The following is a 57,671-nucleotide window of genomic DNA, read 5'->3' on the forward strand; positions in this document are numbered from 1 at the left end:
GCGGACGAATCACGCCCATCTCTCCCGCCATCAGCCGGAGTTCATGCCCACCCAAGCCGAACCAAGCGAGCACGTTCGGAAAGCGGATGGCTTCTAAGCCCGCGGCGCTGGGGTCGGCGGGAAGATCCAGCGGGATCTCCCGCACCACCGGCGCGCTTAACGCGGCGGGTTGCATGTCTTCGGGTCCTTTGGTCAGGGGGAGAGTGCACCAGGTTGTGGTGCCGTATTCGCTGACACCCCACTCTTCGGCCAGGCTGTCCAAAAGGAGCAGCCCACGGCCGCTCTCGTCGTAGGGATCAGCGCAGCGGGCAACAGGGCGCAGGGGCGAGCCGTCGTACACCTCGATCATCAGGTGGCCGTCCTGAAGACACATGCGAACGCCGATGTCGAGGCCGAAGGCGTGGCGCAGGGCGTTCGTAGACAACTCGGTGAGCAGTAGCTCTGCGGTTTCTACCAGGTGGGGGCAGCCCCAGTAGGTGAGGCTGGCGCGGACTATCCTGCGCAGCCTTTGCGGCCAGGCCGCCTCTGCGCTGGAGAGGCCTTCGCCGTCTGGGGCGGGCTGACGCTCGATCGACATCGCAAGGCCTTGGTAGACGCCTCGGTGGCGTCTTGGCTCATCCGCAGCGCCGGGGACGCGTCGCAAGGCGCGTTCCGGGTCGGTAAGGGGGGTCGTCATGGTCGGCTCCATGTCGAAAAGGCCATCTGTAAAGTCGCCGTCGTGTCAGTGCGAGCGCGTGAGGCACGGTTGTGGGGAAGCACCGTGTTCTTGCTCTTCGTCGGCCTGCGGGTTGGTGGTTGGCGCTGACATGGCGGTCGGTGTCCGTGCCCTGGGCCGTAAGCACGCTGGTGACGAGAGTGCGAGTGGGGTTCACGGACTCGCGGATGCTGGGCAGCTCGGCGGTGTTACGCGGGGCGCCGATCGCATTCGGTTCGCGGCGGTCGTGTTCATGAGGTCTTTCCCTCCGGCGTGGGGTGGCCCCACCCTGACGGGGGCGGCAGGGCGGGGCTTCCTGCCAGCCGCCGTGCCGAACCCGGCTCGGCGACTGATAGCCAGTCAACGAGCAGCGAGCGGCGGGCAACAGGAAGAGCTGCGGGTTCGTGCTCGCCCGCAAACCGGAAGACTTTGCGTTCCCATGACCTACCGCCTGGGCAGCGGTGTGACGGTGGTACTACGTTCGAAGCATGGGAGTGAACCTCATCCTTCAGCGCCGGATGAAACAACTCGGGCTCACTCAGGAAGAGTTGGCCGCTCAGCTCAACACAGCGCTACAGGAGATCACCGGCCGCCCCGGCGAAGTCTCCTCTCGGACGGTGCGCAACCTGCTCAACGGGTCGAGCCGACGCCCAATCGGACGCACTTGCGCAGCACTTGAGCGTGTGTTCGGCTGCCCCGTGGCGGACTTAGGGTTCAGCGCACCCAGCTCGATGCAATTCCCCCCGGAGGACCCCGTGCGGCGTCGCGACTTCATCGTTTCCACCACCGGAACGGCAGCCGCCGCCGTTCCGATCGTCAAGCAGCTCCGGGCCGTGGGCATGACGGATGTCGCCCGCGCCTCAGCCGCCATGAACGAACTTGTGGAAGCCGACGACCGCCAGGGTGGACACACCTCGTTGGCGACCGCAGCCCTCAACGCGCGCGCCCAAGTACTGCAACTCCAGCAGCAGAATGCCACCGAGCGAGTTCGCCGCGCCCTGTACGCGCTCGCTGCCGAGTTCACCACCATCGCGGCTTGGTCGTGCATTGACCTTCGTGACCTGGACACGGCTCAACAGCACCTGCACGAGGCGACGACGTTCGCAGGTCTCTCCCAGGACCCGCCCACGGGTATGCATGTGTGGATCAACATGGCCATGCTCGCCTACCAGCGGAAGAACTGGCACGAGCAGCTTGCGGCAGCACAGGCGGCCACCGCGACTCCGGCTGCCCGTAGAGATCCGTTCTTCGGCTCCATGGGCCGCGTCCGCCTGGCTCTGGCCCACTCATCGCTGGGAGATCTACGGGCAGCCCAGAGGGCTCTGGGTGCTGCGCAGGACACCCGCGGGAGGGCAGCCGAAATCGAGCGCCCCCGGTGGACCGCGTTCTACGGGCCGGCCGAGCTCAACCATCTCGCAGCGATCATCCTGAACCACAATGGGGAATCCGCCGAAGCCGAGGCGATGGCGCACCGCGCCCTGGCGAAGATCCCGCCGGAGTTCCAGCGCAACCGGGCGTTGGCCACATGCCAGCTCGCTCTGGCACAGCTCCGCCAAGGAGAGCCGGAGCAAGCCACAGCGACCGCAGCCACCGTTTTCACGATCATGGATGGCACTCCACTGCCTGGACGCATGCGCACCCTGATCGGAGACTTCCACCGAGACCTGTTCCGGCTGGCGCCGTCTGCGACGTACGCCCGCGACTGGGCAGACCGCATGCGAGATGAATGGAGTCGAGCGTGACCAGGTTGATCGACCTGCGGCATTACGGACAGGGAAGCCTCCCGGAGGGCTTCAAGCAGATGCTGATCGATGTGCACGCCGACGCCTACGCCGATGCGATGGACAACGAGTTCAATCAGCGATTCCCGTGGTTCGTCGATCACTGGTCGGCCATGGACGGCTTCACCTGCGTCGTCGCCTTCGACGGGGACGAGCCGACCGGCTTCGCGTACGGCGCCCCGCTGCAAAAGGGTCGTGAGTGGTGGCGCTCCACCGAGTTCGAGCCGAACAACGGGTACACAGCGACCTACGCCGTTTCCGAGGTGATGGTGCGCCCGCAGTGGCGGAAGCAGGGCATCTCAGATCGGCTGCACGATGCCCTGCTAAAGGAGCGCAGCGAGGATCTCTCCGTGCTCCTCGTCGACGTGACACACCCGAAGGTGGAGGCTCTGTACGAGACGTGGGGTTACGCAAAGGTGGGCGAGCAGCAGCCGTTCGCCGACTCCCCCGTCTACGCGGTCATGGTGAAGAGGCTGCGCCCTTAAACGGGCTGGGGCTGGTAAGCCCGCATGTTGAGGTGTCGCCTATTCTCTGACGGTTTCCAGCTTGACCACCCTGAGTAGTCGGTGGTGCCTACTGATCACTCTGCGCCGTGGTGACCGGGCTCGTAGGGCGGGATCGTCCAGCGCAGCGTTGTCTGGCCCGTGGGGTCAGGCTGAAGAGTCACGGGATAGACCTGTCCGAAGCGGTGTTCGCCGCGATGTCGCATCGAGTGGTCGCCGCTGTCCCAGTTGATCCCTAGGACGGGGCAGTCAGCGACCTCGATGGCGCCGATCTGAAGCGGGTGGGTCCAACTCGCGCGGTTGAAGCAGTGGAAGTGGGTGTGCTCATCGACTGCGACCATGACGCCCCGGCCCTGTTCGTCGCCTTTCCAGTCGTTGAGGGCGTCGCCGAGCTTCTTGGCGTCATCTATCGGGAGGTCGAGCCACCCTCGCACTTGACCGCTGTGTCGCAAGATCAGGTCTCCGCCGAACTGACGATGGGCGGCCTCCGCGTAGCCTCCCCAGTAGGCGACGTCGGCAAGGCCGTCGGTTGACGGATGGCCGTCTCCGGTCCAGGAGTCCAGGGCAAGCGCGTCACCGAGCACCATGCCGCAACGGTCGACCGGTAGGTCGCCGAGGATGATCGGCTCGCCCCCGGCGGTGCCGGCCCATGGCAGTCCGAGATCGATCTCAAGGACTGCGATGGCTGGTCCTCCGTCGAAGGGCGACGCCGCCGTGTCGGCCCGCACCATCAACGGCCTGTCATCGGCGGCGCGAACCGAGACCATCTCACACATCCCGTCGTGGACGTGTCCGCCGCCGACCGATGCCGCGGCCCTTGCGCGCTCGGATAGCGGTCGGCCCAGCTGCGGCCAGTAGTCGATCCACGACGCCATCCCCAACACGAGGACTCCCGACGGCGCCGTCACGACTCCCAGGTCAATGTCAGTCTCAGCCATCCGGTGATTGAACCCTCCTTCTGCTCTCAGGATCATCCTCCTGAGCTGGACACACCTCCAGGCATCCGCGCGCGAACCCGCCCGCGACGGCGATCTCCGCGTCGAGGAAGTCGCTGGCAGGGCAACCCCCCCCGGACATATGGCGGCCCAGAATCTGGACCGCACGGCTGCTCTCCCCGTCGGTCAGGCGAATGAGATCCACCTTGCTGCCCTTTGCCATTCCGCTCGCAACGTTCACATCGGCTGCCGTCATGATGCACGCACATGAGCACTTGGCCCATCGGGGGCATTGCGTTAGGAGTTCTTGGAGTCATTTACCGTGGTGTGCTGGCGGTGGTGATGGTGGAGTGCTTGCCAGCGCCGCTCGAAGTCGGTGCTTTGGTCGGTGAGGTAGTCGGCGTTGAGGGGTTTGTTGTATTGCGCGGTGATTCCTTGGGCTGCGCATTCTTGGGTGATGGTGTCGAGTGAAGGGTTGTTGCTGTGTTTTCGTTGTTCGGCCCAGATGGTGTAGATGCGAAAGGGCAGGAGGTAGCGGCGCAGGGTGGCTGGGCTGAGGGGTTTGTCACCGCGGCCGCGTAGTCCTTTGCTGGCCAGATGGGTGGAGAGTTCTTCGGCCTCCTGCGTTGAGGTCTGCGAGCGGCCTTTGTTTTGTGTCTGGTATTCCATCCATGCCAGGTAGTAGCGGTCGACGGTGGTCAGGCTGGGGGGCCCGTTCGGTGAGACCTTGTTGATGGCGGCGTTCACGCGCTTGGTGTGCTGTTTGTCGGCGGCCTGTGTGCCGACGCCGGTGGGCGCTGCCTCGCGCTGCCCTTCCGGCAGGGGTTTTGGTGCAGCAGGTTCACCGCGTGTGGCGCCGGCCTCGTGCGAGGCCGGCTCGCGGCTGCCGTGTTCGTGCTCCTGGTATCCGGCAGCGCATGTTGTCAGGTCGTTGCCGGTGATGGGGCGGTCGCCGTCTGCGGGGGTGGAGTGTTGCTCGCGGACGTAGTCGGCCAGGGCGGTTGGTTCCGGATAGGCGCCCTGCTGCTGGTCGGTAGGCCGGGCGCTGCGGCAGGAGTCGTCCCCTTGCCCGGCCGGCACGGATTCTTCGGTGGCGGTGGCGGTGGCGGTGGCGGTGGCGGTGGCGGTGGCGGTGGGGGCGGGCGCTTGTGGGTTGAGCGCGTGACGCGCCTGGAAGACCTGGGGTAGTGGCTGCGCCTGGTCCTCGCGGGTCGGGGCGCCGGTTGGTGTGGAGACGTCGTAGGTGTCGCGGAGCCTGGGGGCCCGCTGGTGCGGGGTCGGCTCAGCCTGGAAGTGGCTGAAGAGAGCCTGGTGCGGCTCAGTGAAGTGCTCAGTGGCTTGCGTGGTCGGCTCGTTGGGATTCTCCGTCCGTTCGGTCCTTGGCGTGACGGGAGCACGGAGCGCTTGTGTCGTGGCGGATTCCAGTTCGGCTGCTGGCTGCTCGTGCTTCTCCGCGGCGTCGGGTGCGGAGCCTTGCGGCTGTGTGGGGGCCAGGGCGCGGTCGACGTTGAACGGGGTCGGCGGTTGTGTGATACCGGCCGCGGCGAGGCCCGCCGGGGCTGTTTCCGCCAGGGGGACGCCGTACTTGGCCAGGCGCAGGGGCATCAGGGACTCCACGGGGGCTTTGCGGCGCCAGGCCCGGCCGTAGCGGGAGCGCAGGCGCGCCTGGTAGACGAGACGTTCCTGCTCGAGCTTGATGACTTGGTCGTAGGAGCGGAGCTCCCAGAGCTTCATGCGGCGCCACAGCAGGAACGTCGGGACCGGGCTGAGCAGCCAGCGGGTCAGCCGGACGCCTTCCATGTGCTTGTCGGCCGTGATGTCCGCGATCCGGCCGATGGCGTGCCGGGCCGCCTCCACCGAGACCACGAACAGGATCGGGATGACCCCGTGCATGCCGACGCCGAGGGGGTCCGGCCAGGCCGCCGCGCCGTTGAAGGCGATCGTCGCCGCCGTCAGCAGCCAGGCCGTCTGGCGCAGGAGTGGGAACGGGATGCGGATCCACGTCAGGAGCAGGTCCAGTGCCAGCAGGACGCAGATGCCCGCGTCGATGCCGATGGGGAAGACGTAACTGAAGTTGCCGAACCCCTTCTGCAGGGCCAGTTCGCGGACGGCGGCGTACGACCCCGCGAAGCCGATGCCGGCGATGATCACGGCGCCGAACACGACCACGCCGATGAGAACGCGATGCGCTCGAGTCAGCTGGGGCATCTCACTTCTCCCCACAGCCACGTCCCATTGCCCCTGTGTCCCCCGCGACTGATCTGCTTTCCAAGACCGCGAGCGTGACTGGCGTCAGCGCTGGTGATCGTTGCGGAGTTGCTCGGGTGGTGCTCATGATCATGCCGGATTGCTGCTGTTGAGGAGCTGGTGGATGAGGGCCTCGGTCTCGGCCTCCAGGGAGCAGTCGAGCGCCTGGTTGACTTGTTGGACGCGTGTGATGGCCGTGTGTAGCCCTTGTCGGTTCCCGGCCGTGTGTTCGAGCCGGATCCAGTCGCGATAGAGCAGTTCCGCAGCATGGTCGACGTCGAGGCCGGTTGCGATGGCTTGGCGGGCTGCGGTGAGGTCGTGGTGAGGACCTGCCGTCGTGCGGTAGGTGGCCACGGTGTGGGCGATGTCGATGATGCGCGTGATCATTTCCTGCTGGTATGGCAAGGCCCAGGGCAGGGGTTTGCCGCCGAACGGCCGGCCCCGCACCAATGTGAGTGCCTTCTCCAGATCGGTCAGGCCGTCCGGCCCCAGTGGCAGGGCATGCTCGGCGAGTTGGAGGAAGCGGGTCCAGTCGCAGCGCACGCCGGGGGAGAGACGGTAAGGACTCTCGCTGGTCTTGCGGCGCGGCACGTAGGGGTCGCCGTCCGGGTCGTTGCCCAAAGAGCGACGCAGCCCCTGCATCCGGGCGTTGAGGGTGCTGATCGACCAAGGGTTGACCGGGTCCATGTCTGAACACAAGGCGTCGGCGCTCCGCCCGGCCCGGAAGAACAACAAGGCGGCGAGTTGCGCCATCCTCGGGCCGTGGCCGGTGTTGTCCACGCCGGTCACCTCGACCGGGCCCAGGACCCGGATCTCCGGCGCGAGCAGGTCCTGCGCCTCGGACTCCTCCTTGCGTTCCTCGGCGGCGTCCTCATGGTCGTCTGCCTCCGCGGCCTCTTCTCTCGTGGTGTCCGCGGTCGCCACGGGCTCGGGGTCCGGGCGCGCAGCTTTGGTGTCTGGGCCTGGCCGGGCGTCAGCCTGAGCCGGCGGCGTGGTGGGCAGGAGATGAAGTGCAGCGGGATCGGAGCTGGCGGCGAGCAGAGCAGGGAACACGTCGCCGCCCACGTCCCCTGATGCTGCCAGCGAAGGGCTCGGGGTAGCGGGCGTGGGTGCGATGGGTTCCTCCGATACGGGAGGATCCGGCTGCTGCACCGTGCCGGGCTCGTCTGGGACGTCTTGCCAGGGGCCTTCGGCCGGGTGGGCCGGCTGCCCGGACACCTTGAGCGCGGTGGTGATCTGCTCGTAGGCGGCGTGCGAAAGGCGCTGCACCGTGATGTCGGCGCCACCGTAGCCGAGGGTTTGCGGCTCGCTGAGCGAGGCGTTGAGGATTTCCGCCTCAGGGAAGTGTGCGGCTGCTGAACTGGCCGGGGCGACCAGGGTGACGGGCACCGTGTGGGACTTGTCGATGACATCGGCGAACTGCCAGGCGGTGTCCGCGTCCAGAGACGACGCGCACAGCAGCAGATATGGCTGATGCTGGGTCTCGGGCATCTGGTGCGCTTCCAGCAGCCGCTCGGACAGATCGCGCAGTGCGTGGGCGGCCTGCCGCATGTGGGCGATCCGCGCGGTGGGCAGCAGCTGCGGCAGGTCCTCACCGAATCCGATCGTCACAACCTCGACATCACTCGCCCACGGGCTCATCCCGAGCTCCAGGGCGAGAGAGGTGCACACCTCGGTGATGTGGACGAAGTTGCCGTCCAGCAGCAGCGCAGGCAACTGCGCGAGGTTGAGCAGCACAAGCTCACCCGCCTCGCTGCTGCCGACCGTGACCAGCCCCGGATACGGGGCCGGCACCTCACGGGCGGCCTCCTCGTCCAGGAGGACCGCATCAGAGGGCACGACCCACCAACCGGCCTGTCCGGAGACGAAGGGCGCCTGCGCCTCCTGGGAGACATCCTCGGGCAGCACCTCCACCGTGCGGGCGCCGATCCGTGCGGCCCGCAACGCCGGTACGAGCGCAGGGTCCTCCGCCTGGGCCGCCCGGCGGGCCAGGGTCCGCAGCGCCACGTCCAGACGCGTGGCGCCGCCCGGCTCCGCGGCGGCCGCCAACTGGGCCTCTGCGGTGGATGTCTCCGACGCGATAGCGATCTTCTCGCCGGGCTTGCGGCGGCGGCGCTGCAGCGTCCTGCGCAGGGCGAGCGCTCCCGTGATGGCGGCGGCCAAGAGCGCGCCGGCGCCGAGCACGGTGCGCAGGGTCAGATGGCCGCTGGCCGGGGCGGTCACCGGGGCCTCGGACGCCGCGGCGGCGGGTGTCGAGGTAGCGGAGCCGGACGGCTCAGCCGAAGGCGAGGCGGCAGAGGGCGAGACACCGGTGCTCGGCCCGGGCGTCACGGAGCCCGACGCGGACGGAGAGGCCTGATCCTGCTTACCGTCCTCGGCGGGGCGGCTCGCCGGAGTACTGGGGGACGACGCTTCTGGTGCGGGCGCAGCAGTGTGACTGGGCGCGGGCGCCTGTTCATCCCCTGCGCTCCCGCCCGGCGTCCGCTCACCATCAGGCCTCTGCGGGACCGGAGGAGTGGTCTCTCGGCTCTCCGACTCACCACCGCGGTCCCTGTCCTGGGGCGGCTGGTCGGCCTGGGCGCCGGGCACAGTGACCTGCTGCCCCGCGTAAATGACGTCGGGGTCGGTGATTTTGGGCAGTTCATGCGGCTGGGGTTTGCCCCAGCTGGCCTCGAACAGCTGCGGCCAGGCCGCGCTGTCGCCGAGCTCTTCCTCCGCGATCTTCGAGAGGTAGTCGCCCGGGTGGACGGTGACGACGTGCCCGTCGTTCTCGTGCTCGGCCGCGGCTTGGTCACCCAGCTGCGTACGAGCGCCGTCCGCTGCCGCGGCCGCGTAGGTGTCGGGCATCCGCAGCTGCCAGCCGGGCTGCAGGAAGCTGTTCGCATGGAAGACCGTGCCGTCGGCCATGGTCCGGCCCGCGTTCAGGTCGGCGATTTCCCGCCACCGTTCGCCGTCTCCCAACTCCCGTTCGGCGATGCTCCACAGGCTCTCGGCGGGCCGCGTCTCGCGCACCGTGTACGACGTGGGGGATGTCGAGGTGCTCGCTGCGGACGCGGGCTGATCGGCTTCGGTGGCTTGCGGGGCCTGCGTCGCCTGGCCGGGGATGAGGGCTCCGGTCGTGGCCGGGGCGGCCTGCGCGTCGGAGGCCAGAGCCGAACTGGTGGGCAGGAGGACCAAGATGCTGCCGACGAGGAGCGCGGCAGCCCGCTGTGAGGAGCCCAGACCGCGCGGGGCGCGCCAGGTGCGGCCATGCAGCTGTGCGATCAGCTCGCGGACGGCGCAGAACGCGAACTGGGCCCACCCGATCCAGCCCACCGCGACGAGCAGCAGCAGGAATACGCCGCCGGTGTCCTGCCGGTCCAGCAGGTGCATGAGGTCGTCGTGGGTGGCAGCCCAGATGACGGGGGTGGCAATGGCCAGCAACAGTGGCAGCCCGGCGACCGCGGCGGCCAGGATGATCGAGCTCAGCACGGCCTTGAGGACCCGGGCCAGGGTGCGGCCGGCCGTCGCGGCGGGGGAGGGGGTGGTGCGCATCAGTTTCCTTCAGGAGCGGTGACGCCATGCAGGAGGGTGGCCTTGCCATGGCCGGTCACCGACAGAGAGCCGATCCCAACGACCGACAGGAACTTCGTGTCGTACGAGCCGGTGACGTTGACGGTGAGGGTCTTGCCGTCGCCGGACACGCTGACCGTGCCGGTGGCGCCGGCGGTGCGCAGGTAGGCCTGGGCGGCGGCAGCCGCGTCCTGCGGACCCACGACGATCGCGTTGCCGCTGATGGCCTCGGCGGGATCGATGGCCTGCCCGCCCGCCCGGGCCGCTTCGCCGGCGACGTAATCGGCGCGCTCCGTGGCACGCATTTTGCTCCCGCCGTCGACGGCGACGCCTATGATCCCGATCAGCGCGATGACGCAGACGGCGACGAACACGGTGATTCCTCCGGCGTCGTCCAGTCGCGTTGGCCGTAGGCCTGCATGACGGAGGATCATCCCTCACCCCGCTGCCGGTACTGGTCCACTACCGAGGTGGCGGTCGACGTGAGCGTCTTCGCTCCGGGAACCCCGGGCAGCAGCAGATCGGAGAGACTGACCGTGCAGGTCACCGTCGCGGTGACTGTCCCGACCTGCCCGACCGGCACGTTCAGACCGCCCGTGTTGATGTGGACGCTGGTGGACGCGCACGTGATGCCCTGGTCGGTCAGGGACTCGGCGGCCGCGGACCGTGCGGCACTCTGGGCGGCCGCAACGGTGCGGTGAATGGAGGCCTCCCGTGCCGCGTCCTCAGCTGCCGCGTCGATCTTTGCTCCGGAGATGACGATGCGTCCGCCAGCGATGGCCATGCAGAGGAACATGAGCAGCGCTGGAAGGACGATGGCAGCCTCGATCGCGGCGCTGCCCTGATCACCGCGGACTCTGCATGCCCATCTGTCCGTGTATCGCACTTGGTTCACTCTCCCGGGACCGTCCAGCGTTCCACCGGGCCGGACGCCGACTGGCTGACCTGTAAGCCCGGCAGGCCCGGGATCATCGACAGGGCCGTGCCGGACACCTCAACCCGCACCCGCTGGCCGTCGCTGCTGGCGGCAACCGTGTAGCCGCGCAGGCTGTCACCAGCGGTCCGGCCCAGCACGTTCCGGGCCTGGGCCGCACCGTCGGCCGGGTTCGCCTCGTAGGCGCGGGCTGCGGTGAGGCCTTCGCGGGCGGCGGTCAGGGCGATCTGCCGCGCGTAGTACCACATGGAGGCCTGGATGACAGTGATCGTGGCGAGCAGCACGAACGGAAAGATGATCGCCATCTGGACGCTGGTGTCCCCGCGGTCGTCGTGCCATCTTCGGCCTTGCCACCAGTCCTTCAGCCGAGGATCCGACATCGGCGACATCACAGGCCGTTGAGTTGGCCGTTGTATTTGGCGATCACGACGGCGATGGTCCCGGCGATCAGGACGGCGCCGGTGACGGCGGCCACCCAGATGATGACGGTGGTGGTGCTGATGTCGCCGCGGTCCGGACGGCGAGCGGCCTCTTTTAAGCCCTCCTGCACGCGGCTGCTCAGGCGCAGGACCGCGCCGTTGGCGCGTGCCCAGCCACGTACGCCCCCGCGTCGGCGGCCCGGCGCGCGGGAGGCGGTGTCGGAGCCGGTGTGCGGGTGCGTGGTCGCGCGGAGTACAGCACGGCGGGTGCGGGCTGCGGTGTGCTTCATGTTCCGTACCTCACAGGAGTGTTGAACGAGTTGTGGGCTTCAGACGGTCAACATGCGGACCACTGCGGGGAAAGCCATCAGCAGCATCACCAAGACGGCCAGGAGGGCCCCGGGTGCGGTCATCTTCTCGCTGGCCGCGTTCGCCTCGGCGGCCTGATCGGCCAGCAGTTCGGCGTTGAGCGCCGCGGTGCGGGCCCGCAGCGCCTTGTAGACGGCTGCGCCGTCGGTAGCGCTGCCGCGCATGATGTCGGCAACGTCGTCCAGGACGGGCAAGTCGTATTCATGGGCGAGTTGCATCAGCGCCTCATAGGGCGGGATCTTCTCCAGCCGGGCCCGTCGCAGTGCGCCCTGCAGATACAGGAAGGGCCAGCCCTCGCCGACCTCGGCGGCCTTCTCCAGGGCCTCGGCTGGGCCGGCGTCGGCGGCCCGCTTGAGCGCGACCAGGTCGAGGTAGGCGGACAGGGCATGCGCGAATTCCTCCCGTGCCCGCTTGGCCTGGTCCCGCACCGCGAGGTCAGGGGTGATGAACAGCAGGGCGGCGATGAGGAGTCCGGCGCCGACGGGCACGTAGAACGGCAGGGAGACGCCGGCGATGATCCACGGGATGGTCGCGATCACAGGGCAGAGCAGGCCGAGACCAGCGAGCGCGGTCTTCTTCAGCATGAACTGGCCCGGGCCCTGCCCGAGCAGGGCCAGGTTCGTGGTTGGGATCCGGATGCCGGGCAGGCGCTCGAGGCGGGCCAGTAGCCACCGGCCCCACCTCTCCTCGCGGTCCAGCTCCGGCTCGGGCATGGTCAGGGCGGCCAGGGCCGTGCGGGCGAGGGCCGGTCCCAAGGCGGGCTGGGGGCGCAGGAGTTCCCGAACCAGCAACGCGCAACCGGCACCGACCGTGCCACCGGTCAAGACGACGGGAAGCAGGTTCATGAGCGGACTCCTTGCGGCTCAGGGCCGGCGACCCGCACGTCCGGCTCCGGCACGGGTGAGGGCAGCCGGACCGTGCTGGAGGGGTCGGTGATCAGGAAGCGGGGGATGCGGCGGAAGGAACCCAGTTGCCGCATCAGGGCCAGGACCCCGATGAACCCGGCGGTCAGGAACGCCAGCACCAGCTGGCCGAGCAGCGTGGAGTAGGGCTTGGTGTAGGAGGGCACGAAGAACCCGGCCACCACGATGCCCACGGTGATGATGGTCATCCACCGCACGGTGGTGCGCGGCTTCGCCCGGTCCGCCTCGATGGCGCGCTTTTTGGCAACCTCTTCGCGGACGGTGCCCGCCACATCCTCCAGCGCCTGGGCCAGGCCCGGGCCGCGGTCGTTGACGGACAGGATGAGCGCGGCGACCACCTTGTCCGAGGTGACGTCGTCGAGTTCCTCGGCGAACGCGCGGAGCGCTGCATCCGGCCGCCACCCCAGCCTGAGCCGGTCGGACAGGTTGACGATCTGCCCGGCGAGCTCCTCAGGTGTCCCCTGACGGCTGGTGATCATTGCCTGTTCCAGGCCCATGCCCAGGCGGAGCAAGCCCGCCAGCCGCTGGGTCCACTCACTCAAGCCCTCCAGCTGGCCGATGCGCTCCTTGGCCATCTGTCCGGGGGTGATCAGCCACGGCACACCGATGACGGCCGCGCCGAGCAGTGCGCTGCCCACGAAGTTTCCCGAGGCCAGCCACACGGCCACGAAGACCGCGGCCGCCAAGACCGCGAGGGTCCGGCGCCGCAGCCGCACGTCCTCGCTCTGCTCCTTGCCGGCGCGCAGGACCTTCCAGCGCTGCCGCAGCGGAGCCCGGCGCGGCGCCGTGGTACCGGCGACACCGGCCGCGACCCCGATCAGCCCGCCGATGACGGCCATCCCGGACAGCAGTCCCCACAGCAGCGTCATCGGCTCACCGCCACCTTCAGAGGCAGCGGCGCCTGCCACGCCCCGTAGGGCTGCTGCAGCAGGGAGGAGTCGAAGCCGACGCGGCGCAGGTCGTCGGTGCAGCCAGGGTCCATCCTCGGCACCGCCCGCAGATCCCCGAACTCGGCTCCGGGGGAGAAGACCGTGTTTGTGGCAGGACGGCCGTTCTCGCCGATCCCGGTGAGCTCCAGGACGTGGGAGACGTAACGGTGGCGGCGGCCGCCGATCCGCGTCTCGTCCGTCATGTCGACGTACACGATGAAGTCCAGGCCGTTGGCGGTCTGCCGGTAGGCGAGCTGCTCGGACAGGTTCTCCTGGGCGAGCGCGTACAACTCGGCGATCCGGTCGAAGATGATGTCCGGGCGGCGGGCGTGGATCGTGCACAGATTGCCGCCCGACCCGTTCGTCAACGCCTGCATCATCGCGACGACTTCGGGCCCGCGGACCTCGCCGACTACGATCCGCTCCAGCGACATCCGCAGCGCCGGATGCATCAGGTCCAGCAGCGTGACCTCACCCGCCCCGCGTCCGGTGGCGTCCTTCTCGCCGTTGGACTCGCGGCCGACCAGGGAAACGACCTGCCGGTGGTATCCGTTGGCATGGGCGAAGAGCTCATCTTCGGTCTGGATGGTGGCGAACCGGCACTCGGGGTCGAACTCCTTGAGCATCGCCCGCATCAGGGTTGTTTTCCCGGCCTTCTGCTTCCCGGCGATCATGATGTTCTTCTCTGCGCGCACGCACGCGCCGAGGAAGTCGCGCAGGATCGGGTCGATCGTGCCCAGCCGTACGAGGTCGTCGAGATCGGCGTGGGAGACCCGGTGCCGGCGGATGACCGCATAGGTCATCGGGCCCAGCCCGGTGATGGCCTGGAGACGGGAGCCGTCCTGCAAAGACAGGGCGAGGGTGGGGTTCGCGGTGGAGATGGTGCGCTCACTGTGCCCGGATCCGCGGGCCAGCTCCCGCAGCAGCTCCAGCAGTTCTTCTTCGGAGTCCGCGATCGGCCCGACCCGGCGGCGTTCGCCGTCGCCGTAGTCGAGCCACACCTCGTGCGGGCCCTGGATGATGATGTCCTCGACCCGCTCATCGTCCAGGTACGGCTGCAGCCGGCCGGCCCGGAAAAGCAGGTCGTACACAGCGCGCCGCAGCGCCTCGTCCTCCTGCGGCGTCATGGCCTGGGCGTCCGACCACAGCGCGACAGCCTCGGAGATCCAGTTCAGGCAGCGCTGCTCTTCACTGGCCATGTCAATGTCGGGCTTGGTCTTCAGCAGTTCCTCGCGCTGCTTGGCGACCTGGGACGCGATGTCCCGGGCAACCTTGTAGTCGACGGTGACCTGAGGAACTGCGGTGCCAAGCGCGTGTGTACTCGCTGCAGCACCGGCGGATGAAGCCGATGTATTCCTCTGGGGCACCCGCGCCAGGGGCGCTGGTGTCACGGTCGGGTCGGGATGCAGGGGCCTACCGTGCATGAGTCACCTCCCCGCCTGCGGCACGCAGACCGCCAGGATCGAGGCGGGCCCGGCGCAAAGCGGCTCGCTGAATCAGCAGCGTGGTGGCCGTGCGGGCGGCCTTCATAAGCGGCGACTTGGTGAAGTGGCGCGGCTGCTCGGCACCGTCGGACAGTACGCGGGCGTCCTTCGGCACGTACGGCAGCGTCGCCACCACCGGCACCTGCAGAACACGCTGCACCTCGCCCGCAGGGTACGGCCCCTCGTCAACCAGCAGGACACTGACGTCGCCAATGCGCTCTTCGAGTGTGCGCACGCGACCCTCGGCAGCCTGCAGACAGCGCAGCGTGTTGCGGACCACGACGAACACCGCGTCAGCCTGCTCCGCCAGAATGCCGGACGGTCCGTACGCCCCTCTCCGGCCGAGATCGATCAGGACATCATGGTCGGCCTGGGCGTCGATGCCGCGGAACATCTGCGCCAGGATCTTCCACACCGATCCCAGACTCGCGGCCTGCGCGGGGTCGGTGATGCCGGGCAGCAGCAGCCGGTCGCGCGGGGACTCCATCTCGCCGTCCTGACTGCTCAGGTCGATCAGCTGGCGCCAGAAGGCGTCGCTGAACTCATTCTTGCGGGCGGCCACCGAGAGGTTGCGCAGCCCGTACCGATCGCCGAGCGAGCCCTGCAGCAGCCCGTGCAGCACGGCCCCGCCGTCCGGGTCGCACTCGGCGAGAATCATCCGTCGGCCCGGGTCCAGGGGCCATGACAGCAGCAGGGCGAGAGCGCTCGTGGTCACGCCGGGCGCACCGCTGCACCCGGCAAGCGCGATCACAGCCATCAGTCGCCATCCGGAGCAGCGAGGACCAGGCGCAGCGTGCCAGCCGACACCCACGCGGCGGCGGTCGGGCCTTCCTCCGCGGTGGTGGCGACGTCGACGACCACGACCCCGGTACCGGGAGCGGCGCTGGAGGCCTTCACAACCCGCCCGTCGATGGTCTCCGGCGGAGTGCTCGAGGATTTGTCGGTGTCCGCCTGGCCCTGGGCCGGGACGTGGACCAGTTGCACCTGCTGGCCCGGCACCAGCGCCGTTGCCGGTACCTGCTCGGGCTTGAGCCCGATCGGCACCAGCTGCTCACCCGCCTTCACCAGCGAGTCCTTCGTCACCTGAGAAGGGGCGAGCAGGGAGCCAGGCTTGAGTTCGACCGCGGCCCGCTTGCCCACGACCGAGTCCAGGTCATTGCCGTGCACCGCCTTGACGGACGGGTCCAGGGCAATGGAGGCCTTGCCCAGGTCGTCTTCGGTCACGACCTGGCCGACCTGGACGTCGCGGACGACGGTCACCACCTCGGTGCGGTTGCCGACCTGCAGCAGCAGGACGGCAACTCCGGCCCCTCCGGCGGCGATCAGCGCCAGCGACAGGGCGATGACACCCGGTCGCCGCCGGCGGGCCGACACCCGCGGGGGAGCAATGGGCCCGGCCCGATGCCCCTGCTGGGGGACGCCGTTCGAGCTGGGTGTACTTGTACGTTCCTGGGTCTTACTCAACGTTCTTTCCTTCCGGCGGCGTTACCTGACGACCTGCAGCTCGCCGATCGCCACCTGCACGAGGGTTTGCCGGATCTCGATGAGCTGGCCACCCTGTCCGCCGCCCTGCCAATCGATCGTCCACGTCGAGGTCGCGGCAACCGGGAACTTGCCGTTCTTGGCGCCGGCTGAGGTCTTCGAATACACGTGACCGCACGTCGGCGACTGCGCCATACCCTCGGAGGCCTGGTAGGGCGTGCCGGGTCCGTTGCACGTCACGCTGGCGCCGTCCCCCATCTCCCACACGATCTTCGACACCTTCGCGGTCGCGGTCACGGTGATCCCGCCCGCCGACGCCGAAGCGGTGTTGGGCCCGTAGGTCGTGGCGCTCTGGTTGACCCACATCCACATCGGAACACCGACCGTGTACCTCCCGGCCGCACGCGGGCTGGCGATGTCCGGTCCACGCAGCAGCATCTTGTCGACGGCCTGCTGAGCGAGGACTGCGGGGTCAACCGCGGCCTGATCCGGCGGTTCTGCCAGCCAGACCGGAGTGATGACGATGTCAGGGTTGTCCGGGTTGCCACCGACGTGGCAGATCTTCTCGTAGATCGCTCCTCCGTCGCCGGGCTCGTGATCTCCCCAAACGGAGCTTCCGGCCGGCGGCTGCGGGTCATACAGCTCGTAGGTGCATTCCGGGCGGCTGGCACCCTGGCCGGACCCCTGCCCGTCACTGACCGGCTCCCCGCTGCCTGATTGGCCATCGCCGCCGGATCCCGGCACTTCGACGCCCACGCAGACGAAGTCGTTCTCGCATCCCTCGGCGCCACCGCTGGGGCCGTCCGCAGCATGAGCAGAAGCCGATAAGCCCGCAACGACCACGGCACCGCTCACCGCCAGGGCGGTCCGTCGAGCTAACACGCCTTCCCCGTCTGCGGCTCGTCCTCTATGACCTTCCACCCGTCGTCCCATCGCTCAAGCGTGGCAATCGTGATGTACTTCGTCAGCCGCTCCGACGGGAGCGGCAGCGGGTCCCCGGTGTCCTTGTCCGTGGCTTTCCACTGCGCCACGTCCAGGCAACTGGTGATGGTTGCGTTGGGGACCTTGCGGTTCAGGTGAACTTCAGCGGCAGGGCTGTTCACGGTGACGGAGCCAGTGAAGACGCGCCCGGCCTTCTTCATGCGCTCGGCATCGTGCTCAGGCCGGCTGAGGGCGGCCAGCGCCGCGTACTTCTTGATGTCGGTTCCCTCCACGCTGGCGGTGGCATAGACCCGTTCCATCTCGCCCCAGTAGGCGCGGTACCGCGCGATCACTTCCGCCTCGGCGGCCTGCGTCGGATCAGCCGATGGAGGCGGTGAGTCCGCCGGTGCTGAGGTTGCCGGATTCGTATCGGAGGCCTTGCCGGTCTCGTCCGACGAACTGCACGCGGCCAGGGCGAGCGCAGCGCACAGCGTGATGGAGGCGACGGCGGTCTTTCGGGAGCGAACAGCGGAGTGATGAACCGGATGTGCGCGACGTTTCACGATGCCTCCCCGTACGGCGCGGTGTGACATGACTGCCAACTGAGCCGCCGACGGACGGCAGTCCAGCTCCGCGGCCTGGTCCAGTTGCGGTGATCCGTTTGCCTAGCGGCGGGGGTGCCGACGACCCGCTGGGACGTGGTCACCGGGAGTCCACGTGCAGGAGGTCAAGTTCCAGGATCCGGGCACTTGTTGTGGACAAGTTCGCCAGGCCCTGGCCTTGGATCTCGTCGGTGATCACCGGCCCCTGGCTGGCACCCAGCGTGGTCTCGCGCTCGTCAGGGACGAGGTGATGACTGCTGCGGTACTGGGGCTTGAGCAGAGCCTCGCGCTTGTGCGCGGCAGGGAAAGCAGCAAGGACACCGCCGTCCGCGGTGCGCAGTGCATACACCCGCGGGTGTGCTGGCGCCTCGGCAAAGAACTGCAGGGTCGCCATCCCGTCGGCCGCACCGTTCTTCTCGCTGTTGTGATGCGCCGTGACCGCCTGCTCCTTCGGTTCAGAAGGGGCTAGCTTCTTGCCCTCGTTGACGCCTCCGGAGATGTATAGGTCCTGGACGGCGGCGGTCAGATCATCAGGAGCGAGCGATCCGACTGGCTTCGTGGGATCCGCGACCTGCGCGAACCCGTCCGCGTCCACGGCCAGCCGGGGAATCGACACCTCGTTGCCGGTGTAGAGGGACATCACCATCTTGTAGGTGCCGCCCACCCTGTCGAAGATCATCAGCGTCGTAGGGCGTTTGCCGTAACTCGACTTCGCCTTCACGGCGAACCATGTCGCCTCTCCCCGCCGGGGGATGAAGTAGGTGCGTTCCTGGTAGAAGAAGGCGGTGCGGTAGGCCTTCTGCTCATCCTTCGGCCAGGTCTTCAGGGTGGCGTAGTCAGCCTTGGACTGCTCGTGGACCTGGCCGCCCTCGACCGTGTGCAGGAGTTCCTCGTCCTGGGCCTTGTTGGCGCGGTTGTTGACTCTCTCGTAGGTGTCCACCACCCGCTTGGTGGCCGCCTGAGTCACCACGCCTCGAGGCATAGAATGCGCGCTCGCCCTGGCGTCGTCGGCGCTCGGCTTGTCCTGGTCCGTGCCCGCCTCGCAAGCGGTGAGCGTGGCAGCGGTCAGACCTAGCGCCAGACTCGTCAAGATGCGCGTATGCCGGGTCCGGGCCGAGTGCTGTCGGGACATCATCAGGCTCTTCGCTCCTCGCGAGGGGTGAACAGGATGGGGGTGCGGGGGCCCGGGCGCGCTCCGGGCCCCCGCCAGGCTGAGGCCGGACCGCTTCGAGGGGTCGTGGTCCGGCACTGTCCGGCATACAGTGGCGCCCCAGCCTGGGTCTGGCCATTGACGATTCGCCTCTGACCGGAGTCCGTGGGCGGACGGCGCGACATGGCCCGCCTTCATCCGCAGCTCGGGCCGCAAGTGACGGGACAGCGCTGCGCGAGCGGGCTCAACGACGCTGCGTGCGCTCCTTCTGCCGCGCGGGCCTGTCGGCCGGCCAGATGACCAGGACGTCGTCGTCGACAGTCACCAGCCGCCTGGGATGACAGGCACGCATGTCTGCGAGCGTGGTCGCGCTGAAGACGCCATGCAAAACGACCGCCGAGCCGATGGCCTCTGCGCGGTGTGTGAGCGGCTGGGAGATGACGTCCAGGAGCACGCAGGTGCCGCGGTGTGACTGCACAGGGCAGGCAAACGCCGCGGTGGCCCGTCGTTCACGCCTTGTCATGTCATCCGTCCTCGCGTGCGGGAGCGGCGGGCGGCCGTCCGCCGAGCGGGACGGTGCCTGGGGGAGGCCACGAGGACAGAGCGTTGGGGGACTCAAGGGGAGTCCGCGGCGTGGCCTGGGTTCCTTCCTCGGGGGCTGTACGCGAGGTGGCAGCGTTGCGGTGTTCGAGGAGGAAGGGCGGCGAGGTTGAGCGGGCGCTCCGGCGGGCCCGGTTGCTGAGCTTGCGAAGGTCACGGCGGGTTTGGTTCAGGCTCCGAGAGAGGGTTTCGATGACCACGGCGGCCTCGGATAATGCGGCCGTGCCAGAGGCGGCGGGCGTCCAAGTCCCGTTCGGGGCGTGCTGCGCGGCGATGGACGCGCAGACGCTCAGCAATTCTGTGATCACTCTGTTGAGCTGGAGGGCATCGCTTTCGGTGAAGGCGGGGGAGGTTGTCGACGGTGTGGTCACTTGGCTCTCCTGTGGTGAGATCGGCCATCGGGCGTGTGATGCCTGGCCGTGGTCCATGCGGGTGCAGGTGGCTGTGGACATGGGTGCTCGTCGGCGGCGGTCGGATCATCTGGAGGCTTCGGCGGATCAGCGACCTGCGCGAACCCGTCCCTGTCCACGGCCAGCCTTCGGCGGCCGGCCGCGAATTCGTGGCCCGTCACCCGCAACTGCGCGCTGGCTTATGCGGGTTAGACATACTCAAGGGGTTGTGAACGTAGATTGCAAGGTACAGAGTTTGCACTATCAGCAGGTTGCAGAAACTGCCGGAAGGGGACGTTGTGGCTCGCGAGAGGTCTGGTAGGACCGTCGCGCACCTGGTTTTAGCCACGCGGCTCAAAACTCTTCGTGAGGCGGCAGGGATGTCCCGGAGCGAGGCCGCCAATGCACTGGGGGCCCACCAAGCGACCGTCCGCCGCATTGAGCAGGCCGAGACATCCCTGGATGAGGGGCAAGTCCACACCCTGCTCACGGCATACGGCGCAGGCCCTGCTGAAATCGAAGCGTTCCTCGGGCAGCTCGCGGTCGCCAACCTCCCGGGGTGGTGGCACCCGTGGCGGTCTGTCATGGACCCCTGGCAGCTGGATCTCATGAGCGTGGAATCCGCGGCCCGGTACATCCGCGTGTGGGAGCCAGCACTTGTTCCCGCCCTGCTGCGCACACCGTCCTACGCCCGCGCTGTCGACGACGTCCGCAGACCCGACCTGTCCGCCGAGGACAGAGACCGGCGGACGGAGCTGCTCGTAGAGCGCCAGAAGCGGTTACGTCATCAGAACACGACTATCTGGGCCATTATGTCCGCCGCGGCGCTGCATACGTTCGTAGGCGACAAGGATGTGATGGCCGAGCAGCGGCAGGCGCTGAGGGCAGCCGTCGAGCGCCCCGATGTGACTCTGCAGATTCACCCTCTCAACGGTCCTTGTCACCCCATGACTGGCATGCCGGCCGTGACCCTGTACCGGGTCGATGTGGAGGACATACCCGACCACGTAGTCCGTGAAGGCGATCCACGCGGAAGCGCTGACGTCTTCAATAGCTTGCACGCGGTGTCGGCCTATCACGTGTTGATGGACCACACCTGCGTCATCGCACCTCATCCCGACAAATCGAAAGAAGTGCTGACATGACCGAACCCACCCGCCCGCATGAGCCGATCGACACGTCCGTCGCCCACAGCGCGCGCGTCTGGAACTACTGGCTGGGCGGAAAAGACCACTACCCGGCCGACCAGGCCGCCGGCGACGCCTACAGCAGCAAGTACCCGCGCATAGTCCCGTTCGCCAAGGAGTCGCGGGACTTTCTTCGGCGCACCACCGCCTTCCTCGCCAAAGCAGGGATCCGGCAGTTCATCGACTTAGGCGCCGGGCTGCCGACCAGCAACAACACCCATGAAGTCGCACAGCGGATCTCGCCCGACTGCCGAGTGGTCTACATAGACCACGACCCGATCGTGCTGCTGCACGTCCATGCCCTGCTCACGAGCACCGCCGAGGGCGCCACCGCCTATGTGCAGGCGGACATGCGGGATACGGACGCCGTCTTAACGGGCGCGGCCAAGACACTGGACATGACCAAGCCGACCGCTCTGGTGATCAACGATGTGCTGGGCCATATCGAAGACTGGGACGAAGCCAAGGGTCTGGTGCGCCGACTGATCGACCAACTTCCCTCGGGCAGCTACCTGTCACTGAGCCACTCCACCGCTGCAGACAAGGAACACCAAGAGGTGCAGGACGAGTACAACAGCAGCGGGGCGATTCCCTACATCTTCCGTGAGCCGTCGGTGGCCGTCGAGCTCTTCGAGGGCACCCAACTGGTCGAACCCGGGTTCACGAGCTGGCCGCGCTGGCGCCCCGACGCGAACACCGGGACTCTCACCGACCGCGCCGGCTGGGGCGGGGTGGCGCGGATCTCATGACGACGGGCAGCGCGGGGCCCGTGCCTGCGCGCCCCGTAAAGGTGACCCGGCAGCAGGTGGTGCGACGACTCACCCGTGCAGCGGCCCACTCGGACGCCCAGCTGATTGCCGAAGCCGCAGCCCTGGCCGAGGGCTGGGTGGTCCTGGCGGACCCCATGGGCGGCGTCGTCTGCAGCACCCCAGACACCGCCGGACCTGAGGGGGTGCGTGCCGCCGCGCACCCCCAGCTTTACCCGCACCTGACGATCCGCAGCATGGCGGGTGCCGTCCTCGTGGTCCGTCCCGGCACGGCAGCGCCCGCCTCCCGCATCGACCTGATCGCGCGGACCTGCGTTGATCTGCTCAGAATGCGGGCGCGGGTCCGTCGAGAGGAGGACACCCACCGCACTGAGCAGAGACTGCACACCGCCGTTTTGCATCTCCTGCTGAGTGGCCAGTCACACCTGGCAACCGAGGTGCTGAGGACCTCCGCCACACATGCCACGGTGTTCCGGCTGGCCGGCCAGTTGGTGCATGCCGCCTATCAGTCACATTGGCGAGCAGTGCAGCCGAGCGTGTCTGCCGAAGCCCACCGCATGCTGGTGTGCCTGGAGGGAGGCGAGTTGGTGGTCGTCGCGCTCCACGGCCTCGACCATGACCGCCACGTAGCGCGCCCCCTCGTCGCGCGCATCGCATACCGACATCAACTGGCAGGCGGCGTCTCAGACCCGTTGCCGCTCGACATGGTCGCCACGGCGTGGGCCGAGGCAGGAAATGCGCGGCGCGGCGCCAGGTCCGGCTGCCTGGCGTCCGCGACCTTCCTGGGGTCGCACGGGCTGCTCCGCGTCGTACCCGCCGAACGGCTCGCCCTTTGGTCCGCTGCAATCCTGAAGCCCCTCAACCGCCAGCAGCGCCGGACACTGGAGGCATACCTGCGGTCGGGGTCCGCTCAGGCCGCCGCAGCAGTGCTCGACGTGTCAGAAGGCACGGTGCGTGCGCGCCTGCGCAGGATCGGCACTCTTCTGGCCGCCGAACTGGACAACCCCACCGTGCAGGCGCAGCTCTTGCTGGCTTTGCGAGCCCCGGCTCCTTCCCGCCGAGTCGGCACATCCGCACGTCTTGGTCCCGATCCCCCGCTGCCCACCAGTCTGCTCGACCCCGACGACGCCCATCACTGGGCCTGCGCCCTCCTCCAACCTCTGGACAAGCCGTTGCGTATCGCCCTTCGCTGTTGGCTCCGCCACCGTGGCCGCACGGCGCCCGCTGCCTCCGAGCTAGGCCTGAGCCGCAGTACGCTCACCAATTGGCTGAGTAAGTGCGGCAGGGCGCTGTCCCTCGACCTGTCGTCCGCGACGGTACGGGCGGAACTCCACCTGGCCGCCGAGACGATCGCGACCCCCGAGGACACCCCGGCCCGGTTGCCGCGGCGAGGAGGCAGAACCTATCGGGGACACCAGTCCTGAGAAGAGAAACGAGCAGCCGGGCAGCGCACGCGCCCGAGGCGGGCGCCCGTCTCTCCCGGTTCCTGGCTGCGGCGATATCCCGCTCGACAGCGCTCAGGCTTCTGGCCCGCCTGCCCTTGCCGGTGGTGCGGGTGCCACGCGTCCTCGGCGTCGATGACTTCGCGCTCAAGCGCCGCCATCGCTACGCGACTGTCCTGATCGATGCCGAAACCGGCGAACGCATCGACGTACTTCCGGGCCGCGGCGCCGGCGTCCCGGAGCGGTGGCTACGCGAGCACCCTGGTGTTGAGGTCGTCTGCCGCGATGGCTCCAGCGCATACGGGGAGGCTGTGCGCCGGGCCCTGCCGACTGCGGTGCAGGTCAGCGACCGCTGGCACCTGTGGCGGAGTAGCGGGAGAGCAGCCTGACCTATTGGTGATGTAGATCACCGTGTCCAGGTGGAACCTGTTGTTCTGGCCTCTGTTTTCACAATGTTCACGGCAGTTACGCTCCGCCTTCACTGATCGATTCCGGGGTGAGGCGGCTTCACCGTGCTGGGGAGCACGGTCGGCTCGCGCCTGGTGTCGATGTCTTTCGTTTCGTGGATTGTGGTCCCCGCGTGCTGCGTGGACTGCTGGGGTGGGAGCTCGAGTGGCTGCTCGACGTGCGCGTTTGTTGTCCGTCACGGTTGCGGGTGCGGTTTTGGCCGGTCTGCTGTCGACGGTGTCGGTGGTGTCGCCTCAGCAGGCGGCGGCCGCGGAGGATGTCACTCCGGTGGTGCCGTCGCAGTCGTTGGGGACCGTGCCCAAGCAGCAGGCGGAGGAGGCGGGCAAGGCCCTGCCCGCGCCGAAGTGGCCGGTGGCCGGTGAGGTGCTGGTGGATCTGTCCCAGGCGGCGCCGGGTGATCCGGGCACGGTGACGCCGGATCCGTCCGTGTCGCCCAGCGGGGCCGCCACGGAGGTCACGGACGTCGTTGAGGTGGCCGCGGTCGCGGACGGCGCCACACCGCAGTTGTCGGCGGCGCGGCGTGCCGCCGGGGACGCGGAGGACAGCCCCACACCCACGCCATCTGCTGATGCAAGCCTTCCCACCGCAAGCCCGAACCCGTCGGATGAGGCATCGACCCAAGCCCCGTCCCCGTCACAGACTGCAGAGGCTTCACAGACTCCGACAGCGACCCCTGAAGAGCCGTCTGAGCCGTCACCGGACACCATCTCGCCGGATCAGGTCGATGTCCGGTTGCTAGACCGGCAGGAGGTGGCGCCGGCCGGCGGTGTGGGACTGGGCCTGCAGGTCATCCGTGCCGATGGTGTCGACACCTCTGGTCAGGTGCAGGTGGACATCGACTACTCGGGCTTCAAGTACGCCTACGGCGGCGACTTCGCCTCCCGGCTGCAGCTGGTGAAGCTTCCCGCGTGCGCGCTGCAGACGCCCGAGGCCGAAGCCTGCATGGACCGCGAGGTCGTGCCGGCCGAGAACGACACCGCGTCCGGGACGCTGACCGCGACGGTCGTGGCCGAGCCGGATGGCGATGAGGGCCCGTCCACACAGCTTGGTGCAGCCTCGGCTTCCGTATATGCGCTGACTACGGGCTCGTCATCGGACAAGGGCGACTACCGGGCCTCCACCTTGTCGCCGTCGGGATCGTGGGACGTGGCGACCGGCTCCGGGGCCTTCACCTACAACCTGCCAGTCAGCCTGCCAGCTCCGGCGATGGGCTCCGCCCCGAGCCTGGGGATGTCCTACAACTCGCAGTCGGTCGACGGCCGCACCTCCGCGACGAACAACCAGGCGTCCTGGGTCGGCATGGGCTGGGACCTGAACGTCGGCTTCATCGAGCGCCGGTACCGCAACTGCACCCAAGACGGCTTGAAGACGATCGGCGACATGTGCTGGGACTCGCCCAACACGACCGATGAGCCCGGCGGGGCGGTCTACGTCATCAACCTCAACGGTGTGACATCGACACTGGTGCAGGACAACACCGGCACCGGGTCGTACCACGTGCAGGAGGACCCGGGCTGGCGCGTGCAGCACCTGACCGGCGGGCACGGCGCGGATGACGAGTACTGGGTGATCTCTTCCCAGGACGGCAAGCGCTACTACTTCGGCTGGGGACGCTCGGAGCGAACCAGCGCGGCAACCGGATCCGTCTTCACCATCCCGGTGGTCGGCAACAACGCCGGGGAACCCTGCCACGCCACATTCCCCGAGCCGTGCACGCAGGCCTGGCGGTGGAGCCTTGACCGCACGGTGGACGCCAACGAGGTCGAGTCCGTCTACTTTTACGACAAGGAGACGAACTACTACCGGTCCGTCGCCAACACCGACAAGGCCCGCGCCTACACCGCGAGCGGCTACCTGAAGCGGATCGAGTACGGCTGGCCCGCCCAGATTCCGAACGCCAAGCCGACCGGCAAGGTCGAACTGTCCCACGTGGGCCGGTGCGTGGAGCGCATGTCGGATGCGGACCCGCTGCGCAGCGAACCCGCTGCCTGCCCGTCGATCGCTTCCACTCCCTCGTCCTACCCGGACGTACCGGTCGACCTGCTGTGCGATGGCACGTCGGCGGACTACTACTGCGCGGGCAAGACGTATTACCCCACGTTCTTCAGCAAGGACATGCTGTGGGACATCAAGACGTACGTGCTGAACACCACGGCCGACGGCTGGGATGCGGTGCAGCAGTACCAGACCAAGCACGGCCTGCCCAACCCGGACGGCACCATCGGCAAGACGCTGTGGCTGGACTACGTGCAGCGCAAGTCCTACGGGACGGGCACGGACATCGTGCTGCCCGTCATCAACTTCAACGGCGTCGACCTGGACAACAAGGTCGGCTCCAGCGAGCTCAACTTCCGCCGCCTCAACACCGTCCACGGTGACCTGGGCGCAACCACCACCGTCACATACGGATCCCCCAACGCGTGCAGCGTCGACGCGCTGCCCACGCAGTCCTCGAACACCAAGGACTGCTACTGGCAGAAGTGGACCCCCGAGGGCGAGACCGAGGAGAGAACCGGCTGGTTCAAAAAGTTCCTGGTCATGCGGGTGACCGTCGACCCGACGGTCACCAGCAGCCAGGACGGCGCCCCGGAGATGACCACCTCCTACGACTACCAGGGCGGGGCCGGCTGGCGCTTCACAAACGACCCGCTCGCCCCGGACGCCGACGAATCCTGGTCGGACTGGCGCGGCTACCAGCGCGTCGAGGTCACCTCGGGCACCGGTGCGGTCAAAAGCTCCACGTTCCACTGGCTCTACCGCGGCCTGGACGGCGACCGCACCTCCAAAACCGACCCCTCAGCCACGCGATCTGTCTCCGTCACCGACGGCGACGGCACTTCCTACACCGACTCACCCTGGCTGCAGGGCCGCACCATCCAGACCTCCAAGCGCGACGACACCGGCGTCTCGCACCAACGGGTCTTCCACAAGTACTGGACGCACAACACCGCCCAGTACGAAGGCCTGCCCGACGCCCGCTTCGTACGGGAATCCCAGAGCACCACCGAGACCAAGATCTCCACGGGCTGGCGTACCCACGTCGTGCAGAACGAGTACGACGCAACAACCGCCACCTCAGCCACCTACGGCCTGCCCCTGCGCCTGGACGACCAGGGCGAAGCGGGCGTCGCGGACAACCGCTGCACCACCTACGGCCGCGCCTACAACACCGACCTGTACGACGGCACCAAGATCCAGCGGTGGATGGTCGTCGTTGATGAAACGCGCATTACGCAGCCGGCTGTGTCGACCGAGCCGCAGACAACCAGGACAGCTACCGCGTCACGCTCTACGACGATGCCGTCGACGTAGCCAGCAACAAGCTGGCCGACGCCAACCCGACCGAAACGCGAACCTACACCTCGTCCACTGCCTACCAGAAGGAGCGGTACGGCTACGACGACGCAGGCCGAATGCGCTGGACTGAAGACGCCAAGCGCAATCGCACCACCACCGCCTACACGCCCGAGCACACCTGGCCGCTGGACGGCATCACCACCACCACCCCCAAGCCCTCGAACGACCTCGCTGACATGCGCGGCGCCTTGAGCACTACCGTGTGGAAGTCCCGGTTCTGGGGTCTGCCCTACCAGACCAAGGATGCCAACGGGAACCTCACCAAGCTCACCCTGGACGCCGCCGGCCGGCTGGCCGAGGTGTGGAAGCCGACCGAGACCGGCACCTCGCCGTCGATGAAGTTCAGCTACAGCATCCCGACCTCCACCAGCAACGGCATCCCCGATTCCGTCAGCGGCTTCCCGCGCGTGGCCAGCCACACCCTGCAGTCCGCCAGCACCTACCTGTCCTCCTACGCCTACACCGACGGCCTGGGCCGAGCCCGCGAGACACAAACGCCGATCCCGGACGGCACCGACTCCACCGGCGCGGAAGTCCCCAACCGGCAGGTCGCCGTCACGCGCTACGACACGGCCGGACACGTCACCGGCACATCCGCCGTCTTCCGCAACCAGGGCACCGCGGGCTCGGGTGGACCCGTCAGCCCGAAGGTTGAGGATCTTCCCTCCTACACCGACCTGACCCTCGACTGGGCTGGACGCACCACCCAGTCCCAGATCCTCGTCGGCAACGGCACACAGACGAAGGCCACGCTGTACGGACGCGTACTGACCGCCTACCACGGTGACTACACCAGAGTGACGCCCGCCGCGGCCGGCGCCGTGGACACCCACACCAACGTGTACGGACAGACATCGAAGGTCGTCGAGCACACGGACGGCACCACGTTCACGACGCAGTACGCCTACACCGCCGCCGGAGCGCTGCGGCAGATCACCGATCCGCGCGGCAATCTCACCTTCTACAACTACGACTGGGCCGGACAACGCATCAGGACGGTCGATCCTGACGCGGGCGTCTCGACCACGACGTACCACGAGAACGGGCAAGTCGACCAGACCACCAGCCGCAGGGGCGTCGACCCCGTCACCGGCCACAGTAGTGAAGTGGTCCTCACCTACGGCTATGACAACTTGGGCCGTAAGACGTCGGTAAGCAACGGAACCACGGTCCTTGCTTCATGGAGCTGGGACGGCCTGAGCGTGCCCGGCGGCAAGGGCCAGATCGTCGAGGCCAAAAGCCGCGACACGGACGGCACCACGTACACCACCAAGACCAGCAGGTTCGACACGCGTGGACGCCCGCTGAGCAGCACCGTCAGCATTCCCACCAAGGTCACCGGACTGGCAGGCGACTACACCACCAGCCTCACCTACGACGCTGCAGACCACGTCACCTCCATCACGTATCCCAAAGCTGGTGGCCTTGAGGCAGAGACGGTCACGACCACCTACAACAGCTACGGCCAGCCCACGCGCCTGGCGTCCGGGCTGGGCACGTACGTGCGGTCGACCGTGTACGACGCTTACGGCCTGCTGACTGACCGCTATTACGGCGCCCCGACCGACCCTGTGAGCGGCGTCGCTGCGCAGCGCACGTACGGCTACAACTACGCCAACGGCACACGCTGGCTCAGAAGCATCACCACCAACACCACGGTGGGCCGCTACACCAGCGAAACCCAAGAGGACCTCTACACCCACAACTTTGACGGCAAGATCACCGAACTGCGCGAGCAGGCCAGCGGCCAGACCGCACAGTCCCAGTGCTTCCGCTACGACGAACAAGCCCGCCTGACCAGCGCCTACACCCGCTCCGAACTCGGAGTGTGCGCACTGAACAGCGGCTCCGACTTCACCGGCCAAGCCCCCTACCAAACCGCCTACAGCTATGACCGCCTCGGCAACCTGCAGTCCGTCACCGACACCAACAGCAGTGGCACAGCCGAGACGCGCGACTACCTCTACCCGGGCTATGACGACAACGGGACCTGGACGACGGCCAACGCCAAACGGCCCCACGGCGTCCGCAAGATCAACACAGTCACCGGCGGTACGACCACCGCAACGGAGTCCTTCATCTACGACGACTCCGGCCAGATGGACACCCGCATCAAGCCCGGTCTGACAACCAGCTACGCCTGGACCAAGCTCGGCCAGCTCTCCACAGTTAAGACCACCGACTCCGCCGGCAGCCGCCTGACCCGCTACACCTACGACGCCGACGGCACCCTCCTCCTCCGCACAACCCCCGAGGAAACCGTCGCCTCCATCGGCGGCATGGAACTGCGCACCACCGACGGCATCAAAGTCACCGCGACCCGCTACTACAGCAGCGGCACGTCCGTCGTCGCCATGCGCACAACAGAAGGCACCTCCGTCGCCAACGGCAAACTCACCTACCTGATGGCGGACACGCAAGCCTCCACCCAGCTCGCCGTCGACGCCACCACCGGCACCACCACCCGCCGCCGCTACACCCCCTTCGGCGACGAACGCAACGGCACCCTGCCCACCGGAACCGACAACGGCTTCCTCGGCAAAACCGAAGACACCAGCACCGGCCTCTCCCTCCTCGGAGCCCGCGCCTACGACCCCCACCTGAGCCGCTTCCTCAGCCCCGACTCCCTCAGCACGCCGTACAAGCCGCAAAACCTCTCCGCCTACAGCTACAGCGACAACGACCCCATCAACTACGCAGACCCATCCGGCCTCGCGCTTGCAGACTGCACCGGCGGCTGGAACGAGTGCGGCCCGGGGCCGAAACCCGGTGGCACGGGTGACACGGGTGGCAATGACAATCCCCCGGCTCCCGCGGCGCCCCCTGCCGCGGCGCCCGACTGCTCCGGGTACGGCTACATGGTCCGTGACGCCTGTCTCCAACAAGGCGGCGGGGACAAGGACCACAGCGGATTCTGGGTCGAGGCCGCGGCCGTCACCGTCAACGCGATCACGTTCAGCCTGTGCCAAAGCGTCGCCGTTGGCGTTACCGGCCCTGCGGGTCTACTCGCTACCGGCTCCTGCATCGCAGGATCAGGTGCTGCCGGTGCCGCGGTGCGAGATGCCGTGGACGGCGACGCAGAGTCCACCGGTGAGGCTCTCGCCAATCAGGCTGAGGGCGCCGCATACAACCTCATCGCTGGCGCGGCATTGAAAGCCGCGGCTGCCTTGCGTGCTCAGGTAGCGAAGATGTGTGCGAAGAACAGCTTCCTCCCTGAGGAAGACGTGCGCATGGCAGACGGCACCGTCAAGAAGATCAAGGACGTCAAGGTCGGGGACAAAGTCCTGGCGACAGATCCGGAAACCGGGCAGACCCAAGCGCGTGCAGTCCTCGCCACCATCATCACCAAAGATGACAAAGCCTTCCCTACGTTGTTCTGCGGGAGGTGCTGAGCCCTTCGTATGGTTCACCCACCCAGGGGTGCCGGGTGTGGTTCAAAAAGCTCTGCCGCTTGTGGCTTTCAGTGATTGGCCGCCCGGTGCCCCACGACGACTCGGCTGCCAATTAGGAATTGCGAATGATCGCTGAGTAGGGAATCGACAGCGAGGTCGTCCGTCGGAAGGCACCAGCACCACACCGCGCGGAGGCACCACATGGCCATGATCTGGGCCGGCATCGACGCAGGCAAGACGCACCACCACTGCGTCGCGATCGACGAGAGCGGCCGCCGGCTGCTGTCCCGACGCGTCGCCAACGACGAACCCGAACTCCTCGAACTCCTCACCGACGTCCTGGCCCTGGGCGATGATGTGACCTGGGGCATCGACCTGGCCGACGGTGGAGCCGCCCTGGCCATCACCATCCTGTTCAATCACGACCAGCCGGTGCACTACATCTCCGGCCGGGCCATCCACCGCGCCTCCGAGAGCTACCGCGGCGAAGGCAAAACCGACGCCAAAGACGCCGCCGTCATCGCCGACCAGACCCGCATCCGCCGCGATCTGCACTCCTTACGCGCCAGCGACGAGACCGTCACCGACCTCAAGATCCTAACCGGCCGCCGCACGGATCTGGTCGCCGACCGCACTCGCACCGTTAACCGGCTCCGCGCCCAGCTCACCGGCATCTTCCCCGGCCTGGAACGGGCACTGGACCTCACCAACACCGGCCCACTCATGCTGCTCACCGGCTACCAGACCCCTGCCTCCCTGCGCCGGACAGGCAAGAAGAGGCTCGAGACCTGGCTGCGTAACCGCAAGGTCCTGCGCCCTGAACGGCTCGCCGAGACAGCTTGGGAGGCCGCCGGACGCCAGCACACCAGCCTGCCCGGCGAGAAACTCACCGCCCAAATGGTGCACACGCTCGCGCGGGAAGTGATGGCCCTCAACCAGCAGGTCGCCGAGCTCGACAAGGCGATCGAGGCCCGGTTTCGCGAACATCGGGACTTCGAAGTGATCACCAGCATGCCGGGGCTGGGAGCCATCCTCGGCGCCGAGTTTCTGGCCGCGACCGGCGGCGACATGAGCTTCTTCGGCACCGCAGACCGCCTGGCCGGCTTCGGTGGCGTCGCACCTGTTCCCCGCGACTCCGGCAAGATCAGCGGCAATCTTCGCCGGCCGCGGCGCTACAACCGCCGACTCCAACGCGTCTTCTACATATCCGCCTTGTTCAGCATCCGACACTGCGATGAGTCCCGCCGGTTTTACGAACGCAAGCGAGCCGAAGGCAAACGCCACATCCAGGCTGTCCTCGCCCTGGCCCGCCGCCGTGTGAACGTCCTCTGGGCCCTCCTCCGCGACGGACGGACCTACGAACTCATGCCACCCACCGCGCACGCGGCTTGACAGACCGCATTAGGAATCACTGAGCTCACCGTGAGGACACGTCAGGGCGATTCCACAATTATCGCCACGGACCGGCATCCGTTCTGGTCTCCGAGCGAGCATGCCTGGATCGACACAGCGGACCTTGAAACCGGCATGACGCTCCGCACGGACATGGGGGGTGAGGTCGAAATTGTGGCGACCCGCTCCTACCGTGACCGTCAAGAAACACGCAACCTCACCGTCGACGGCATCCACACGTACTATGTGCTGGCGGGGGCCACGCCGGTACTCGTTCACAACAGCAACTGCACCGGTACGGTCTGGGATGACATCAAGGGGACACAGCCGAATTACCCTGGCTCTGACTTGCCTCGGTCGTTCGAAATGCAGGCGGGCGGTACACGTGTTTGGGTTCACGGGAATGCAACCAAGCACATCGCCGAATATGCGCAGAATAAGGCGGCGAATATGGCGAGCCGAGAGCAAGTCGGACTGGCTACACAGGTTCAGCTTCGCAGCTTGCAATCTGCCGTTGCAGGGGCGACTCGGAATGGCGTTCCTACAGGAAGGATGATTACTTCCGGCGGTTGGGAGCTTAAGTTCAGTCAGCGCCCGCAAGATCCACTCCCCGCTCTTGTTCACGCTCTCTATGTCGGTTAGGAGCAGCCGATGGTGAAAGTAACTCAGTGGGCTCCCTGTCCCGGTGCCGTTGTAGAGCAGGATCCGTGGATCCCGCTGGATGCCTCATGGGAAGTCGACAGGGATCGCCAACCTCTTTACCTGATGATTTCCGGCAGTTCTGGCGGCTATCTTGAGGTCAGGGTGCACCCTGAAAGTGGTCAACTGATGAGCTTGACGGTTATTGACCTTCCCCCGGAAGGGGGTGGCCTGGATTCGATTCCGGACCCGGAATTGCTCGGGGATGTCGTGCCAGTATTCGACATCTCGGAATGGGAGGACGTCGACCCTGCCATTCGGATTGTGAGAAAAACCGTCGACCTGTCGCACGCTCGCCTTCCGGAAGGCGAACTACTAACCCTCGGTGGAGCTGTGACGGCTGTCGAGGCAAGCTGCGGCCCTGTTGTTGTGGGAGTGAGTCATCAAAGTGAGCTGACGCACTTCTGGTTCAGGAGTGAATCAACGGAAAGTTGATCGCGTTCGACGCGGCGCGCATGCAAAGCTGAAGCCCTGCCAGGTGCGTCCTGGCAGGGCTTCTGCGTGGGGTGACGGCAGTAGTTGACGGCAACGTCTGCGGACGAGTGAGGCGCAGGGTGGCGGTTCGTCGCCGTCGGAGCGTGCCGTCTCGGTGCTCTCCCGGCCGACGAGCGCGGTGCCGAGGGCGTCGATGGCGTCGCGCTGGAGGCGGAGCCTGACGTGGGCATAGACGGTGGCGGTGACGCCGATGTGGGCGTGGCCGAGGAGTTCCTTGATGACGACGAGTTCGATGCCCTTGTTCCAGGAGCGGCGGCGTTCACGCGTACCCGCGTGCCTTCGAGGCTGTACCGGGGTACCGGGATCTGGCTGGCTGGCTGGCTGCGACGTGCGGCGGCCAGTGGGCGTGTGGTCGCACGTCACAGCTCGGTCCACGGGCGGGCCTTGCCGCCGGTCAGGGGGATCCAGATGTCACCGGTGGGCCCAACGTCTTCGAGGTTTTCCAGGGTTGTTGCGCCCATGGGTATGTGTTGGGCGAGTGTGTCCACGAGTGGGTGTTCGGCGACCATGGCTTGCAGGTCGCTGATGCGGTTGTCCAGGACGTACCGGGAGGCCCCGGTCAGCACGAACAGCACCCGGGGAAACACGGGATACCAGCGCAGCCACACCGGCCCGGCAGTGGTGGGCTGGCGGGGGCGGGGCCGGCCGCCAGTTTGCGGTTGGTAGGACCACAACCGCGCGTAGTCGATGAGTTTGGAGGCGAGCCGTTCGCTGCTCATGGTTGTCCGGTCGACCTCGACGAACGCCCGCAGCTTGGTGCGCTCGGGGCCCTGGTTGAGGGTGTAGTGCATGACGGCGTCCGGGATGATCCGCTCGCCGTCGCCGATCGTGTGGGCTACTTCGGGTGTCCAGTCGAGGTGGCCGTGTTCGTCGCCGCGGTGGCGGGCGTCGGTGACGAAGGCGAGGTGGGTGCGCAACACGGTCAGGGTGTGCGGTGTCTTCAGCGAGGCCGCCATGGCCGAGGTGATGGGGTATGGGGGGCGTCCGCGCAGTGAGGGGAAGTCTTTGGTCAGCCGGGCGCCCTCGGGAGTGAGGAACCAGGCGCGGGTCCGGTTGGACTGCGGCAGCACGGTGTAGTCCACCAAGCCGTCGTCGCGCAGCGTGTTGAGCGGCCCGGAGAGGGTCTGCCGGGCGGTGCCGGGCCGCAGGAGGTCGTGCAGCTGGCGTGTGGTCGCCATGCGGTGCTGGGCGAGGACGGCCAGGAGCTGATGCGGCAGCGGCTCGGCGGGGCTGGGCGTATGGCCGGACGGCGTGGTGTCGGTGGTGGTCACTGGTAGTCCCTCTTCTTCTGCAGGTGGACAGCGGGATTGGCGGCGCGGGACTGGGTGAGGAAGGCGCTTACGTGGGTGAGCTGGGTTTCGGCCCGGTCGGTGAGATGGTGAAGCGGGGCTGCGCCGGCCGCGGCCAGGGCAGCGCGCTGCAGTGCCGCGGCCTGGCGTGGCCGGTGGTAGTCGGCGAAGACCTCTTCCAGATGGGGGCCGGTGATCTGGACGGGGCCGATGCGGCGGCCTTCGACGGTCAGCGACATGTAGTGCTCGAAGCGGTCCAGAGCGGCAACGACGTCCGCAGAGGGACGCTCACCCCACTCGGCGGTGATCGGGGCGATGGCGGACTGTGAACCGGCGGTGGAGGCCAGGGTGGAGGCGTTTTGCACCAGCGACAGCCGCACCGGGATGGGAAGGCGGGCCAGCAGCTGGGTCATGCCGTGGACGTGGACTTTGTATTTGCGGAAGTCTTCGAACATGGAGGCGATGGTTTCGGGGGCTGCGCCGGTGAGGGTGATCAGTTCGTCGAAGTACGGGCGGAAGGGCACCCGTTGGGCTTCGGGGGTGTCGCGGCGTGAGCGCACGGCGCGCAGCAGGTCCCGGGCGAGGAGGGCGGTGATCAGTCGGTCGGTGGGCCCGTTCCCGCCCGGGCACACCCACACGATCATCTGTGTGTCCATGGCGGCACGGATGTTGTAGACGCCGGCCGGCTGCCCCAAAAACGCCCGGGTGACCGGGTTGGCGGCCAGGCGGGCGATCGGGTTGAGGACGACGGCGAACGCGTCCGTGGGCAGCGTCGGGAAGACCGTCCGCCACCAGGCGCGGATCTCCTCGTTAAGGCGTTCTTCCACGGCGGTGAGTGCCAGCTTGCGGAAGGCCGGGTCGGTGAGCAGGGACCGCACGTGGAAGATCGTGGCCTGGTCTTGTGGCCGGCCGGCGGTGCAGGCGGCTTCGTTGACGGCTACCAGCACCGCCAGGGCGGCGGTGAGGAGGGTGAGTGCGCGGGGTGCGGTGGCGTCGTCCCAGCCGAGCACGGATGCGTAGGCATCCGCGGTCGCCTCGACGACCTCGTGAGCGACCTGGCCCTGGTGCATGCCGATCGGGTTCCAGCAGCTGAGCTGCGCAGCGGGCCCGCTGGCGTTGAGGTCGATCAGCGCGATCCGCTGCGTCAGGTGGTCGTGTGCGAGGAAGGGCAGGGCGCGGGGCCAGGAGTCGCGGTGCGGGTCGAGGAAGAGCAGTCCGCCGCCGGCGTGCGCCCAGCCGATCGCCTGGGCGAGGGCGCGCTCGGTCTTGCCGCCGCCCGCCTTTCCCACCGCAACCTCGAACAGGGTCTCCTCGGCGTAAGTGGCAACAAGGCGCCGACGGCCGTCCGGGCTCCGGTAGATGCCTTGCAGCAGCAGCTCGGGATCGCCGTGCTCGAAGGTGGGCAGGTCGCCGGCGAGAAGTGGCAGACGGCAATGCACCGTGGGCGGCTTGAGCAGGCCGGTCAGCTCGTCCAGCCTCACCCAGTTCGCACGCGGTGGCTGACAGTGCCCTAAGGTCCAGCGGCGTTGGAATCCGCGCCGGCTGGGCCAGCGGTCCGCCCCGAGGCGCCAGGGGCCCACCCGGAGGCCGCGCATCGCCCAGCGCGAGCCACCGCCGAACACATCGAGTGCGGCCTGGAGTTGAGCGAGCCGGGCCTGCGGGCGTCCCTCAACGTGGGATGCGCACATCACCAGCAGCTGCACCCGCACCAGGTGGTCGTCCTCGGCGAGCTTGCCCAACGCCTCCTGCGCATCCACCCGGCGCGGGACGGGCGGCATCACCAGCCGCCGCCCACCCCCGCCCCCGCCCCCGCCCTGCTTGCTGGTCACCAGTTGCTGCAGCTGCCAGGTGAGGGAGTCCTCGATGCCGGTGGCGTCCTGCCGCACCCCGCGGGCAGCCCGTTGCGCCTCACGCCGCTCTGCGCGCCTGGCGTCGCTCATCAGCTGCAGACGGCGCGCCCTGAGGGCCCATTTAGGGGCGCGCTGGATGTCGAGCCGGATCTCGGCGAGGTCGCCCAGCTCGGCACGCAGGTCGGATACGGCGTCGATCAGCGGCTGCAACGGGTCCGGGTTCAGCGGAACCTCCCGCAGCGGCGCGATCGGCTTGCCCCGCAGAATGAACTCCGCCCGCACCACGTGCTCACGCGGCTTGTCGGCGATTGGCCTCGCCCGGTTCACGGTGACGGCCTCACCGAACGGCGTGATCGACAACAGACGTTCACCGCCAGCCGGGCCCTCGACGCGGTAGCGCAACGGTGCACTGCCGTCCGCGCGAAGCCTGATCTGCACCGCCTTCGACCGGCGCGGCGCCCACCACGGCATGCTCGTAGACGCCCGGGCCAGCTGCACACCCCGGCGGAAGATCTCCTCCAGACCCGGGTCAAAATGCCGCGAGGGGACCAGCTCCAGCGCCATCCGTTCCGCTGAGGCTTTCCGCGCCAGATGACGCACGGCTGCCTCGCCCACCGCCCAGACCGCCACGGCGGCCAAGCCCACCACCCACCAGTACGTGATCACCCAGCCCGCGGTGTGCACGACATCCACGACGAAGCCCGACACCTGACCCGATGCCGACGCCGCTGCCATTGCGTTGACCGTTGCCGATGCCGGTGCGCTGGCCGGTGCGGGGGCCTGGCCCGTCAGGTACGCGGCTGCCAAGTCCACGTCGCTGCTCCCTTCTTCTCAGCGCGGGTGAAGAACCAGTCGGTGATGCGGAGATCGGTGAAGGTGCCGCCGCGGTCCATGCCGGCCCACACCAGATGGACCACCGCCCTGTCCGCCCTGCCGTCACGGCGGGCGATCGCTGCCTGGATACGGAAGCGAGCGACGGCGAACGCCGGGGCCACCGCCGTGCCCGAGTCGGGGAAAACCTCCGGCCACGTCGCACGGCCGATGCCGGTGGCGTCCGCGCGCAGCAACGCGCGACCGGTGGCAAGCAGTTCCCGTTCGTCGCTTGGGGGAAGGTCGGCGGGCCAGGCGGCCTCCAGGCGCCGCTGGATGGCCGGGTCGCCGGCCACGCCTTCACCACGCGGCGTCAGCTCCGACACAGACGCCGTAACCGGCGGCGCTGCGTCGGGCGTTGACGGCGGGTCCGCACTCGTGCGCGCAACTGCGGAGGGGGGACCTGCGGCAGGTGAGGAGAGGACGTAGCGATCGGCCGGGGGCGGTGGAGTGCCTGAACCGGGGCCGGGCCGGTTCGGCAGCATCAGCAGGGCCAGCCCGGCGAGGGCCAGGCATAAACTCGCAAGGATCAGTAGCCGCGGCGAGCGCGGGCGCTGTGTAGGTTCCGATGCGATGTGTCGGTTGACCGGCGATGAAAGGCGTCCTTGCATGGTTGTCTCGATGCTCTGTCGGTGGGCTTGTCCAGTCGGGGTGTCGGGTTCTTCGGGCTGGATGCGGGCTTGCGCGGCATGCTGGTCCGACGTGCCGGGTCCGGTGCGCGGGCCCGGCGACCGGGGGCGGGGAGGATTGCGTTGATCGTCTGGGTGAACGGTGCGTTCGGCAGCGGGAAGAGCACGCTGGTGGAGGGGTTGCGTCCGCGGTGGCCTGAAGCTTTGGTCTATGACCCGGAGATGGTCGGCTATGTGCTGCGGGGGATCGTTCAGGTGCCAACCGGCGATTTTCAGGATCTTCGGCTGTGGCGGCGGCAGGTCGCCGACCTGGCGGTAGGGCTGGTGGAGGAGTACGGCCGTCCGGTCCTGGTCCCCATGACCTTGATCAACCCTGGGTATGTCGGTGAGATCTTCGGCAAGCTGCAGGATGCCGGCATCGAGGTTCACCACTTCTTCCTCAAGGTTTCCCGAGAGGTGCTGGAGAAGCGGATCGACGGCCGGAGCTTCACCCCGGATGATCCCGAACAGGATGAGCGGGTCCGGCGCTGGTGCAAAGGGAGAGTCGAGGCGTGCATGGCTGCGACCGACACCCTGCCCAGGGACACCGTGTTTCTGGACGGCGAGCTGACCCCGCCGGAGTTGACCGACACGGTGCTCAGTCGCCTCGGCGTGGCTGTGGGCCGGTAGAACGCCTTCCTGGGTGAACGTGTCGAGCCGGTGGACGTAGCCGCGACGCAGGAAGCCGCAGTTGTGCGGGAGTTGGTGCACTGGCTGACCTGAGCCGGCATCGGGATGCCGTGTTGGACGCTCGTGAGTCGTCATAACAGCCGGGCTCCTCCCGCATAACCGGGCATGGCGCTGACCGCGTCCACACGGATGACGGTGCCCGGCCGGGCAGCGTTGATCATCTGTCCGTTGCCGAGGTAGATCCCGACATGGTGGATCGTTGAGTCGCGTCCGGGGGCGTAGGCGTAGAAGACGAGGTCACCTGCTGTGAGGGCGCTGGTGCCGGCGCTGGCGGGGATCCGCTTGCCGACACCGGCTTGGGCGGCTGCGGTGCGCGGCAGGTGGATGCCGGCCTTGGCGTAGGCGTAGACGGTCAGGCCCGAGCAGTCGAAGCCCTTGATGCTTGTGCCGCTTTTGCCGCTGGGGGAGCAGCAGATCCCGTACGAGGGGCCGCCGGCGTTGCCGCCGCCCCACGAGTAGGGCACGCCGCGCTGGGAGAGGGCGGCCTCGATGACGCTGCGGACTGTGCCCGAGGCGTTCGCCAAGTCCGGATCGTTGGCGGCCGCCGTGTACTGATCAACCCAGCCCAGCACATTGGCGACGTACTCCTGCGAGTGGTTGTACTGGAAGAGTGCGGCTTTCAGCTGAGCCCGCTTGGTCAGGTTGCGGCCGTCGCCGCACAGGTAGATCGCGGCGCCGAGCGCAGCGTCGTCGGCGTTGTGCGGGTCGGCCGTGTTGTCGCCGCTGGCGTCCTTGCCGACGCCTTCCCAGGTGGAGGGCAGGAACTGGAACGGTCCGACAGCGCGCTCGCCCGTGGCGGTGCCGTCTAAGCGGCCCTGGTCGGTGTCGGGAAAGACGGTGGTGTTGCCGCCGGCGCCGGAGCCGTTGAGGAGTACCCCGTAGATCTTCGGGCGGATGTCACCGCCTGCGGTGATGTTCCGGCCCACGGCGTGGTTGGACTCGACCTTGGCGATTCCGGCGAGGATCGGCCAGCGCATGCCCCGGCACGTCGGCACATGCGTGCCGACCTTTTGGACGGCCTTCTTGTACGCGGTCAGCATCCGCGGCGGGATGTCCGCCGCGCTGCCGCCCTCGGCGATCCCACCCTCGTCCTGGACACCCGTCTTCAGCGCCACGTAGGCGCTGATCGCACTGCTTACGGGCGCGGCACAGCACACGCCGGCGAACAGCAGGGCCGCCGTTATGCATCCCCACCGCGCAAGGCGGCGCCTGGGCCGCTTCACTGCTGCCCCCCGGTCTGGTCGTCGTGCCGCCAGCGGGCGCGCAGGCGGCGCAGCGCCTCGGCCTGCCGCTGCCGCTCGTCCTGGCCTTTGCTGGGGGTGTGGGGTCGGCCGGGTGGTGGGGGAGGGGTGCCTTGCATGGCCCGCGCGAGGCCAGGGTCCACCCGCGCCACATGGTCGATCGTGCGGCGCCGCAGCTCCGCGGGATCGTTCAACAGCCGCTGCAGCTCCTGGCCCGGCGCGGCGGAGGCAGGGGCCGGCGAGGTGCCGGTGCGAGGCGGCCGCGGCGAAAGGCGGGCAGCCGTGGCAGCAGCCTGTGCGCCCGGGGGACGGCGGCCGGCAGCAGCCCGGCTGTCGCCCGAACGTCCGGTGGAGGCAGGGCTGTTGCCCAGACCTGCGGTGGCGGCGGGGCTGTTGCCGGGGCGGCCGGTGGTGGTGGGGCTGTTGGTGAGGCGGCGGGTGGTGAAGGGGGCGGGAGCGCCGCGGTCATCAGCGTGGTCGCGCACGGTGTGGGCAAGGTGGCGTCCCATGTCGCCCCAGGCTCGGCCGTCTTCGCGCAGCGTGTTGCCCCACACCCGCACCTGCTGGCGGGCGTCCTCGGCATAGCGTGACCCTGCTGCCTGAGCCCGGCGGACGTTCTCCGGCAGACCGGCCGTCGCCCCATAAGCGGTCCGACCGCCGCGGCGGAGGATGCGGTAGCCGCGGAAGCGGACGAGCCGGTTGTGGGCGCGGGTGGACAGCAGGGTGCGGTCGGTGTGCTGGTCGTGCAGCACCTGCCCAGTGTTGCGGTCGACGACTTGGCCGTCTGCGTCGCGGTAGCGGTCGGGCGGGCCTCCGGGCCGCCAAGGCCCGCCGCCTGTGATGCCGGGCCGCCCACCGTGGCCGGGGCCGCCGCCCGCAGGGCCGCCCGGGCCGACCGCGCCGGTAGGGGGATCACCGTCGGCGGTGGGCTTGCGCCACTTGGCTAGCTGTTCGTGGTCCGGTCGCTTGCCGATGAGCAGCCAGTGCCCGCCCTTAACACCGAGTCGTGCGCCCAGTCCGCCTACCGCGGTGGCCGCGGTGAGCGGGGCGAGACCGCGTCCGGCTTCCGCGGTGGCGTCGGTGAGGACCCGGCCGGTGTCCACCGGCATGCCCGCCGAGTCGACGAGGGAGGAAAGTGAGCCCATCAGTTTCTGGCGGGTGCCGAGGATCCCGTACCGGCCGCCTGCACCCCGAGCGGTGAGGGAGCGTAGACCGCCGCCGTAACCTCCGAGCGTGGTGGGGGAGTTCATGGCGAGTGCGGCGCCGAGTTCGGAGGTGTCGCCGGGCAGGTGGGTGCCGCCGACCTTGGCGTAGCGCATCCGCAGCGCCATGCGCCGGCCGAAGGAGGCGATCCCGGTCAGCAGTCTGCGGTGCCCGGCCGCGCCGGCGATGGCGAGGACGTCGATGAGGAGGATCCGCTCCACCATCAGATCGGGTCCGCTGGTGATGGTGGCGTCGACGGCGATCCCGAAGAACGGCACGAACGCGCAGATCCCGACCACGGCCAGAACGGAGATGCCCCAGATCGACAGCCACTTCCACACCGTCTGGCGTGCCGGTCCGGGCAGCATCCCGGCGATGAAGGTGACGGCGCCCGCGGCCGCGGCCGCCGCGCAGACGGCTTGCGTTGCGAGCAGGACGATTGCGGCGGACAGGAGCATGCCGCAGATGAACAGTGCGGCGATCACCAGCAGAAGGGCCCCGCCCACCCGCCACCAGGTGGGTTTCTCGGCGTAGGTGGCGCAGGCCTTGCCGACGTCACCGGCTTTCTTCAGATCGGCGAGGAATGCGGCGAATTCCTGATCCTCCTCGCTGACCACTGGCTTTGCGGCGTCCAGGAGTTCCCCGCCGGGGGTGAGTTCGGGCAGTGAGTCGACGGCCTTGTTGTCGTCGCTGTCGCCCAGGCAGTATTCCTTGGCCGGTCCGGCGAGCAGTCTGCAGTTGCCTTCCTCGTCTTCTTCGCTTTGCTTGTCACGTGTGTAGCCGCCGGTCACCCACTTCAGATGGACGGCGTAAGCCTGCTGGTCACCCTTGGTGGCGGGGTCGAGGATCCGCCCGTACTGCAGCAGCATGTACGGCTTGACGATCAGCGCGTTGGTGACCGAATCCTGCAAGGGGCGGGCGATGTCCGTGGAGGAGACAGGCGCTTCGGCTTCCCGCTCAAGGCATCTGATTTCGGCGTTGCCTGCCAGATCCGCGCATGGCCCGAGGTGGGCGAGTTCGCCGCCCCAGTTGTAGGAGTTCACCGTCTGTTGTGCGACCTCGGCGGCGACCTGTTGGGCCTGTCCCAGCGGCCCGTCCTGTGCGAGGAGGGTGTCGGGGCGGACGAAGGCGGAGGCGGCGATCGCCGCGATCGTCAGCGTCAGGAACATCTCGCCCAGGCCGCGGCCGATCCGGCCGCGCACGATCATGAATCCGGTGAACACGAACGCCCAGGCCAGCAGCAGCCCTTTCAGTCCGAGGGTGTCGACCACCACGGTGTTGTAGGCGTCGGCGACCTTTTGTGCCGGAGCGGTGAGGAGCTGAAGCAGGGGGAAGCGGAAGGCCACCTCGATGGCCCAGCCGGCAAGCCCCACCAACAGGCGGATGAGGGTGAACAGGCCCGAAAGAGCAAACGCGAGGGACTGGGTCTCGAAACTGATGACCGAGCCGCCCTCGGCGCTCAGCTCGTACCCGCCTATCGGCACCCCCTCGGAGGAGGTGATGTTCAACGGGGCAAGCAGGTCACCGGTCTCGCTGTTGCTGCCGGCCGCGTACACGACCTGGCTGTTGACCATGACGAAGACACCGGTGAGCAGGACGACGAAGCCGGCCGAGCGCAGCGTCGCGCGATCTGGACGGACCATGTCAGCGCCGCCCTGGCCCAGCGTTGCGCAGCCGCCACATCACGAGGGCTGCCACACCTGCGCCGGCCGGCACCAGCCCCCAGGCCGCATCGGCACCACCGGGCTGCCCGGCAAAAGCGGTCGTCGTGGCGCCACGCTCGCAGGAGTTGCGGACGGGGCCCGCGATCAGCGCGCAGCGGCTCGGGTCCGCGGGACGGTTGTCGGCTGCGAAGGCCTGCCCCGTGTGCGGCCACCACGCCTGAGGCACACCCGCCCCGACGGCCAGAACGAGCGCGCCGACCGCGACAGCGATCACGGTGAGGGCACCCGCGGCCGCGGCATGTCGCTGGGTGTGGTTGAAGGCGGAAGAGGTCATCAGAGGAGTTCCTTCGGGTGCGACCCTGCGGCCTCAGCGGCGGGCGGCTCATCCGCGGATGGCGAGGCAGCGTTCGCGCGGCGTCGCGGTGTGGTCGTGATGGATGTGGCGATGCGCGGGATACGGGGGATGGAGACCTTGATCCGGCCGGTGTTCTGGCGCGGGCAGGTCAGCAGGAACTCGCCTTCGCGGCCCTTGCGGCCGACGGGGGACAAGCCGGTGGTGACCAGCCGCAGCAGCTCGCCGTCGTTGGGGTCGAGCCCGAGGAAGTCCAGGCCGCGGCGGGCGCGTTCGCGGTCGGTGGTGCGGGCGAGTGCCCGGTAGGCCATCAGGCCGCGGTCGGGGCCGAGTTCGGCGGCGTCGTGGGATCCGGCGATGAGCCCGGCGCCGTGCTTGCGGCCGTCGTGGAGGATCTCGTGGACCAGCGCGGTGCCCTCGGCGGACGAGGTGAGCCAGTACAGCTCGTCCGCGACCACTGCGGTGAACCGCGTGGGGTCCTCGAACGCTGTCTGGCGGGCGAGCGCGGCGATCAGGTAGAGCACTGCGCGGCCGATCAGGGCCTCCAGTGGCTGCTGGTGCAGAACCTCCGGGTTGTCGAAGGCGGCCTTGGGCGGCAGTTTCAGCCCTGCCGTCGTGATCACGATCATGTCGGAGGTGCTGGAGGCGTCCAGGTGCACCGGTGGCAGCGTGGGGTCGAAGACCATCCGTGCCAGGGAGTTGGTGGCGAGGACGCGGACGAGACCGGCGAGGGTGGCGGCCGCGTCCTGCCGTTTGCCCACTTCGCTTCTGGTCATCTCCTCGAGGGCTTCCAGCACGCGGTGCATGGAGGGCTGGTCGCTGGCGGCGGCCTGTTCGACGGCGTGGTGCAGCACCTCTCCGTTGGTGCTCATGGGGCCGATGCCGAGTTGCAGGGTGAGGTAGGACAGGGCGTAGTGGCGGGCCTCGGGGCCGGTGAACATGCGCAGCGGGTCGATGGACACCTCGGCCTGGGCGGCGTCGATGATCTGGACGCGGCCCTTGGCGGCGGTGCGGGCGAAGGTTGCCCATTCGCGTACGGGGGTGCGGTCGATGCAGATGGCGCAGCCGCCGCGCGCCCACACCGCCTCCGCGATCAGCTTCTGCAGGACGCTCTTGCCTGCGCCGAGGTCCCCGACGATGCCCATGGACGCGGACGCGTCCACCTTGGGCGCATCAGCGACGTTGATCATGACGGGGCGGGTGGTGCCGCAGTCCAGGTCGATGCCGAGGAACATGCCGTTCGGGTCGCCGACCTCCGCAGCCGTGAAGGCCCCGCAAAGCGCCCAGTCTTCGGAGACCTGGTGCTGGGTGAACTCCCGCACAGCGCCGGGGCGCACGGTGGCGGGCAGGCCGAGCGTGAACAGGGCCTCCTGCAGCCCGGCCGGGCGCACGGCCCGGTAATCCGCGCCACCGAGCAGCGCGGCAAGAGCCCGGGCCCGGGCGTCACAGATGGCGGCGGTCGCCCCCCATACCGTGAGCACGGTCACGGACTGCACCTCGACCTCCACGCTGGTGCGCGACAGGCGGGCATCGAGCTCACCCAGATCACGGGCGGCCTCGGTCAGCGAGGCGGGCATGCCGGTGGGGCGGGCGTCGTACTGGTCGGCCTGGTCGATGAGTTCGTTCTTCTTGCGCCGCACCTGCTCGCGCGCCTTCTCCGCCGCCACGAGGGTGAGGTCGACGGTGTAGTCGACGGGGAAGTCGAGCAGCTCGAGCTGGGCGAACAGGTCGGCGGCGTCCTGGCCGACCGCGGGCGGGCACTCCGCCAAAGCCAACTGCGCCTGATAGCCGGTCCCGGCGTCGGATTCGACCTGCAGCCAGCGTCGCCCGATCGGTGAGCCGCTGTTGGCCCGCCACCAGGCCTTCCGCCCGGACCGCGTGATCCGGCCGGAGCCTTGGAGGTCGTCGGCGTCGTCCAGGGCGGGGTCGATGCCGCCTTCCTGCAGGCGTACTTGGCCGAGGTCGGCGTAGCTGGGGGAGCGCAGCACACCCTCGCGCAGCTGCCCGCCGTACAGATCGCTGGATGCGGCTTGAGTCAGCAGCGGCTCGGCCAGGCCGCGGTGGAGGGCGTGCTGGATCATCCACACGACTTCCGCCGGGCGGGCCGGGCGGAAGGCGATCCCGCCGGCGAGCGCGGCCTCCACCCGCACGGCCTGCTCGCGGTAGGCGGTCACCTCCCGCTGCGCCACCGGCGCCGGCCGCATGCCGAGCAGCGGAGACAGCTCCGCCCACGCCGCGCTGAGGGAGGCCGATACCTGAAGGGTGGTGGTCTCGCCCTTCAGCGGCACCGCAAGCCACAGGGTGCGCTGATGCATCTCCTGGCCGTCCAGCAGATCCAGGGTGGCCTCGACGTTCTGAACCCACGGGTGCGGGCCCTGATCCGGTGCCGTGTCGGCCGGCTCGATGCCCTCGATCATCTTGAGGGCGATCTCGCCCGGGTCGACCTGCGCGCACAGCCCGAACAGCCGCGGAGACCCGGACAGTGACCGCACCAGATGTGTGATCTTGGCGAGCTGTTCGTCACGGACCGCGGCGGGCACGTAGGTGCCCTGGACGGTCTCCTCGTGCTGCCCGTGCGCGTCCGGTCCCGGATGCAGGCGGTAGAGGGCCCACACGCTGCCCTGTGTCGACCAGACCAGGTGCCCGGCGATGTGACGGATGGGAACCCTCACCGCCCACCCCCGCCCTGCCCGGCCAGCGCGAGCAGCTGCTGAACACCCGACACCGGCACTGCAGGAGCAGCCGGCTCCTTGCGGTGGCGCGTGGCCGAGCGGCTGGCGGCCGGGTTCGACTGCGGCGCCCGGTCCATACGGGCCTGCACCGCAGGGGGCGGCGGGACGGCCATGGCGGGGGCGGGCGCGTCCTCGATGGTGAAGCCACCGAGCAGGGGGCGGGGAGCGCGGTCGCGGGCGGCGCGCCCGCCGATCCGCCCTCCCGATGGCTGCCACAGGAGCAGCACCCATCCCAGCGCTGCCTGCAGAGGGCCACGGCCGGCGATCTTCGGACGGCGGACAGCCCAGATCGCCAGCAGCCAGGCCGCGATGGGGATGGGCCCCAGCCACGACCACCAGCTGATCGTCTTGATGAGCAGGAAGCCGCCTGCGACGGCAACTGCGATCTGCGCGGGCGTGTAGGGGCCGAGGGGGATCTTCCAGTCCGCGACCTTCCCCAGCACCCAGGGGTGGCGGCGGGCGGCGGTGTAGAAGCGTCCCGTCCGGCCCGCGGCCGCTGCGGCGCTCACAGCCCACCTCCAACGCCAGCGGAGTGCACGGCTACGACCGGGTCAGGGCCATGCAACATGCCGGGAACAACGGGTGCGCCCTGGGCAGGGTTGTTGACCTCGTCCTCGAACATCTCCGAGAGGTCCTGGCGGGAGTTGTACAACCCCAGCGCGATGATCATCAGGAGCAGGGCGCCGATCCCGGCCTTGATGCTGAACTTCTGGATCATGATGATGACGACGAGGACGAGCAGACCGGCCTGCAGCCCTTTGGTCGCCCAGCCCTCGAACATGCTGATCCAGCTGTCGCCAAGATCGTCCAACCGGCCGGCGAGGACCACGCTGTTCACCGTGTTCACCTCGCACCCCCGTCCAGGGCCGTCCCCGACTCAAGCGCGGCGACTTCCCAGCGGCCCGAGCGGGCCGTGAGCGCCAGCTCGTAACCCAGCGGCCATCGCCCGCGGGCGTTACGGGCTTCCACGGACGCGAGGACGCGGACCTTCGTGCCGTCGGCCGGCACCTGTTCGGCGGCCGCGGCCTCCTCGACGGCGGACACCCGCTCCACCGTGACCGTCGTGTACGGGGCGGGGGAAACCGGCGACATGCTCACGCCGGGGGCGAGGTAGCGGTCCACCTCTCCGGCACCGGTCAGGTAAGCGGCAAGGAACTCCCCGACGGCCGCCGACAGATCACCCTCCGGGACACGCACGCCGTACGACGACTTCGCCACCTCGGCCCGGACAGGGCCCGCCACCACGCTGGGCGCACCTGTCACGGTGAACGAAGCGCCCGTACGGTCGGTGGCCACCGGCACCGCGTAGTACCGCAACCTGCCGTCGCTGTAGTGCGCAGCCACCGTCACCGACCACGCGTCGTCCGCCCGCTGCGCACTGCGCACCGCCGTCACGGACTGCGGCGCCGACTGCGCATCCGCAGCCGGGTCGGGCAACTCGACGTCCGGCGCCATCGACTGCGCAAGCCGCGCCTGCGCACTCGAGGCGTCATCCGCGCTGCTGCGCAACCAGGCGTGGACGAACACTTGCGCATAGCCGGCCGGATTGGCGGCTACCGCCGTAGTGCGCACGGCGGCGGGCTTGGACGCGGTGGCCGCCTCGACCGTGGTTGGGGTGGAGGTGATGGCGACGCCCAGTGCGATCGGGCCGGCCGCGATGACGGTCCAGACCGCAAGGCGGGACAGACGCACGCGGCGCCGCATCGCCTCCAGCCGGGCGCCTGCCGCCATCGCAGCAGCGGCCTGGGGTTCCGAGGCCCGCTTGCCAGGAGACATGGTCAAACTCCCAGGTCAGAACGAATGTTTCTGACCCTGAGCAAATCCGCCGGCCCCGACCGGACCACCGACCATGAACCCCCGACCATGGTCACGATGGGGACACGAAGTTCATGGTCAGGCCATGGTCGGCCCGACCACGAGCCCGACCAGTCAGCCGCGGGCCGGCGGCAGGCCACCGTGTCCGGCGCACGTTGCCCCGGACCGGCGACCCCCGTGTGATCACGTGCCGTCCGGTCGCAAGGCCCGGGCACCGATGCGCAGACGGAAGCCGACCACACCATGCCGCAGGTCTGCGCAGTGCGCGGTACGGGCCTGCGCACCAGAACATTCAGGGATTCGAGGCGGACTGCGCAGCCGCCTCAGCGCACCTCGACTGCGCAGGACCTAAGGCCGGTTGCGCAACCCGATTGCACCGCACGTTTCCGGGGCTGCGCAGTCGGCTGCGCGATCACCGAGCGCCCAGGCTGGAAGCGGGTGCCGACCACCGACCATGAACCCCCGACCACGGTCACGATGGGGACACAGAGCCCATGGTCGGCCCGACCATGAACCCGACCATGTCTGCTGCGCCGTCAGTCCATGCCCAGCTCCGTGAGCATCTTCAGCGTGACCACCTATCAGGTGACAGCTCCGGCGCCTTCAGCGCCAAGCACCTGCCAGGGGGGTAGTCAGTTGAAAGCGTCGGTCATGCAGTCCACCCGGCAGTCGGCAGCCTCATAGCGCTGGCGCAGGGCGGCAGCTGCTTCTTCGCGCTCCACAAAGAGGTACCCGTAGTGCTGGCGCGCCACCTTGGTCACGTCTTTGACCGTGACGATGGCCGGTTCGCCGTGTGCGGCCCGTCGACGCGCTCCGGCGATAGCCATGTCCGCAGAGCGCAGCAGGTTTCTGGAACGATCCCGGATCACGGCTGTCTGGGCGCGTTTCGCCGACAGGGGACGCAGGACACGTCCTCTCCAGACATAGCCGGCGGCGACAAGGATGACACCGAGCGCTACGAACAGGAGTCCGCCTGGGGCGTGAGGTCGCATCTATCCAGTCTTCACCACTCGCGGGGCGATCGTCATGCCCGCATCGGCGGCCGATTCTCGGAGCGCATTGGTGTCAGTGAGCCCTTGCGCAACGCGCGAGGCTCCCGTGCCGTTGAGGGAGGTCTTCGAAGTCTCAACCCACAGACACAGGAGTTGCGTTGGTTCCGTATCCTGCCGCACTCGACCTGCCTCACGCGGGCTGAAGGCGCGTGGTGGGCCCGACCATGAGCCCGACCACGGCAGCGCAACGGCAGCGTTGCCGGATCGTGACCGGTGGTCGGGGCTGGTGGCCGTCAGCTTGGTCGGGGTCGGCGAGTGAGCTGACGGCATGGAGCACACGCACGCGCCCACGCCCAGGACCACCGGCCGCCCCACCTCGGCGAGCCGGATGCGCCGGCGTGGCCCCCGTGCGCGTCCCGCGGCGGGGGCACGGCGGTGAGCCGCATCGGGGCGGGGATCCGCCGGGGAGTGATGGCAGCCGATCAGTTCACCCAGATCGCCAACGCACTGTTCCGCGACTCCCGGTTGTCGTTCAAGGCGAAGGGAATCTTCGGATACGTCAGCACGCACACAGGCGGCTGGCAGGTGACGATCGCCGACCTCGTCCGCCTGAGCCCGGACGGACGGGAAGCGGTACGCACCGGCCTGAGAGAGCTGGAGGCGCACGGCTACCTGATCCGTGAGCGCCTGCGCCGCCCGGACGGCACCCTCGGCGAGATGGTCTACTGCATCACCGACCGCCCGGCCACCCTGGACATCGCGCTGAGCGAAGCCGACGTGGTAATCGCGGCCCCCGAGGCCAGGCACGTCCGCGGGTTCGGGGCGGGGATCCGTCGGGGTGTGATGGCGGCCGATCAGTTCACCCAGATCGCTAACGGCCTGTTCCGCACACCCGAGTTGTCCTACAAGGCCAAGGGACTGTTCGGACTGCTCTCCACGCACCGGGAGGGCTGGCGGATGACCGTTGCCGACCTCGCCCGCCGCGGCCGCGACGGTGAGGCAGCCGTCAAAAGCGGGCTGAAGGAACTGCAGAAGCACGGCTTCCTCGTCCGGGAACGCGAGCGCGGCGAGGACGGAACCCTTGGCGCGGCCGCGTACTTCATCACCGACCTACCCGCCCTGCAAAGGAGCAGGTCGCAACCAGAGTCGGGTTTTCCACCAGTGGATAACCCTACGTTGGCTGATCGGCCCACTAAGAACACCAACCTAAAGAAGACCACTCAGCAGAACACCAGACCCCTCCCTCCCCGCGCCCGCGCTGCGCGAACGCGCGGCGAAGTGCCGCCGGCCCCACGGACGGCGCCGGCGCCCGCGGACCTCGAACCAGGAGTCCGCCTGCTGCTGGCGATCGGAGCGCAGCGCCCCGAGCTGCTGCTGACCGGCCAGGTCCTCGCCGAGCAGGGGCGCACCGTCACCGCGATGCTGGACGCCGGCTGGACGCGCGAGCAGCTTCAGCACGTCATCAGCGACCGTCCTCTGCCGAGCCCGGTCCGCACCACCGTCGGCGCGATCATCGCCGCCCGGCTCCGCGCCGCCCAGGCCTACCCCGCGCCCGCCACCGTGGCCGACCGCCACGACACGCCCGCGTGGGAGGACCCGCCACCGCGCGCAACCACCTCCTCCGCGGCGCGCACGGTGAGCGAAGCCCTGACCTACCGGGCCCTCGCCGAATGCGCCGGCTGCGGCGTACCCGGAACCGCCCCCGGCGAGAACCTGTGTCCAGCCTGCCTCGGCTGGCCGCCATGCCGCACCTGCCCAGGACCGACTCCCCGCCGCGCCCACCCCGACGACGACGGCCGCTGCACCACGTGCGCCTCCACGTCCATCGACCACCTGGAAGGAAGCACCTCGTGACGGACAGCCTCCACACCCCGCAGCCTCCGCCTGCGCACCACGAGCGCCCTTATCCCCGTGATCTGGGCCGGTGGGAGAAGGAACGCTCCCGCGCTCTGCGGACCGGTCACCTCCGCGACCGCACCTGCTCGGCCGCCTGCGAGATCGTCCTCGTCCACGAACGCACCCGGTGGGGATGGCTCGCCTGGACCGTCCCCGGCAACGGCAGCCCGCCCGAGATCCCCCATCAGATCGGGGTGCTCACCCCGGCCGCGACGCGCATCCAGCGCCTGGCGCTGCGCTGGACGACCAGGCGCCCCGCCCGGCACCTCGCTTGCGACACCGTCTCCGTGTCCCTGCGCCTTCCCACTGCCGGCGTTGCGCTCATCAGCGTGATCGCCGCTGTGTTCGCCCTACGCCACGGCGTCCCCCTCGGCATCGCGCTTCCGGCGATGCTGCTTGCTCCGCTGCTCGCCGAGCATCTGCCGGGTCGGCTGGACGTCTGGGCCGACGAACACGTCCGCAGGGTCGAAGGCGTCCATGCCTGCCGCTACCTGCAGCGCCTGACCACCCTGCACACCGGCCTGGTCCAGGCCGCCGCTCGTAGCGAGCGCTACGAACTGCGCCGCTCCGCCGAAGTCGGCCAGGGCCTGTTGTGGGACGCCGCCGACCTGCTCCAGACGAAGGACATGTGCGCGGCCGCTGGCAAGCTCATCACCCTCGAGCGGCTGATGCTCCAACTGGCGCACCAGGTCACGCAGATCCTCAAGCGCACCGCACAGGACGGCACAGCCGACGTGCACCAGGCCTTAACCCCCGCCCGGCCCCTGAGCCCGCCACCGGCCTGGCCCCGGCCGATAACCCATCCGGCAGTTGATCACGCATCGAACCCGCTTCTGCAGAAGGGAACCCTCCCCATGCCTCCGCACGAACCCGCCCCGGCTCTTACCCCGGACGTCTACCTCCTGTTCGCGCACGAGCCCTACTACCCGGACGCCGCCCGGGAGATCAACACCACCATCGTGGCCGCCGCCACCCTGCTGCACCCCCGCCTGCGACAGCCCGACGGCGCCCGCATCCACGACCTCCTCACCCGAGGACGCCGGCCAGGCGAGATCGTGCCGCTGTCCACCCTCACCCACGAACTCGACGCAGGCGCCCGCTGGCCGGAGGTCGGCGACTGGGAAGGCATCACCGAAGACCTCCTGCAGCTCATCCGCGACCACAACTGCGACGCCCTCAGCCTGGGACTGCCGCTGATCGCGCGCGCTCTGCTGTGCGCCGGCCCGCACAGCCAGGTCATCCGCGCCCACGTGGGCGACACCAGCCGCCTCACCGCGTACGGGCCGGATGACCGCGGCACCATACTCGCCGAGATCGACAAGGTCCTGACGCCATTGGTGGCCGAGCGGGTGCTATGGCCCGGTGACGACCTGCTCCCTGCGCTCAGCCACCGCTCATGAACCGAACGGTCCCAAGGGCGTGCGCAACGCAAAGACCGGGCCGGCTCCCGCCACGCCGCGCGGCTGCACCCACCGACAACCCGACCAGGAAGCGAGTCCCGATGACCCTTGTGACTGCCGTCGTGGTGGCCGCTGTGACCGGTGCTGGAGTTCTCACCGCGCGGGCCGTGTTCCAGCGCATCCTCCTGAACCCACCTGCGTCACCTGCGGCACCCGGTCCGGTCATCGCGTTGCCGGCCACACCGACCGCACCTGCCGCGACTTCGTCCAGGAACAACGCCGCCGCGCACAAGCTGCGGCCGCCGCTGCCGGCACCCCGCCCCCGCCCCTGCCCGATGCCTACGGCAACTCCTGGCCCTGCGGCTCGTGAAGGGGCACACACGGCCGTCGCCGTGAGCGAGATGCAGCGATGGCCGGTTCCGCGAAGCCGTGGGGCTTTGCGGGGGAGAGGTGGCTGGCCTCTCCGTACCGGCCATCGTGCGGCGTCTGGCCCGCCGGGAGTTCGTCGGTCCCTTCAACCAGAGGCCGCGTCTCTTACGGTATCCCGCCTGCGACGCGGGTGGGCGCTTCCGTCAGGAGGGTGAGGAGCGGCGGGAGGCCAGGTCCTTAAGGCGGGAGCGTTTCCAGCGCTGCTGGCGGGGGCGGCCGCCGCTGCCGCGCCGGTTCTCGTATCCGTCGACTTGCTCGAGGTCGGGCAGGAGTCCGTGTCCGAGGGCGCTGATGAAGCTGTCGGCGCTGCTGTATCCGAGGATGCGGGCTGCCTCCGAGGCGCCGACCAGGTCCTCGTTTTCCTGGCCGGCCGGCGGCAGCACTCCACGCTGGCGGGCGGCAGCGACGACGGTCGCCCGCCGCCACTTCTTGCGGCCCGGGCCGCGGCTGCCTTCTTCCTTCACCTGGGCGTCCGGTTCGGGCAGTTCGGGGATGCGCCCCTGGTAGAGGGCGCTGGAGAAGGAAGCCGGGCTTGCGTAGCCGAGCAGTGCAGCGACTTCAGGCGTACCGAGCAGCTCGTCGGGACGACGCTGCTGAGGCTGCTGATGGCGCTTCCTGACCCGTCCTGGGAGATGCCCAAGGTGCTCGGGGTCGATGATTTCGCGACCCGCCGCGGGCAGCATTGCGGGACCCTGCTTATCGACTGCGAGACCCGCAAGCCGCTTGGCCTGCTGCCAGGACGGGACGCAGGGACCCTGGCCGCATGGCTGCGTGAGCATCCTGGAATCGAGGTGATCTGCCGGGATCGTGCGGGCTCCTACGCTGAAGGCGCCCGCATCGGGGCCCCGCAGGCCATCCAGGTGGCTGACCGTTTTCACCTATGGCAGAACCTCGGCACTGCGGTGGAACAAGGCGTGGGCCGGCATAACGGATGCCTGCGGTCACCCAGCTCCGGTCCCGGTGTCCTGCCGGACATTGAACCGCCGCCAGCTAAGGAAATGTCACCGTTCGCCCGCATGGCCGGGGACCATCCCCGCGGGTGCGGGGAGCACCTGAACGCGCAAGCAGTGAAGGCCGCCAAGTCGGGACCATCCCCGCGGGTGCGGGGAGCACGACTTCGGCCTTCAGCCGGGCGCCGAGAACGGGGGACCATCCCCGCGGGTGCGGGGAGCACGACTTCGGCCTTCAGCCGGGCGCCGAGAACGGGGGACCATCCCCGCGGGTGCGGGGAGCACTCTGTAGCAGAGTCGATGATCAAGCCGCAGAAGGGACCATCCCCGCGGGTGCGGGGAGCACCCATGCTCCCGAGACATGGCCCAGAACTACGGGGGACCATCCCCGCGGGTGCGGGGAGCACAGCCCGTTTTGGGTGAGTACACCGCCCTGACGGTGGACCATCCCCGCGGGTGCGGGGAGCACTTGCCCACGTTGAGCCGGTGCGTGAACTCGGCGGGACCATCCCCGCGGGTGCGGGGAGCACGACCGGCTCCCCGAGCGGGAGCAGCGGCGGGTGGGACCATCCCCGCGGGTGCGGGGAGCACATCCGGAACTGCTCGGCAGGGTGAGTCGCCCCGGGACCATCCCCGCGGGTGCGGGGAGCACAGCTGCTTGACCGCCTTGCTGACCGAGCCCTTGGGACCATCCCCGCGGGTGCGGGGAGCACCCGGATCATAAGGTGCGGATGGACCAGCTGCGGGGACCATCCCCGCGGGTGCGGGGAGCACCCGGCGCCGGCCACCAGCGTGCGGATCTCCTCGGGACCATCCCCGCGGGTGCGGGGAGCACGAGACGTTGACCTCACAGAACTGGCTCGTGAGGGGGACCATCCCCGCGGGTGCGGGGAGCACTGGAAAGATGCGCCGCTCGTCTCCGTCAACTGGGGACCATCCCCGCGGGTGCGGGGAGCACAGGGAGGCGCGCATGCCTGCATGCGCGCCTAAGGGACCATCCCCGCGGGTGCGGGGAGCACAGGCACCCGCAAGACCCCGGACACGCCCCGCCGGGACCATCCCCGCGGGTGCGGGGAGCACTCTCATTGATGGCCTGCTTCAGCAGCAGGGTGGGGACCATCCCCGCGGGTGCGGGGAGCACATCTCCCCGTTGTAGACGACAAGGTGCGGACCGGGACCATCCCCGCGGGTGCGGGGAGCACCCGCCGAGCCCTTGCGCGCGGTTGGGTACGGTGGGACCATCCCCGCGGGTGCGGGGAGCACTCTTGTTGGCCTGCGGGTTAGTCCGTGGAGACCCTTAAGTTTGCCCACTTCAGTCGATCGCGACATATCGGGTGATCGAGTTGTTTTGCGGCGGTGCGTATTGAGGAAGCCCGGCCTGCTGGGTGGTGAGTGCGTGTTGCAGGTGTGAGTGCTCATTTTGATGATTCCGGCGCGTGAGTAGCTGTGTGGCCTGTATGAGTTTTCCATGGCTTTTGGGGGGAGTGCCCGGGGCGGTCTTCTGTGCATGCTGGGGGAGGCGGCTCGGGCTGTGTGGGCGAAGCATGACCGGGACGCTGACGGGTGGTTGCCGTTGTGGCGCCACATGGAGGACTCGGCTGCTGTTGCCGGGCTGTTGTGGGATCGGTGGCTGCCCGCTTCGGTCCGTGTGCTGCTCGGTGAGGCGTTGCCCGGTGGGGAGGAGGACGCACGCGCGCTGGCGGTGTGGCTCGCCGGTGTGCACGACATTGGCAAGGCGACGCCGGCCTTTGCCTGCCAGGTTCCTTTGCTCGCGGACGCGATGCGTGATCATGGGCTGGTGATGGCCTCCCGCGAGGCGATGGGTGCGGATCGTCGGCTTGCGCCGCACGGACTTGCGGGGCAAGTGCTGTTGGGGGAGTGGCTGGAGGACCGCCACGGCTGGGCGCCTGCACGGTGCGGGCAGTTCACGGTTGCGGTCGGTGGGCATCATGGTGTGCCGCCTGAGCACGGCCAGATCAAGGCCCTCTATCAGCATGAGGAGTTACTGCGCACCCCGGGTCCGAGCAGTGATACGTGGATAAGGGTGCAGGGGGAGCTTCTCGATGCGTGTGCCGCTCGATTCCACGTCGACCGGCGTCTGGCGCACTGGCGGTCCGTGGTGCTTCCGCAGCCTGTACAGGTGCTCCTCACCGCTCTCGTGATCGTCAGTGACTGGATCGCGAGTAACCCCGACCTCTTCCCCTACTTCCCCGATGCAGCCTCTGTCGGCGATGAACAGCGCTTGGCCGCCGCCTGGCAAGGCCTCGACCTCCCTGCACCGTGGCGTGCCGAGGTGCCGGAGCAGGACGTACAGGCCTTGTTCCGCGCGCGGTTCGGTCTGCCGGACGGTGCCAGGCCGCGTCCGGTGCAGGAAGCAGCGATGGCGCTCGCGCGGGAGATGGACGCGCCGGGTCTGATGGTGGTGGAAGCGCCGATGGGGGAGGGGAAGACGGAGGCCGCGCTGGCCGTGGCGGAGATCTTTGCCGCGCGCTGCGGTGCCGGCGGTGTGTTCTTCGCGCTGCCCACCATGGCCACGTCGAACGCCATGTTCCCCCGTCTGCTCGACTGGCTGGACCGTCTGCCCGCACCGGAGGGTGCGCGGTACTCGGTTCACCTGGCTCATTCCAAGGCAGCGCTCAACGATGAGTACGTGGGGCTGACGGCGAAGGGCGGGCGGGTTATCGCCGTCGACCTGGACGGCGCCGCTGCTGGTGCGGGGCCGGAGCTGGTGGTGCACGCGTGGTTGCACGGCCGTAAGAAGGCGATGCTGTCCTCCTTCGTGGCGGGCACCATCGATCAGCTGCTGATCGCGGGGCTGAAGAGCCGGCACCTGGCGCTGCGTCACCTTGCCGTTGCCGGCAAGGTCGTCGTCATTGACGAGGTGCACGCCTACGACACCTACATGAACGTGTACCTGGACCAGGTGCTGTCCTGGCTCGGCGCCTACAGGGTGCCGGTGGTGGTGCTGTCGGCGACACTGCCCGCCTCCCGTCGGCTGGAGCTGATCGAGGCGTACGCGGGCGCTGCGGGGAAGTCTGTTGAGGAGAGTACCGAGAGCGGGACGTACCCGCTGCTGACGGCTGTCGCTCCGGGTGGTGAGCCGGTCGTGCGCTGCCCGCCGGCTTCGGCTCGCGGCACGGACGTGCACGTCGAACCGCTTGCCGATGGCGTGGATCTGCTCGCCGACCGGCTGGATAGCGAACTGGCCGGTGGGGGCTGCGCCCTGGTGGTGCGCAACACCGTCAAACGCGTACTGGAGACGGCGCGCGAGCTGCGCCGCAGGTTCGGCGACGCCGACGTCACCGTGGCTCACTCCTGTTTCGTAGATCTCGATCGTGCGGAGAAGGACAAGAGCCTGCTCAAGCGCTTCGGTCCTCCTGGCGAGCAGAGCGAACGGCCCGCGGGCCGGCACATCGTCGTGGCGAGCCAGGTCGCTGAGCAGTCCCTGGACGTCGACTTCGACCTTCTGGTCAGCGATCTGTGCCCGGTCGATCTCCTGCTCCAGCGGATGGGCCGCCTGCACCGCCACCAGCGCGGTCCCGGTCAGAGCTTGCGGCCCGAGCGGCTGCGGCAAGCGCGCTGCCTGCTCACTGGAGCGGACTGGACCGCGCCCGTGCCCGCCCCGGTGCGCGGCTCGCTCGCCGTGTACGGGCGCTATGCCCTGCTGCGTTCGGCCGCTGTGCTGCTTGCGCACCTGGAGGGCGGTCCTGCCCGGCCGGTACGGCTGCCGGCGGACATCAGCGTGCTCGTACAAGGCGCCTACGGCGACGACCAGGTCGGCCCCGAGCACTGGCAGGACGCCCTCACACACGCCCGGGAGCAGCTCGACAGGCAGCGAGCGGATCAGGAAGAGCGGGCCGCCGTGTTCCGCCTGGGCAAGGTCGGCCGGCCGGGGCGGCCACTGTTCGGCTGGCTGGCGGCCGGAGTGGGAGAAGCCGACGACACCCGCGCCGGGCGGGCACAGGTCCGCGACAGCAGGGAGAGCTTGGAGGTCGTCGTCGTTCAACGTCGTGTCGACGGAAGCCTGGCGACGCTGCCCTGGCTGAAGGAAGACAGCAAGGGCCGTCCACGCGGCGGTATCGAGCTGCCCCAGGACGCCACACCGACGCGGTTCGCGGCCCGCGCCGCGGCAAGTAGCGGTCTGCGCCTTCCCCAGCAGTTCTCCTACGCCAAGACCATGGACCAGGCCATCGCGGAGCTGGAGCAGCTGTACGTGCCGGCCTGGCAGGGCAAGGACAGCCCTTGGCTGTCCGACCAGCTGATTCTCGCGCTCGACGAGGACTGTCAGACCCGGCTGGCAGGCTTTGTGCTCCGGTACAGCCCCGCGGATGGGCTGGAGGTGATCCCTGAGTGAATGTGCTGACGGTTCAGGCACGCGGTGAACTGCGCAGATGTGAAGTGCAGCAGTTCGCTGCGCCAGCAAATCCGTTGTTCCCGCATTCGCGGCCCGCCGCGCCCTGGCAGCGCCTGCAAGCCCGACCGGGCAGTGGCGGTCAAGCTGACGCGCCCTCGCGTTT

At 68.7% G+C, this 57,671-nt stretch carries 43 protein-coding genes, 3 pseudogenes and 1 CRISPR repeat array; of the genes and pseudogenes, 16 read left to right on the top strand and 30 right to left on the bottom strand.

The window, feature by feature from the left end; genetic code table 11:
* Window positions 1-577 (bottom strand): ATP-binding protein (locus ACWD11_RS31835; protein ID WP_451287211.1); only part of this gene is annotated, 577 nt, incomplete at its 3' end.
* A gap of 605 nt (window positions 578-1,182) precedes the next feature.
* Here ACWD11_RS31835 and ACWD11_RS31840 point away from each other — a divergent pair.
* Window positions 1,183-2,436 carry an XRE family transcriptional regulator gene (locus ACWD11_RS31840; protein WP_451287213.1) on the top strand — a complete coding sequence of 418 codons (1,254 nt, stop codon included), beginning with the start codon at window positions 1,183-1,185 and terminating at the stop codon, window positions 2,434-2,436.
* A complete protein-coding gene (locus ACWD11_RS31845) occupies window positions 2,433-2,960 on the top strand; it encodes a GNAT family N-acetyltransferase (protein WP_451287215.1) in 528 nt (175 codons plus the stop codon). The genes ACWD11_RS31840 and ACWD11_RS31845 overlap by 4 nt, the downstream gene beginning before the upstream one ends.
* 95 nt (window positions 2,961-3,055) lie before the next feature.
* On the opposite strand, the gene ACWD11_RS31850 is transcribed toward ACWD11_RS31845, so the two are convergent.
* The 17 genes and pseudogenes from ACWD11_RS31850 to ACWD11_RS31930 all read right to left on the bottom strand — a co-directional run bounded on the left by ACWD11_RS31850 (window position 3,056) and on the right by ACWD11_RS31930 (window position 19,448).
* Window positions 3,056-3,916 (bottom strand): hypothetical protein, encoded by an 861-nt coding sequence (locus tag ACWD11_RS31850; protein ID WP_389421395.1) that lies wholly within the window; start codon window positions 3,914-3,916, stop codon window positions 3,056-3,058.
* The gene (locus tag ACWD11_RS31855) at window positions 3,909-4,169 is read right to left on the bottom strand and encodes a DUF5959 family protein (RefSeq protein WP_389421394.1); all 261 of its coding nucleotides are present in this window, start codon (window positions 4,167-4,169) and stop codon (window positions 3,909-3,911) included. The genes ACWD11_RS31850 and ACWD11_RS31855 overlap by 8 nt, the downstream gene beginning before the upstream one ends.
* Window positions 4,170-5,443: 1,274 nt before the next feature.
* Window positions 5,444-6,121 (bottom strand): annotated as a pseudogene (locus ACWD11_RS31860) (DUF2637 domain-containing protein); the annotation flags it as partial.
* A 129-nt stretch (window positions 6,122-6,250) separates the two neighbouring features.
* Window positions 6,251-9,694: a LysM peptidoglycan-binding domain-containing protein gene (locus ACWD11_RS31865; RefSeq protein ID WP_451287217.1), complete on the bottom strand. Its 3,444-nt coding sequence runs from the start codon at window positions 9,692-9,694 to the stop codon at window positions 6,251-6,253.
* Window positions 9,694-10,146: a TadE/TadG family type IV pilus assembly protein gene (locus ACWD11_RS31870; RefSeq protein WP_389421392.1), complete on the bottom strand. Its 453-nt coding sequence runs from the start codon at window positions 10,144-10,146 to the stop codon at window positions 9,694-9,696. Before ACWD11_RS31870 ends, ACWD11_RS31865 begins: the two co-directional genes overlap by 1 nt.
* Window positions 10,143-10,607 (bottom strand): TadE family protein, encoded by a 465-nt coding sequence (locus ACWD11_RS31875; protein ID WP_389421391.1) that lies wholly within the window; start codon window positions 10,605-10,607, stop codon window positions 10,143-10,145. Before ACWD11_RS31875 ends, ACWD11_RS31870 begins: the two co-directional genes overlap by 4 nt.
* Window positions 10,604-11,026 (bottom strand): TadE/TadG family type IV pilus assembly protein, encoded by a 423-nt coding sequence (locus ACWD11_RS31880; protein ID WP_389421390.1) that lies wholly within the window; start codon window positions 11,024-11,026, stop codon window positions 10,604-10,606. The genes ACWD11_RS31875 and ACWD11_RS31880 overlap by 4 nt, the downstream gene beginning before the upstream one ends.
* An 8-nt stretch (window positions 11,027-11,034) precedes the next feature.
* A complete protein-coding gene (locus ACWD11_RS31885) occupies window positions 11,035-11,214 on the bottom strand; it encodes a hypothetical protein (protein WP_389421397.1) in 180 nt (59 codons plus the stop codon).
* 180 nt (window positions 11,215-11,394) lie between these two features.
* Window positions 11,395-12,279, bottom strand: coding sequence for a type II secretion system F family protein (locus ACWD11_RS31890; protein ID WP_389421389.1), 885 nt, complete (start codon window positions 12,277-12,279; stop codon window positions 11,395-11,397).
* The gene (locus ACWD11_RS31895) at window positions 12,276-13,226 is read right to left on the bottom strand and encodes a type II secretion system F family protein (RefSeq protein WP_389421388.1); all 951 of its coding nucleotides are present in this window, start codon (window positions 13,224-13,226) and stop codon (window positions 12,276-12,278) included. Before ACWD11_RS31895 ends, ACWD11_RS31890 begins: the two co-directional genes overlap by 4 nt.
* A complete protein-coding gene (locus ACWD11_RS31900; protein WP_389421387.1) occupies window positions 13,223-14,710 on the bottom strand; it encodes a CpaF family protein in 1,488 nt (495 codons plus the stop codon). Before ACWD11_RS31900 ends, ACWD11_RS31895 begins: the two co-directional genes overlap by 4 nt.
* A complete protein-coding gene (locus tag ACWD11_RS31905; RefSeq protein ID WP_451287221.1) occupies window positions 14,700-15,527 on the bottom strand; it encodes a hypothetical protein in 828 nt (275 codons plus the stop codon). Before ACWD11_RS31905 ends, ACWD11_RS31900 begins: the two co-directional genes overlap by 11 nt.
* Window positions 15,527-16,234: an SAF domain-containing protein gene (locus ACWD11_RS31910; RefSeq protein ID WP_389421385.1), complete on the bottom strand. Its 708-nt coding sequence runs from the start codon at window positions 16,232-16,234 to the stop codon at window positions 15,527-15,529. Before ACWD11_RS31910 ends, ACWD11_RS31905 begins: the two co-directional genes overlap by 1 nt.
* Window positions 16,235-16,255: 21 nt before the next feature.
* Complete coding sequence (locus ACWD11_RS31915) at window positions 16,256-17,107, bottom strand: ATP/GTP-binding protein (protein WP_389421384.1); 852 nt, start codon at window positions 17,105-17,107, stop codon at window positions 16,256-16,258.
* A gap of 20 nt (window positions 17,108-17,127) precedes the next feature.
* On the bottom strand, window positions 17,128-17,736 hold the full coding sequence (locus tag ACWD11_RS31920) for a hypothetical protein (protein WP_389421383.1): 609 nt from the start codon (window positions 17,734-17,736) through the stop codon (window positions 17,128-17,130).
* Window positions 17,737-17,875: 139 nt separating this feature from the next.
* Window positions 17,876-18,910, bottom strand: coding sequence for a hypothetical protein (locus tag ACWD11_RS31925; RefSeq protein WP_451287223.1), 1,035 nt, complete (start codon window positions 18,908-18,910; stop codon window positions 17,876-17,878).
* Window positions 18,911-19,169: 259 nt separating this feature from the next.
* Window positions 19,170-19,448, bottom strand: coding sequence for a hypothetical protein (locus tag ACWD11_RS31930; protein WP_451287225.1), 279 nt, complete (start codon window positions 19,446-19,448; stop codon window positions 19,170-19,172).
* A 765-nt stretch (window positions 19,449-20,213) separates the two neighbouring features.
* On the opposite strand from ACWD11_RS31930, the gene ACWD11_RS31935 reads away from it, so the two are divergent.
* From ACWD11_RS31935 to ACWD11_RS31950, 4 genes and pseudogenes are all read left to right on the top strand, one after another.
* Window positions 20,214-21,059: a helix-turn-helix domain-containing protein gene (locus ACWD11_RS31935; protein WP_451287320.1), complete on the top strand. Its 846-nt coding sequence runs from the start codon at window positions 20,214-20,216 to the stop codon at window positions 21,057-21,059.
* The gene (locus ACWD11_RS31940; protein ID WP_451287227.1) at window positions 21,056-21,850 is read left to right on the top strand and encodes an SAM-dependent methyltransferase; all 795 of its coding nucleotides are present in this window, start codon (window positions 21,056-21,058) and stop codon (window positions 21,848-21,850) included. Before ACWD11_RS31935 ends, ACWD11_RS31940 begins: the two co-directional genes overlap by 4 nt.
* Complete coding sequence (locus ACWD11_RS31945; protein ID WP_451287229.1) at window positions 21,847-23,292, top strand: helix-turn-helix domain-containing protein; 1,446 nt, start codon at window positions 21,847-21,849, stop codon at window positions 23,290-23,292. Before ACWD11_RS31940 ends, ACWD11_RS31945 begins: the two co-directional genes overlap by 4 nt.
* Before the next feature lie 38 nt (window positions 23,293-23,330).
* Window positions 23,331-23,681 (top strand): annotated as a pseudogene (locus tag ACWD11_RS31950) (transposase); the annotation flags it as partial.
* A 330-nt stretch (window positions 23,682-24,011) separates the two neighbouring features.
* Here the strand turns inward: ACWD11_RS31950 and ACWD11_RS31955 are convergent.
* Window positions 24,012-24,236, bottom strand: coding sequence for a hypothetical protein (locus ACWD11_RS31955; protein WP_451287231.1), 225 nt, complete (start codon window positions 24,234-24,236; stop codon window positions 24,012-24,014).
* 13 nt (window positions 24,237-24,249) lie between these two features.
* Between ACWD11_RS31955 and ACWD11_RS31960 the strand changes: the two genes are divergently transcribed.
* From ACWD11_RS31960 to ACWD11_RS31980, 5 genes are all read left to right on the top strand, one after another.
* Window positions 24,250-27,090, top strand: coding sequence for a SpvB/TcaC N-terminal domain-containing protein (locus tag ACWD11_RS31960; protein WP_451287233.1), 2,841 nt, complete (start codon window positions 24,250-24,252; stop codon window positions 27,088-27,090).
* Window positions 27,091-27,191: 101 nt separating this feature from the next.
* Window positions 27,192-30,527: an RHS repeat-associated core domain-containing protein gene (locus ACWD11_RS31965; protein ID WP_451287235.1), complete on the top strand. Its 3,336-nt coding sequence runs from the start codon at window positions 27,192-27,194 to the stop codon at window positions 30,525-30,527.
* A 201-nt stretch (window positions 30,528-30,728) separates the two neighbouring features.
* Window positions 30,729-31,919, top strand: coding sequence for an IS110 family RNA-guided transposase (locus ACWD11_RS31970; protein WP_389421695.1), 1,191 nt, complete (start codon window positions 30,729-30,731; stop codon window positions 31,917-31,919).
* 30 nt (window positions 31,920-31,949) lie between these two features.
* Entirely contained in the window at window positions 31,950-32,561 is a 612-nt protein-coding gene (locus ACWD11_RS31975; protein WP_451287237.1) for a polymorphic toxin-type HINT domain-containing protein, read from the top strand.
* Between the two features lie 9 nt (window positions 32,562-32,570).
* Entirely contained in the window at window positions 32,571-33,053 is a 483-nt protein-coding gene (locus ACWD11_RS31980) for a hypothetical protein (RefSeq protein ID WP_451287239.1), read from the top strand.
* A 419-nt stretch (window positions 33,054-33,472) separates the two neighbouring features.
* On the opposite strand, the gene ACWD11_RS31985 is transcribed toward ACWD11_RS31980, so the two are convergent.
* The 3 genes from ACWD11_RS31985 to ACWD11_RS31995 are packed head-to-tail and all read right to left on the bottom strand — an operon-like array spanning window position 33,473 to window position 37,418.
* Window positions 33,473-34,384 carry a replication-relaxation family protein gene (locus ACWD11_RS31985; protein WP_389421603.1) on the bottom strand — a complete coding sequence of 304 codons (912 nt, stop codon included), beginning with the start codon at window positions 34,382-34,384 and terminating at the stop codon, window positions 33,473-33,475.
* A complete protein-coding gene (locus ACWD11_RS31990) occupies window positions 34,381-36,987 on the bottom strand; it encodes an ATP/GTP-binding protein (RefSeq protein WP_389421602.1) in 2,607 nt (868 codons plus the stop codon). The genes ACWD11_RS31985 and ACWD11_RS31990 overlap by 4 nt, the downstream gene beginning before the upstream one ends.
* Before the next feature lie 53 nt (window positions 36,988-37,040).
* Window positions 37,041-37,418, bottom strand: coding sequence for a hypothetical protein (locus ACWD11_RS31995; protein WP_451287241.1), 378 nt, complete (start codon window positions 37,416-37,418; stop codon window positions 37,041-37,043).
* A 456-nt stretch (window positions 37,419-37,874) separates the two neighbouring features.
* Between ACWD11_RS31995 and ACWD11_RS32000 the strand changes: the two genes are divergently transcribed.
* Window positions 37,875-38,420: an AAA family ATPase gene (locus ACWD11_RS32000; RefSeq protein ID WP_451287243.1), complete on the top strand. Its 546-nt coding sequence runs from the start codon at window positions 37,875-37,877 to the stop codon at window positions 38,418-38,420.
* A gap of 131 nt (window positions 38,421-38,551) precedes the next feature.
* Here the strand turns inward: ACWD11_RS32000 and ACWD11_RS32005 are convergent, their stop codons facing one another.
* The 8 genes from ACWD11_RS32005 to ACWD11_RS32040 all read right to left on the bottom strand — a co-directional run bounded on the left by ACWD11_RS32005 (window position 38,552) and on the right by ACWD11_RS32040 (window position 48,479).
* Window positions 38,552-39,595, bottom strand: a complete 1,044-nt coding sequence (locus ACWD11_RS32005; protein WP_389421599.1) for a C40 family peptidase — start codon at window positions 39,593-39,595, stop codon at window positions 38,552-38,554.
* 104 nt (window positions 39,596-39,699) lie between these two features.
* Window positions 39,700-42,567 (bottom strand): hypothetical protein, encoded by a 2,868-nt coding sequence (locus ACWD11_RS32010; protein ID WP_389421598.1) that lies wholly within the window; start codon window positions 42,565-42,567, stop codon window positions 39,700-39,702.
* A gap of 1 nt (window position 42,568) precedes the next feature.
* The gene (locus ACWD11_RS32015; protein WP_389421597.1) at window positions 42,569-42,922 is read right to left on the bottom strand and encodes a hypothetical protein; all 354 of its coding nucleotides are present in this window, start codon (window positions 42,920-42,922) and stop codon (window positions 42,569-42,571) included.
* On the bottom strand, window positions 42,922-45,612 hold the full coding sequence (locus tag ACWD11_RS32020) for an ATP-binding protein (RefSeq protein ID WP_451287246.1): 2,691 nt from the start codon (window positions 45,610-45,612) through the stop codon (window positions 42,922-42,924). Before ACWD11_RS32020 ends, ACWD11_RS32015 begins: the two co-directional genes overlap by 1 nt.
* A complete protein-coding gene (locus ACWD11_RS32025; protein ID WP_451287248.1) occupies window positions 45,609-46,181 on the bottom strand; it encodes a hypothetical protein in 573 nt (190 codons plus the stop codon). The genes ACWD11_RS32020 and ACWD11_RS32025 overlap by 4 nt, the downstream gene beginning before the upstream one ends.
* Entirely contained in the window at window positions 46,178-46,519 is a 342-nt protein-coding gene (locus ACWD11_RS32030) for a hypothetical protein (RefSeq protein ID WP_451287250.1), read from the bottom strand. The genes ACWD11_RS32025 and ACWD11_RS32030 overlap by 4 nt, the downstream gene beginning before the upstream one ends.
* On the bottom strand, window positions 46,516-47,448 hold the full coding sequence (locus ACWD11_RS32035) for a conjugal transfer protein (protein ID WP_451287252.1): 933 nt from the start codon (window positions 47,446-47,448) through the stop codon (window positions 46,516-46,518). The genes ACWD11_RS32030 and ACWD11_RS32035 overlap by 4 nt, the downstream gene beginning before the upstream one ends.
* A gap of 671 nt (window positions 47,449-48,119) precedes the next feature.
* Window positions 48,120-48,479, bottom strand: a complete 360-nt coding sequence (locus ACWD11_RS32040; protein WP_451287254.1) for a hypothetical protein — start codon at window positions 48,477-48,479, stop codon at window positions 48,120-48,122.
* Between the two features lie 435 nt (window positions 48,480-48,914).
* Between ACWD11_RS32040 and ACWD11_RS32045 the strand changes: the two genes are divergently transcribed.
* The 4 genes and pseudogenes from ACWD11_RS32045 (at window position 48,915) to cas3 (ending at window position 57,508) form a co-directional block, all read left to right on the top strand.
* Complete coding sequence (locus ACWD11_RS32045) at window positions 48,915-50,333, top strand: hypothetical protein (protein WP_451287256.1); 1,419 nt, start codon at window positions 48,915-48,917, stop codon at window positions 50,331-50,333.
* On the top strand, window positions 50,330-51,775 hold the full coding sequence (locus ACWD11_RS32050) for a hypothetical protein (protein ID WP_451287258.1): 1,446 nt from the start codon (window positions 50,330-50,332) through the stop codon (window positions 51,773-51,775). Before ACWD11_RS32045 ends, ACWD11_RS32050 begins: the two co-directional genes overlap by 4 nt.
* A gap of 1,061 nt (window positions 51,776-52,836) precedes the next feature.
* Window positions 52,837-53,055: pseudogene (locus ACWD11_RS32055) on the top strand (transposase); the annotation flags it as partial.
* 172 nt (window positions 53,056-53,227) lie between these two features.
* Window positions 53,228-54,417: direct repeats of the CRISPR family, unit length 29 nt; unit sequence GGGACCATCCCCGCGGGTGCGGGGAGCAC.
* Window positions 54,418-54,661: 244 nt separating this feature from the next.
* The gene (cas3, locus tag ACWD11_RS32060) at window positions 54,662-57,508 is read left to right on the top strand and encodes a CRISPR-associated helicase Cas3' (RefSeq protein WP_451287260.1); all 2,847 of its coding nucleotides are present in this window, start codon (window positions 54,662-54,664) and stop codon (window positions 57,506-57,508) included.
* Window positions 57,509-57,671 lie beyond the last annotated feature (163 nt).

This window comes from Streptomyces sp. NPDC002776 (assembly GCF_053592195.1).

Excerpts from the sequence above, each read along its gene's own strand:
- ACWD11_RS31840 (WP_451287213.1), top strand. The coding sequence starts at position 1,183 with ATGGGAGTGAACCTCATCCTTCAGCGCCGGATGAAACAACTCGGGCTC.
- ACWD11_RS31850 (WP_389421395.1), bottom strand. The coding sequence starts at position 3,916 with ATGGCTGAGACTGACATTGACCTGGGAGTCGTGACGGCGCCGTCGGGA.
- ACWD11_RS31855 (WP_389421394.1), bottom strand. The coding sequence starts at position 4,169 with ATGACGGCAGCCGATGTGAACGTTGCGAGCGGAATGGCAAAGGGCAGC.
- ACWD11_RS31865 (WP_451287217.1), bottom strand. The coding sequence starts at position 9,694 with ATGCGCACCACCCCCTCCCCCGCCGCGACGGCCGGCCGCACCCTGGCC.
- ACWD11_RS31870 (WP_389421392.1), bottom strand. The coding sequence starts at position 10,146 with ATGATCCTCCGTCATGCAGGCCTACGGCCAACGCGACTGGACGACGCC.
- ACWD11_RS31880 (WP_389421390.1), bottom strand. The coding sequence starts at position 11,026 with ATGTCGGATCCTCGGCTGAAGGACTGGTGGCAAGGCCGAAGATGGCAC.
- ACWD11_RS31890 (WP_389421389.1), bottom strand. The coding sequence starts at position 12,279 with ATGAACCTGCTTCCCGTCGTCTTGACCGGTGGCACGGTCGGTGCCGGT.
- ACWD11_RS31895 (WP_389421388.1), bottom strand. The coding sequence starts at position 13,226 with ATGACGCTGCTGTGGGGACTGCTGTCCGGGATGGCCGTCATCGGCGGG.
- ACWD11_RS31900 (WP_389421387.1), bottom strand. The coding sequence starts at position 14,710 with ATGCACGGTAGGCCCCTGCATCCCGACCCGACCGTGACACCAGCGCCC.
- ACWD11_RS31905 (WP_451287221.1), bottom strand. The coding sequence starts at position 15,527 with ATGGCTGTGATCGCGCTTGCCGGGTGCAGCGGTGCGCCCGGCGTGACC.
- ACWD11_RS31925 (WP_451287223.1), bottom strand. The coding sequence starts at position 18,910 with ATGATGTCCCGACAGCACTCGGCCCGGACCCGGCATACGCGCATCTTG.
- ACWD11_RS31930 (WP_451287225.1), bottom strand. The coding sequence starts at position 19,448 with ATGACAAGGCGTGAACGACGGGCCACCGCGGCGTTTGCCTGCCCTGTG.
- ACWD11_RS31940 (WP_451287227.1), top strand. The coding sequence starts at position 21,056 with ATGACCGAACCCACCCGCCCGCATGAGCCGATCGACACGTCCGTCGCC.
- ACWD11_RS31945 (WP_451287229.1), top strand. The coding sequence starts at position 21,847 with ATGACGACGGGCAGCGCGGGGCCCGTGCCTGCGCGCCCCGTAAAGGTG.
- ACWD11_RS31965 (WP_451287235.1), top strand. The coding sequence starts at position 27,192 with ATGCGCTGGACTGAAGACGCCAAGCGCAATCGCACCACCACCGCCTAC.
- ACWD11_RS31970 (WP_389421695.1), top strand. The coding sequence starts at position 30,729 with ATGGCCATGATCTGGGCCGGCATCGACGCAGGCAAGACGCACCACCAC.
- ACWD11_RS31980 (WP_451287239.1), top strand. The coding sequence starts at position 32,571 with ATGGTGAAAGTAACTCAGTGGGCTCCCTGTCCCGGTGCCGTTGTAGAG.
- ACWD11_RS31990 (WP_389421602.1), bottom strand. The coding sequence starts at position 36,987 with ATGGCAGCGGCGTCGGCATCGGGTCAGGTGTCGGGCTTCGTCGTGGAT.
- ACWD11_RS32010 (WP_389421598.1), bottom strand. The coding sequence starts at position 42,567 with ATGGTCCGTCCAGATCGCGCGACGCTGCGCTCGGCCGGCTTCGTCGTC.
- ACWD11_RS32015 (WP_389421597.1), bottom strand. The coding sequence starts at position 42,922 with ATGACCTCTTCCGCCTTCAACCACACCCAGCGACATGCCGCGGCCGCG.
- ACWD11_RS32035 (WP_451287252.1), bottom strand. The coding sequence starts at position 47,448 with ATGTCTCCTGGCAAGCGGGCCTCGGAACCCCAGGCCGCTGCTGCGATG.
- ACWD11_RS32040 (WP_451287254.1), bottom strand. The coding sequence starts at position 48,479 with ATGCGACCTCACGCCCCAGGCGGACTCCTGTTCGTAGCGCTCGGTGTC.
- cas3 (WP_451287260.1), top strand. The coding sequence starts at position 54,662 with ATGCTGGGGGAGGCGGCTCGGGCTGTGTGGGCGAAGCATGACCGGGAC.